General features: G+C 67.3%; 52 protein-coding genes (1 of these 52 cut by a window edge). 21 read left to right on the forward strand and 31 right to left on the reverse strand.

The genetic code is table 11. The annotated features are described in order from the left end of the window. Window positions 1-144: 144 nt before the first annotated feature. Both DB30_RS06525 and DB30_RS06530 read left to right on the forward strand, forming a co-directional pair. A complete protein-coding gene (locus DB30_RS06525) occupies window positions 145-1,179 on the forward strand; it encodes an aspartate-semialdehyde dehydrogenase (RefSeq protein ID WP_052547114.1) in 1,035 nt (344 codons plus the stop codon). Window positions 1,180-1,314: 135 nt separating this feature from the next. Beyond that, a complete protein-coding gene (locus tag DB30_RS06530) occupies window positions 1,315-2,754 on the forward strand; it encodes an Lcl C-terminal domain-containing protein (RefSeq protein ID WP_052547115.1) in 1,440 nt (479 codons plus the stop codon). Window positions 2,755-2,760: 6 nt separating this feature from the next. On the opposite strand, the gene DB30_RS06535 is transcribed toward DB30_RS06530, so the two are convergent. The 10 genes from DB30_RS06535 to DB30_RS06585 all read right to left on the reverse strand — a co-directional run bounded on the left by DB30_RS06535 (window position 2,761) and on the right by DB30_RS06585 (window position 11,399). Further along, a complete protein-coding gene (locus DB30_RS06535; protein WP_146658160.1) occupies window positions 2,761-3,720 on the reverse strand; it encodes a hypothetical protein in 960 nt (319 codons plus the stop codon). Between the two features lie 67 nt (window positions 3,721-3,787). Further along, window positions 3,788-4,729, reverse strand: a complete 942-nt coding sequence (locus tag DB30_RS06540; RefSeq protein ID WP_052547117.1) for a hypothetical protein — start codon at window positions 4,727-4,729, stop codon at window positions 3,788-3,790. 12 nt (window positions 4,730-4,741) lie between these two features. Beyond that, the gene (locus tag DB30_RS06545) at window positions 4,742-5,965 is read right to left on the reverse strand and encodes a hypothetical protein (protein ID WP_146658161.1); all 1,224 of its coding nucleotides are present in this window, start codon (window positions 5,963-5,965) and stop codon (window positions 4,742-4,744) included. Beyond that, on the reverse strand, window positions 5,965-6,243 hold the full coding sequence (locus tag DB30_RS06550; protein WP_146658162.1) for a hypothetical protein: 279 nt from the start codon (window positions 6,241-6,243) through the stop codon (window positions 5,965-5,967). The genes DB30_RS06545 and DB30_RS06550 overlap by 1 nt, the downstream gene beginning before the upstream one ends. A gap of 174 nt (window positions 6,244-6,417) precedes the next feature. Beyond that, a complete protein-coding gene (locus DB30_RS41245; RefSeq protein ID WP_052547120.1) occupies window positions 6,418-7,689 on the reverse strand; it encodes a hypothetical protein in 1,272 nt (423 codons plus the stop codon). After that, the gene (locus DB30_RS06565) at window positions 7,689-7,967 is read right to left on the reverse strand and encodes a hypothetical protein (protein WP_205632923.1); all 279 of its coding nucleotides are present in this window, start codon (window positions 7,965-7,967) and stop codon (window positions 7,689-7,691) included. Before DB30_RS06565 ends, DB30_RS41245 begins: the two co-directional genes overlap by 1 nt. A gap of 174 nt (window positions 7,968-8,141) precedes the next feature. After that, a complete protein-coding gene (locus DB30_RS06570) occupies window positions 8,142-8,891 on the reverse strand; it encodes a hypothetical protein (RefSeq protein WP_165703651.1) in 750 nt (249 codons plus the stop codon). Between the two features lie 122 nt (window positions 8,892-9,013). Further along, window positions 9,014-9,184 carry a hypothetical protein gene (locus DB30_RS41250; RefSeq protein WP_205632924.1) on the reverse strand — a complete coding sequence of 57 codons (171 nt, stop codon included), beginning with the start codon at window positions 9,182-9,184 and terminating at the stop codon, window positions 9,014-9,016. A 329-nt stretch (window positions 9,185-9,513) separates the two neighbouring features. Then, on the reverse strand, window positions 9,514-10,341 hold the full coding sequence (locus tag DB30_RS41255) for a hypothetical protein (protein ID WP_153258245.1): 828 nt from the start codon (window positions 10,339-10,341) through the stop codon (window positions 9,514-9,516). Beyond that, a complete protein-coding gene (locus DB30_RS06585; RefSeq protein ID WP_165703652.1) occupies window positions 10,320-11,399 on the reverse strand; it encodes a hypothetical protein in 1,080 nt (359 codons plus the stop codon). The genes DB30_RS41255 and DB30_RS06585 overlap by 22 nt, the downstream gene beginning before the upstream one ends. Before the next feature lie 192 nt (window positions 11,400-11,591). On the opposite strand from DB30_RS06585, the gene DB30_RS42715 reads away from it, so the two are divergent. Genes DB30_RS42715 through DB30_RS06600 form a run of 3 tightly spaced genes read left to right on the forward strand, consistent with a single transcriptional unit; the run spans window position 11,592 to window position 14,099 of the window. Further along, window positions 11,592-13,337 carry a serine/threonine-protein kinase gene (locus DB30_RS42715; protein WP_165703653.1) on the forward strand — a complete coding sequence of 582 codons (1,746 nt, stop codon included), beginning with the start codon at window positions 11,592-11,594 and terminating at the stop codon, window positions 13,335-13,337. 13 nt (window positions 13,338-13,350) lie between these two features. Beyond that, on the forward strand, window positions 13,351-13,761 hold the full coding sequence (locus tag DB30_RS06595; RefSeq protein ID WP_052547127.1) for a hypothetical protein: 411 nt from the start codon (window positions 13,351-13,353) through the stop codon (window positions 13,759-13,761). Between the two features lie 26 nt (window positions 13,762-13,787). After that, window positions 13,788-14,099 carry a hypothetical protein gene (locus DB30_RS06600; RefSeq protein ID WP_146658164.1) on the forward strand — a complete coding sequence of 104 codons (312 nt, stop codon included), beginning with the start codon at window positions 13,788-13,790 and terminating at the stop codon, window positions 14,097-14,099. 18 nt (window positions 14,100-14,117) lie between these two features. Here DB30_RS06600 and DB30_RS06605 read toward each other — a convergent pair whose 3' ends face one another. The 4 genes from DB30_RS06605 to DB30_RS06620 all read right to left on the reverse strand — a co-directional run bounded on the left by DB30_RS06605 (window position 14,118) and on the right by DB30_RS06620 (window position 17,227). Then, on the reverse strand, window positions 14,118-15,005 hold the full coding sequence (locus tag DB30_RS06605) for a hypothetical protein (protein WP_146658165.1): 888 nt from the start codon (window positions 15,003-15,005) through the stop codon (window positions 14,118-14,120). Window positions 15,006-15,034: 29 nt separating this feature from the next. Then, entirely contained in the window at window positions 15,035-15,439 is a 405-nt protein-coding gene (locus tag DB30_RS06610) for a hypothetical protein (protein WP_052547130.1), read from the reverse strand. 1 nt (window position 15,440) lies between these two features. Continuing rightward, on the reverse strand, window positions 15,441-16,103 hold the full coding sequence (locus tag DB30_RS06615) for a hypothetical protein (RefSeq protein ID WP_052547131.1): 663 nt from the start codon (window positions 16,101-16,103) through the stop codon (window positions 15,441-15,443). Between the two features lie 95 nt (window positions 16,104-16,198). After that, window positions 16,199-17,227 (reverse strand): hypothetical protein, encoded by a 1,029-nt coding sequence (locus tag DB30_RS06620; RefSeq protein WP_052547132.1) that lies wholly within the window; start codon window positions 17,225-17,227, stop codon window positions 16,199-16,201. A 161-nt stretch (window positions 17,228-17,388) separates the two neighbouring features. On the opposite strand from DB30_RS06620, the gene DB30_RS06625 reads away from it, so the two are divergent. After that, window positions 17,389-19,143, forward strand: coding sequence for a serine/threonine protein kinase (locus DB30_RS06625; protein WP_052547133.1), 1,755 nt, complete (start codon window positions 17,389-17,391; stop codon window positions 19,141-19,143). Next, a complete protein-coding gene (locus DB30_RS06630; RefSeq protein ID WP_052547134.1) occupies window positions 19,140-19,589 on the forward strand; it encodes a hypothetical protein in 450 nt (149 codons plus the stop codon). Before DB30_RS06625 ends, DB30_RS06630 begins: the two co-directional genes overlap by 4 nt. Window positions 19,590-19,681: 92 nt before the next feature. On the opposite strand, the gene DB30_RS06635 is transcribed toward DB30_RS06630, so the two are convergent. Next, window positions 19,682-20,224 carry a shikimate kinase gene (locus tag DB30_RS06635; protein WP_146658167.1) on the reverse strand — a complete coding sequence of 181 codons (543 nt, stop codon included), beginning with the start codon at window positions 20,222-20,224 and terminating at the stop codon, window positions 19,682-19,684. Window positions 20,225-20,248: 24 nt separating this feature from the next. On the opposite strand from DB30_RS06635, the gene DB30_RS06640 reads away from it, so the two are divergent. Further along, window positions 20,249-20,962 carry a hypothetical protein gene (locus DB30_RS06640; protein WP_146658168.1) on the forward strand — a complete coding sequence of 238 codons (714 nt, stop codon included), beginning with the start codon at window positions 20,249-20,251 and terminating at the stop codon, window positions 20,960-20,962. 13 nt (window positions 20,963-20,975) lie between these two features. Here DB30_RS06640 and DB30_RS06645 read toward each other — a convergent pair whose 3' ends face one another. The 6 genes from DB30_RS06645 to DB30_RS06670 form a co-directional block, all read right to left on the reverse strand. After that, window positions 20,976-24,560, reverse strand: a complete 3,585-nt coding sequence (locus DB30_RS06645) for a type IV pilus secretin family protein (RefSeq protein ID WP_052547137.1) — start codon at window positions 24,558-24,560, stop codon at window positions 20,976-20,978. Between the two features lie 204 nt (window positions 24,561-24,764). Further along, window positions 24,765-25,409: a hypothetical protein gene (locus DB30_RS06650; protein WP_052547138.1), complete on the reverse strand. Its 645-nt coding sequence runs from the start codon at window positions 25,407-25,409 to the stop codon at window positions 24,765-24,767. Continuing rightward, window positions 25,406-26,047 carry a type IV pilus inner membrane component PilO gene (locus DB30_RS06655; protein WP_052547139.1) on the reverse strand — a complete coding sequence of 214 codons (642 nt, stop codon included), beginning with the start codon at window positions 26,045-26,047 and terminating at the stop codon, window positions 25,406-25,408. Before DB30_RS06655 ends, DB30_RS06650 begins: the two co-directional genes overlap by 4 nt. Window positions 26,048-26,050: 3 nt before the next feature. After that, window positions 26,051-26,788: a PilN domain-containing protein gene (locus DB30_RS06660; protein ID WP_052547140.1), complete on the reverse strand. Its 738-nt coding sequence runs from the start codon at window positions 26,786-26,788 to the stop codon at window positions 26,051-26,053. A 13-nt stretch (window positions 26,789-26,801) separates the two neighbouring features. Continuing rightward, entirely contained in the window at window positions 26,802-27,857 is a 1,056-nt protein-coding gene (pilM, locus tag DB30_RS06665) for a type IV pilus assembly protein PilM (RefSeq protein ID WP_052547141.1), read from the reverse strand. A gap of 220 nt (window positions 27,858-28,077) precedes the next feature. Further along, complete coding sequence (locus tag DB30_RS06670) at window positions 28,078-28,386, reverse strand: helix-turn-helix transcriptional regulator (protein WP_240480180.1); 309 nt, start codon at window positions 28,384-28,386, stop codon at window positions 28,078-28,080. A gap of 592 nt (window positions 28,387-28,978) precedes the next feature. On the opposite strand from DB30_RS06670, the gene DB30_RS06675 reads away from it, so the two are divergent. Beyond that, complete coding sequence (locus tag DB30_RS06675) at window positions 28,979-30,427, forward strand: sigma-54-dependent transcriptional regulator (protein WP_052547142.1); 1,449 nt, start codon at window positions 28,979-28,981, stop codon at window positions 30,425-30,427. A gap of 15 nt (window positions 30,428-30,442) precedes the next feature. On the opposite strand, the gene DB30_RS06680 is transcribed toward DB30_RS06675, so the two are convergent. From DB30_RS06680 to DB30_RS06690, 3 genes are read right to left on the reverse strand one after another with little or no spacing between them, the layout of a single operon-like run. Continuing rightward, complete coding sequence (locus DB30_RS06680; RefSeq protein ID WP_052547143.1) at window positions 30,443-31,981, reverse strand: TolC family protein; 1,539 nt, start codon at window positions 31,979-31,981, stop codon at window positions 30,443-30,445. Next, a complete protein-coding gene (locus DB30_RS06685; protein ID WP_146658171.1) occupies window positions 31,978-33,318 on the reverse strand; it encodes an HlyD family secretion protein in 1,341 nt (446 codons plus the stop codon). Before DB30_RS06685 ends, DB30_RS06680 begins: the two co-directional genes overlap by 4 nt. Beyond that, complete coding sequence (locus DB30_RS06690; RefSeq protein WP_146658172.1) at window positions 33,315-35,426, reverse strand: ATP-binding cassette domain-containing protein; 2,112 nt, start codon at window positions 35,424-35,426, stop codon at window positions 33,315-33,317. The genes DB30_RS06685 and DB30_RS06690 overlap by 4 nt, the downstream gene beginning before the upstream one ends. An 82-nt stretch (window positions 35,427-35,508) precedes the next feature. Between DB30_RS06690 and nhaR the strand changes: the two genes are divergently transcribed. Further along, window positions 35,509-36,408, forward strand: a complete 900-nt coding sequence (gene nhaR, locus DB30_RS06695; RefSeq protein WP_052547146.1) for a transcriptional activator NhaR — start codon at window positions 35,509-35,511, stop codon at window positions 36,406-36,408. A 15-nt stretch (window positions 36,409-36,423) separates the two neighbouring features. On the opposite strand, the gene DB30_RS06700 is transcribed toward nhaR, so the two are convergent. The 3 genes from DB30_RS06700 to DB30_RS06710 all read right to left on the reverse strand — a co-directional run bounded on the left by DB30_RS06700 (window position 36,424) and on the right by DB30_RS06710 (window position 40,333). Continuing rightward, complete coding sequence (locus DB30_RS06700; protein ID WP_052547147.1) at window positions 36,424-38,151, reverse strand: ATP-binding protein; 1,728 nt, start codon at window positions 38,149-38,151, stop codon at window positions 36,424-36,426. Between the two features lie 472 nt (window positions 38,152-38,623). Next, a complete protein-coding gene (locus tag DB30_RS06705) occupies window positions 38,624-38,947 on the reverse strand; it encodes a hypothetical protein (protein WP_146658173.1) in 324 nt (107 codons plus the stop codon). Window positions 38,948-39,013: 66 nt separating this feature from the next. Next, a complete protein-coding gene (locus DB30_RS06710; RefSeq protein WP_052547149.1) occupies window positions 39,014-40,333 on the reverse strand; it encodes a UDP-glucose dehydrogenase family protein in 1,320 nt (439 codons plus the stop codon). Window positions 40,334-40,455: 122 nt separating this feature from the next. Here DB30_RS06710 and DB30_RS06715 point away from each other — a divergent pair, with 122 nt between their 5' ends. The 6 genes from DB30_RS06715 to DB30_RS06740 all read left to right on the forward strand — a co-directional run bounded on the left by DB30_RS06715 (window position 40,456) and on the right by DB30_RS06740 (window position 46,413). Then, window positions 40,456-42,426, forward strand: coding sequence for a hypothetical protein (locus tag DB30_RS06715; protein ID WP_052547150.1), 1,971 nt, complete (start codon window positions 40,456-40,458; stop codon window positions 42,424-42,426). A 64-nt stretch (window positions 42,427-42,490) separates the two neighbouring features. Next, window positions 42,491-42,823: a hypothetical protein gene (locus tag DB30_RS06720; RefSeq protein ID WP_146658174.1), complete on the forward strand. Its 333-nt coding sequence runs from the start codon at window positions 42,491-42,493 to the stop codon at window positions 42,821-42,823. Window positions 42,824-42,927: 104 nt separating this feature from the next. Next, on the forward strand, window positions 42,928-43,914 hold the full coding sequence (locus DB30_RS06725) for a nucleotidyltransferase family protein (protein WP_052547152.1): 987 nt from the start codon (window positions 42,928-42,930) through the stop codon (window positions 43,912-43,914). A gap of 300 nt (window positions 43,915-44,214) precedes the next feature. Beyond that, window positions 44,215-44,640 carry an Hsp20/alpha crystallin family protein gene (locus tag DB30_RS06730; protein WP_052547153.1) on the forward strand — a complete coding sequence of 142 codons (426 nt, stop codon included), beginning with the start codon at window positions 44,215-44,217 and terminating at the stop codon, window positions 44,638-44,640. A 39-nt stretch (window positions 44,641-44,679) separates the two neighbouring features. Next, entirely contained in the window at window positions 44,680-45,033 is a 354-nt protein-coding gene (locus tag DB30_RS06735; RefSeq protein WP_165703654.1) for an Hsp20/alpha crystallin family protein, read from the forward strand. Window positions 45,034-45,549: 516 nt separating this feature from the next. Beyond that, on the forward strand, window positions 45,550-46,413 hold the full coding sequence (locus DB30_RS06740) for a response regulator (RefSeq protein WP_052547155.1): 864 nt from the start codon (window positions 45,550-45,552) through the stop codon (window positions 46,411-46,413). A 12-nt stretch (window positions 46,414-46,425) separates the two neighbouring features. On the opposite strand, the gene DB30_RS06745 is transcribed toward DB30_RS06740, so the two are convergent. Beyond that, window positions 46,426-47,580: a hypothetical protein gene (locus DB30_RS06745; protein ID WP_052547156.1), complete on the reverse strand. Its 1,155-nt coding sequence runs from the start codon at window positions 47,578-47,580 to the stop codon at window positions 46,426-46,428. A 125-nt stretch (window positions 47,581-47,705) separates the two neighbouring features. Here DB30_RS06745 and DB30_RS06750 point away from each other — a divergent pair, with 125 nt between their 5' ends. After that, a complete protein-coding gene (locus tag DB30_RS06750; protein ID WP_052547157.1) occupies window positions 47,706-48,119 on the forward strand; it encodes a DUF952 domain-containing protein in 414 nt (137 codons plus the stop codon). 11 nt (window positions 48,120-48,130) lie between these two features. Here the strand turns inward: DB30_RS06750 and DB30_RS06755 are convergent, their stop codons facing one another. After that, window positions 48,131-49,336: a class I SAM-dependent rRNA methyltransferase gene (locus DB30_RS06755; protein ID WP_146658179.1), complete on the reverse strand. Its 1,206-nt coding sequence runs from the start codon at window positions 49,334-49,336 to the stop codon at window positions 48,131-48,133. Between the two features lie 67 nt (window positions 49,337-49,403). Here DB30_RS06755 and lysS point away from each other — a divergent pair, with 67 nt between their 5' ends. After that, window positions 49,404-51,017 carry a lysine--tRNA ligase gene (lysS, locus tag DB30_RS06760; protein WP_052547159.1) on the forward strand — a complete coding sequence of 538 codons (1,614 nt, stop codon included), beginning with the start codon at window positions 49,404-49,406 and terminating at the stop codon, window positions 51,015-51,017. A 10-nt stretch (window positions 51,018-51,027) separates the two neighbouring features. Here the strand turns inward: lysS and DB30_RS06765 are convergent, their stop codons facing one another. Next, window positions 51,028-52,158, reverse strand: a complete 1,131-nt coding sequence (locus DB30_RS06765; RefSeq protein WP_052547160.1) for a UDP-N-acetylglucosamine pyrophosphorylase — start codon at window positions 52,156-52,158, stop codon at window positions 51,028-51,030. A gap of 64 nt (window positions 52,159-52,222) precedes the next feature. Here DB30_RS06765 and DB30_RS06770 point away from each other — a divergent pair, with 64 nt between their 5' ends. The 3 genes from DB30_RS06770 to DB30_RS06780 all read left to right on the forward strand — a co-directional run bounded on the left by DB30_RS06770 (window position 52,223) and on the right by DB30_RS06780 (window position 55,801). Further along, on the forward strand, window positions 52,223-52,912 hold the full coding sequence (locus tag DB30_RS06770) for a hypothetical protein (protein WP_052547161.1): 690 nt from the start codon (window positions 52,223-52,225) through the stop codon (window positions 52,910-52,912). Between the two features lie 515 nt (window positions 52,913-53,427). Further along, complete coding sequence (locus DB30_RS06775) at window positions 53,428-54,843, forward strand: M12 family metallo-peptidase (RefSeq protein ID WP_052547162.1); 1,416 nt, start codon at window positions 53,428-53,430, stop codon at window positions 54,841-54,843. A 352-nt stretch (window positions 54,844-55,195) separates the two neighbouring features. After that, entirely contained in the window at window positions 55,196-55,801 is a 606-nt protein-coding gene (locus DB30_RS06780; RefSeq protein ID WP_052547163.1) for a hypothetical protein, read from the forward strand. Window positions 55,802-55,805: 4 nt separating this feature from the next. On the opposite strand, the gene DB30_RS06785 is transcribed toward DB30_RS06780, so the two are convergent. After that, a protein-coding gene (locus tag DB30_RS06785) for a hypothetical protein (protein WP_052547164.1) crosses the window boundary here: on the reverse strand, window positions 55,806-56,893 show its 3' portion. The gene runs 142 nt beyond the window's last position; the window shows 1,088 of its 1,230 coding nt (coding positions 143-1,230); its start codon lies beyond the right edge, outside the window — the gene reads right to left on this strand; it ends in the stop codon at window positions 55,806-55,808.

Genomic DNA, 56,893 nt, shown 5'->3' on the forward strand with positions numbered 1-56,893 from the left:
ACGAAGCTGTCCGCAAGCGGGCGAGAAGCCCTCGCCCGAGCTGAAAACAGATCGCTGCCCGGGGTGCACCTGACGACGAAGCTGTCCGCAAGCGGGCGAGAAGCCCTCCCCCGGGCCGAGCACAGATCGACTACGCTCCCGCGCATGCGCATCTGCATCCTGGGAGCCACCGGCCTGGTCGGCGGCGAGCTGCTCACGCTGATCGACCGCGCCTGGCCGGACGCCGAGCTCGCGCTCTACGCCAGCCGCGATCAGACCCTCGAGCACGCCGGCCGCACCCACCAAGTCTACGCCGCGAGCTCGCTCGAGCAGGCTGACACGCGCGGCGGCGAGCTGGCCTTCGTCGCCCTCGACGATCAGTACAGCGCGCGCTACTGCCCGCGCCTCGTCGAGCTTGGCTACCGGGTGATCGACAAGAGCAACACCTACCGCATGAACCCCGAGGTCCCGCTGATCGTCGCGGGCGTCAACCATCGGCGCGCGACCGCGGACACCAAGTTGGTCGCCAACCCCAACTGCACGACCATCCCGCTGAGCCTGGCGCTCGAGCCCTTGCGCGCCCACTACGGCCTGGGTGAGGTCACCGTCAGCAGCTACCAGGCGATCTCGGGGGCCGGGCTGGCCCCGCTCACCAGCTTCGTCGACGCGACCATCGCCGGCTTCTCGCAGATGCAGCGCGCGGGTGAGCTGTCTGGCGCGCTGCTGGACGCGAGCGCCTACCCGGGCAACGTCGTGCCCCACAACGGCAGCACCGACGACTCCGGCTTCTCGTCCGAAGAGCGCAAGCTGGTCAACGAGAGCCGCAAGATCCTCGAGCTGCCGAAGCTCGGGCTGTCCGCGCAGTGTTGCCGCGTGCCGGTCCCGGTCGGGCACTACGAGAACGTGTGGGTCGAGCTCGAGCGCCCCGCCGACGCGGCCGGCATCACCGAGCTGCTCGGCGCCGCGCCCTTCGTGCGCTATTTTCCCGGCCCCGAAGGGACCCACCTCACCGCGCTTGCGACCGTGCAACACCGCGACGACGCCCTCGTCGGTCGCGTGCGCAGGGACGGGCGTGACACCAACGGTCGCCGTTGGTGCCTGACCGTGGCCGCCGACAACCTGCGGCTGGGGGCGGCCACCAACGCGGTTCGGATCGCCTCTGCCTGGTTTGACGCTGCCGACCCCAGCCTGCGGGTGTAACGCGGTGGCCCCCAAGTGCCACGCAGCCTCTAGCGACCCTTGTTCATATTCGCGCTTGCGCAACGGACAGCTCCTGCGGTGGCCCAATTCGAGGTATACAGTCTCACCCGAGTCACCTGAGACTCGCGCCACGGCATGACTTCAGCGAGCCACGGCATCTCGGTGACCCTGTGCTGTGCGCCCGAGGACGCCGACCACCTGCGGCCCCTCGCGGCTCACCTGTCGGAGCGTGGGCTGCCCACGAGCTTGCTGGTGGGCGTCGAGACGGATCCGCACCAGCTTGGACCGGCGCTCGACGTGCCGGGTGCTGGGTTGTTCGTGGTCTGCCTTGGCGAAGCCTTGGGGCCGGCCGAGCATCGACGGATCGCAGGGGTCTACAGCGCGCGCAAGGGTCCAGAGCACTACCTCTCGGAGCTGCTGGTCGAGCCCGACGAGACCTTGGCGATGGCCGAGACGATCCACGCCGCGCTCGCCAAGATCCAGGAGGCCAAGGACGCCGCAGACTCCGACGCCGCAAGGGCCCGCGTGAGCAGCTCGAGCGGCAGTCGGTTGCGAGACGTCGTGGGCGTCACCGATATCTCTGCCGTCGGCTCCGACGCGATCCCCAGCGGCAACACGCGGATCCCGAAGTCCGCGCCTCCAAGCAGGCGCCCGCCCCCTCGGGAGGACTCTGTGTCTGGCTCCTACGTGCTCGCGGCCAGCAAGTCGCTCAGCCGCGAGCAGGCTGGGTCGGACCAGCCCGCGACTCCGCCCCAGCGCGCAACTTGGGCGGACGAACAGCTCGACGAAAGCAGCGGCACCAACAAGCTCGCGGGCGCGTCGACGAGTCCCGCGAAGTCGAGCGCTCCCGCGAGCTCGAGCGCTCCCGCGACCGCCGGCGGTGCCAAGTCAGACGCCGCCAGCAGCCGCGCTGCCGAGCCCAGCCCAGCCGCGACGCGGACCGGTCGCAGGTCGGTCGTCGTCGTGCTGTTCGTGCTCTTGCTCGCGGTCGCGGGCACGGTCGCGCTGCTCAACTCGGACGATCTCGAGACGACGCTCATACCTGGTCGCGGCGCGCCCAAGGTCGCGCCCAGTGATGTAGCCGCCACCCAGAGCGCCGCGCCCGAGCAGGAGAACGCGGATCCAACGGGCGACGAAGCGACCTCCGGCGAGACCGAGACGGGCGAAGCGGAGACGGGCGAAGCGGAGACGGGCGATCCCCTTGGCTCCAATGACGCGACCACTATCATCCGCGAGGCGATCGCCAGCGGCGACATGCGCTCGATCGATCTGCTGCTGGTCGCGCAACCGGGCGGCACGATGTCGTGGCGCGACGCCGCCAACGACTGCCGGGCGAAGTCCTACCGCGGCGTTCGTGACTGGCGGCTGCCCAGCCTCGACGAGCTCAAGACTCTGCGGGGGGCGCGGATGCTCGAGAAAGATCGCTATTGGTCGGGCACGCTCGCGACTAACGTTGGCGATGGGCAGGATCATGTGTTCGTGCTCGACCTGGCGGCGCGGAGCATTGACCCTGTAAGCAAGGACGCATCGGACGTGCGGGTCCGATGCGTGCGGGCGGCGCTGCGGCAGGACTGAGCTGGGCTAGAAGCGCATGGTCCAGTTGACGGTCGCTTGGCGACGGGTCTTTCCGGCGAGCCGTCGCTCGTCGATGCTCAGGGTGATCACCCCGGGCAGCAGGGTGACGACACCGACGAGGGTTGCAACTGCGCCCCCGGGTAGCGTGTTGTGTTGCGCGCCGCTTCGCTTGTGCGTGCCGTCGAGGCCGAGCAGCACCCCGCCGGTCGTCGTCAAGCCGACGCCCGCGATGATCAGCGAAATCTCGGCCCAGCGCGGCATCTTCCGTTCGAACGATGCCGCTGGCGGTTGTGGGGCCGGCTGTGGGGGCGGTCGAAGCACCGCGAACTCGAGCTCAAGCACTTGGCCTGCCTCCCCCAGCTCGACCTGCTCGCGCGTGTCCGTTCGCTTGCCCGTGGTGTCCTCGATCCACACCCGGTAGGTCCCGAGCAACAGCGGCGGCGGGTTCGGTCCGAGGTCGCGCTCGTTGACGTAGACCTTGCACTCCATGCCGCAGTTCACGACCAGGCTGGCGCGGCCGCTCTCCTCGAGCGCCGCGAGCCGCTGCTCGTAGAGCTCCCCAAGACTCGGCCCAAAGTCCCCGGCTGGAATGGGGTCGCCCATTGCCTCACGGATCGCCTCGTCCATGACCTGCGCTGCGAGCTCGGGCTGATTGGCCAGCAGGTGGGCCCGCGCGAGGTCGAGGCGCGCAAACTGGCGTAGCTCTCTGGCTTCGGCGTCGGCCGCCAGCGCTGGGCCGAATTGCTCGAGCGCCGAGATCGCATCGCTCAACGCCGTGGCGGCGGCGACTGGATCGCGGTTGGCCGCTTCGTCTGCCACGCGGAGCTGATCGACCGCGGCGGTGTACTCGGGCTCCTCGAGCGCTGGCGCTGGCGCGGTTTGGCCCTTGTCGGTGTCTGGGCCTGGAGCGTCAAGGCCGGTGGTGGGTGCGAACAATAGCGTGAGTGTTGTCAGTAGCGTGAGCATCGCGAAGTCCTCTCTCGAGCTCGTCAGCGTAGTGGGTTTGTCGATTGCGGCTGTGACCCGGCGGCGCTCAAAAGCGCATGTTCCAGGACAGCGTGGCTTGGTGTGACGTGCCCCGAGCGAGCTTTCGCTCGTCGACGGTCAGCGCGATCGACCCACTCGTCAGCATGCCTGCGCCGACAGCGAGGCCCAGCACGCCGCCGATCATGGGACCGACCTGCAGGTGTTTGTTGCCGGCGACCAACACCGCGCCGGTCGCCGTGAGGCCGGCTCCTAGCACGATGAGCGCGAGCTCGGCTCCGCGGGGCATGATCCGATCTGGCTTGGGCTCGGGCTTGGCTGGCGCCTCTGGGACCGGTAGTGGGGCGTAGTCGACCTCGTAGACTTGCTCGGCCTCGCTCAGGTTCACGAGCACGCGCCTGCGCGGCAGGTCTTCGGTCGCGTCCTCGATCCACACGCGATAGCTGCCGAGCGGCAGGCTTGGAGGCTCGTCGGGCGCGGCCGCCGTCTCGTTGATGTAGACCCTGCACGGTCTGGCGCAGGTCACCACCAGGGTTGCGCGGCCGCGTTCGTCGAGCGCGGCCATGCGTTGTTGGTACAAGTCGGACAGGCTTGGGCCGAACATGCCCGCGTTAACCTCGTCACCCATCGCCTCGCGTATGGTCTCGTCCATTGTCTCGATCGCGAGATCGTCCTTGCCCGCGAGCATGTAGGTGCGCGCGAGGTTGAGACGCGCGAGCTGGCGTAGGTCTCTGGCGCTCGGCGAAGCCGCGACCTCGGGTGCGTAGTTGGTCAACGCAGCGAGGGCTTCGATCAGTGCGTCTGCGGACGCGAGCGGATCTTCGGTTCGGCTGATCTCGGTGTCGACCTGCGCGAGGTGCTCGAGCGCGGCGGTGAACTTGGGGGACTGCGGTTGTTCATCTGCGATCAGCTCTGGGGGCGGGGGGGCGCCTGAGGGAGCTGGGGCGAGGAGGAGACCAGCGAGGGTGTACGTGAGAATGGGGGCTAGCATGAGTTGGGGTGTTTAGCTGGGTTGGTCGGCGCCGGGGTAGGCGTCGAACTCGGGGATGGGGTCACCGTCGATGTCACATTGTGGGTCGCCGAAGGCGCGGTCGTTGTAAAAAGCCGGAGTGTGGAGGTCACCGTTGCTCGAGCCTACGTGGAGGTCGCCCGCGCCAGGGTCCTCGAACCAGAGAGCTGGGCTGGGTGGACTCGCGTTCATGTCCCAGACCTCGATGCTGCCGTCCTTCGTGCAACTTTCGTCCGCGACTTGTCCCGTCGAAAAGATGATCGACCTACGCAGATGCACATTCGCTCCAGCCCCACATTCGCGCGCGCGCAACGCTGCCGCCACCGAGACGAATGTGCCTTCGATCGTTGCCGTGCTCGCGGACTTCAACCCCGCAATTGACCCTGCAATAAATGAATTCGACACGTGGACACTGGCGGAGCTGTACGCGTAGACACCGCCACTTGTACCAGTAGTAACAATGCTCTTGTCGATGTATAATCGACCCGTACCGACAGTGATCGCGTTGGCGACGATTTCGTCGGAGGTGCTGATATGCAAGCCGGAGATGTACACGTCTGCGTCGCTGATTGCCAGCGCGGCACCGTTATTTGCCAACCAGAGCACGGGTCGTGCCGGGTCCTCCGGGGCGATGATGATGCGTTTGCCCGAGAGCACAACGACGCTCTCCACGATCGATGACTCGATGGTGATGAGTGTGGGGGTATCATTGGTGACGGCTGCAACTGCCTCGACCATACTCGAGAATTCGGAGGCTCCGAGTGGTTGCGCCTTCACGGCCAGGACGTTGTCAAACGGGACACAGCCTGCGGGGCCCACGAGGTACTCTCCTGGCTTGCAGGGGGGCTCGGGACACGCGTGGAGGTCGCCATCGCCGTCTCCATCGCCGTCACCGTCTCCGTCACCATCTCCGTCTCCGTCTCCGTCTCCAGACTCACCGGTGGTGGTCTCCATCCAGCAGGCGTCCTCCGTGACCGGCACACCGCCCCCGCAAGGGCTGTAGCACTCGTCGAGGGTGGGGCGCTCGGCCACGCAGCCGTAGTTGGTGGCAACTCCGCACGGCTCGGTAAACCGTGTGCAGAACGGGCGTTCTCCGGCGTATCTCTGCTCGCAGGTCGCGTCGCCTTCGGCCCACCAGCAGTGCTCGTAGTTGTGTCCTGGCGAGCCGCAGGAGATCAGGCCGAGCAGGCCTATGAGCGGCTCGAGACGGCGAACCATCAGAACCTCCCCGTGAGCCACACGCCGCCGCTGGTGGGGGTGAACTGTGGGAGAATCGCCAGCCGGCCGCGCTCACGGCCGCGCCTGCGCAGCGCCAAGTCAAACGCCAGCGTGGTTGCTCCCGCTGCGACGCCAACGATTCCGAGGCCTAGCAGCGCTCTGGCCGAGTCGTTCGGGCGTCTGCTCGGCTCACCGAATAGTGGGTCGAAGGCAAAGGCGAAGTTCGTGGTCAGGTTCACGCTGCCTACGACCACGACGCCAAGGCTGGCCGCGGCCATCGTGGCGCCCGTGATGCCCAGCGCGCCAATGTGGGGCTGTTGGCGCGTTGGGGGAGCCTTGCTGGAAGCTGGGCTTGGCGCCGGGGCGGGACCGGAGAGCAGGGTAGCGACGGTGAGTAGTTGGATCAGCACGGGTTCGTCTTGGGGTGTTCGATCGCTGCGAGCTCGGGCGTTCTACAGGGGTTGGTCGGCGCCGGGGTAGGCGTTCATCAGCGGGATTTCGTCACCGTCAATGTCACACCGGGGGCCGTCGGGTTGTGCGTCGTAGAAGAAATTCGGCAAATACGGTCCCATGTTGTCCTCGCCGACGTGAAGATCTCCGCCAGGAAAATCGGCAAACCACATATTTGGACTCGGCGAACTCATATTCATATCCCAGAGGTCAGAACTACCGCCACTATCGCACTCATCGGATGTTGCGTTGCCCGAGTACAGGATGGACTTGTGAACGTCCACGCGCCCAACGCCAACGCACCGCCGGGCTGCCCCGCTCAACGAAGCTACCGACACGAACACCGCCGCAATTTCCCCACCCCACGCCGCCTCGAGGCCAGCGTGAAAACCCAATATCGTGGTGCTCCACAAGGTCACCCGCCCATTCCCACTCGCCTGAACCCCGACTCCGTCAAGCCCGACGATCACACTCTTGTCGAAGTAGACTCGGCTGGCATCAGCCGCAATAGCCGCCGGAACTGGCCCCGGCGCATCGTTTGGCCCGAGCGCGGAACGAGACAATTTCAGGCCTGAGACCTCGACACGAGCATCGCCCGACACAGACAGAGGAGCAAGCGGTGACGTCGTCGTCCACTCAGGCATCCCCGACTGCTGAGCGCCAACGATAATGACGTGTTTATCCGAGACCTGCACCTGATCGCCTGCGACGGAGGACTCCACCTTGATCAATGTAGTCTCGTAGGTAGCAGCAGCATTCACCGCGGCCGCAATAGTCGTATACTGCCCGCCGTATGCGTTTACGACTAGCTCTGTGTCGAAGGGCACACACCCTGCGGGGCCAACGAAATACTCTCCGCTCAGGCACTCCTCTGGACAGGAGGTCTGGGCGTCGCCGTCGCCGTCGCCGTCACCATCACCATCGCCATCGCCATCGCCATCGCCATCGCCATCGCCATCGCCATCGCCATCGCCGTTGCCGTCACCAGACTCATCGGTGCTGGTCTCCATCCCGCAGAGGTCCTCCGTGGCCGGCACCCCGCCCCCGCAGGGGCTGTAGCACTCGTCGAGGGCGGGCCGCTCGGCCACACAGCCGTAGTTGGTGGCGACACCACACGGATCGCTAAATCGTGTGCAGAAGGGGCGCGCTCCGCCAAACCTCTGCTCGCAGGTCGCGTCGCCCTCGTCCCACCAGCAGTGCTCGAGGTTGTGCCCCGGCGCGCCGCACGAGAGCAGCCCGAACACGCCGAGGAGCGACAGGAAGCGGCGAGTCATCAGAACCTCCCCGTGAGCCAGACGCCGCCGCTGGTGGGGGTGAAGCGTGGGAAAACCGCCAGCCAATCGCGCTCACGGCCGCGCCTGTGGAAGGCCAGGTCAAACGCCAAGGCTGTGACTCCCGCGGCGACGCCGACGATTCCTAGACCCAGAAGCGCCCTGGCTGAGCCGTGGGGACGCCTGATCGGCTCATACTTCTTCGGCTCGTAGGCGAACGCGAAGCTTGTCGTCAGGTTCACGCTGCCTACGACCACCAAACCCAGACCGGCTGCGGCCATCGTCGCGCCCGTGGTACCCAGCGCGCCAATGTGAGGCTGTTGGCGCGTTGGGGGAGCCTCGCTAGAAGCCGGGCTTGGCGCCGGGGCGGGACCGGAGAGCAGGGTAGCGACGGTGAGTAGTTGGATCAGCACGGGTTCGTCTTGGGGTGTTCGATCGCTGCGAGCTCGGGCGTTCTACAGGGGTTGGTCGGCGCCGGGGTATGCGTTCATCAACGGGATTTCGTCGCCGTCAAGGTCACATCGGGGGCCGTCGGGCAGTGCATTATAGTAGGAACTCGGCGCATGTGGTCCCATGTCACCCTCGCCAACGTGAAGATCTCCGCCGATGAAATTAGCAAACCACTTATTTGGGTTCGGGGAGATCGCGTTCATATCCCAGACGTCAGAAATACTGCTGCTGTCGCACTCATCGGGTGTTGCCTTTGCCGAGTACAAGATGGACTTATGCACGTCCACACGTCCCCCGTCAGCGCACTGCCGGGCTGCCCCGCTCAGCGCACCAACCGACACAAACACCGCTTCAATTGCCCCATCCGACAGCGCCTCGAGTCCGGCGTGCGCACCAAGTACTGTGGTGCTCCACAAGGTCACCCGCGCATCCCCATCAGCACGAACGCCAGCCCCGTCGAGGCCGACGATCACGCATTTATCAAAGTTAATTCGACTATCATCGGACGCGATGGCCGCCGATTTTGCCTCATTCTCGCCAAGCGCGGCACGAAACAACTTTATACCTGAGACGTCAGCACGTCCATTGTCCGATGCAGCCAGCGGAGGAAGGGGTGACGTCGTCGTCCACTCAGGCATCCCCCCGGGCATATCCCCCACAATAATCACATGTTTGCCTTCCACCTGCACCTGTTCACCTTCGACCGATGATTCCACCTTGATCAATGTGGTCTTGTCGATGGCAGCGGCGCTCACCGCATCCGCAATGGTCGTATACTGTCCGCCGTCGGCGTTTACGACAACCTCCGTGTGGAATAGCACGCACCCCACAGGACCAACAAAATGCTCTCCGCTCCGACACTCCTCTGGACAAGAGATCACGTCATCCCCATCCCCATCCCCATCCCCATCCCCATCCCCATCACCCTCCCCATCACCATCTCCATCTCCATCACCATCTCCATCACCATCACCATCACCATCGCCATCTCCATCTTCATCTCCATCTTCATCTCCATCTCCATCTCCATCTCCATCTCCATTCCCATCCGACCCACTCTCCCCCCCAACCGGAACACAATCCGAATCCTCCCTCACCGACGCCCCACCCCCGCAAGGGCTATAGCACTCATCGAGTTCCGGCCGCTCGGCCACGCACCCGTAGGGCACCGCCGCCCCACACGGTTCGCTCTCCCGCGAACAAAAGTTCCGCTCCCCCCCAAACCGCTCCTCACAAGTCTTGTCTCCCTCAGCCAGCCAGCAGTGCGCCGAGTTGCCCGTCTCAAACGGGCCACAAGCCCCAAGCCCAACCCCGAGCCCAACAACCAGCGCCATCAACCCGTATGCAACAACCTTCGTGTTCGTCTTCGTGTTCATCTCAGAATCTCCCTGTGATCCAGAACCCCGCGTGGCTCGCGGAGACATCAGCCGAAACATGGACATCAGCCCTCCCCTTGCGGCGCGCCCGCAGCACTTGCGTATCCAAAACCACCGCCGCGACACCCAGCAGCGCACCCACGCCCCCAACGATCACGACCGGCCCCCCAACCCTCAAGTAGGTCCAATCGATCGTCTCAGACGAAACTTCACCTTGCGACGGCAGCAGCGATAGCACCAGCACGCCTGCCCCAATCGAGGCGGCCGCGCCCACGATCGCCCCACTCATCCCCGCAATCCCCAGCGGCCCAAGGTCCAACCCTCTGCGTCGGCGCGGCTCCTCCGGCTCCACCGGCACAACCTCCGGCTCCGGCACAACCTCCGGCGCCGGAACCCGCCCCAGCGCCGCCTCCAGCTTCCCCACCGCGAGCTCGACCACCTGCGCCTCGCTGCACGTCTCGCACGGCTCCGCGTCCACAACAACCTCACGCTCCCCATCCACGACCACCTCCACGGTGATCGCATAGAGCCGCAGCTCGGCGTTCGGCATCTCGATCCGCACCGCGATCATCGCGTCGAGAAAGTCATCAACCACCACAGCCCCCGCCTGCTGCAGCCCCTCTCGCAGCTGCACATCCAGCGCGCCAGCAAGCCGCTCCCCCAGCGCAACCTCGAGCGCGCCAACGTCCACAACCAGCGCAACCTGCTTGTCCAGCTGCTCCGGCGGCGCCGCAGCGCGAGCTCGCGTCCCCACACCAAGCACCAGCATCGCGGCAAAGACAGCCACCGCGCAGGACATGCGACATTTCATTTTTGAGCGAATGTGCATCGTTTTCTCAATGTGACGATCTTCGGATGATTGCTGCCCTTCCCAACCTCCACGCACTCACCAGGCCGCCCCAGCTCGAACAGCGCCACCATCCGCGCAGCCTGGGGCTCAACCTTGTCCGCCTTGGCCCAGCACTTGGTCTTGGCGGTCAGCGTCAAGACCTCCCTCCACTGCCCGGCGGTCGAGGCTTGCGTGGTCCGCAGGCGAGCTTCGGCGCACTGCTTGGTCTCGTGCGCGAGCGGCTTGCGGCGCCGCGGAGCTGGCTCCGGCGGTGCTGCTTCCGGCTCGGGCTCGGGCTCGGGCTCGTCAACGACGGGCGCGTCCACGCGAATCTCCTCGAGGTCATCGTTTGGCTGGATCCCCGCTGGCAAGTCCGGCGGCGGCGGTGCTTCACCAACAGCCACCTGCTCGCCAGCAGCAACGAGCGGCTCATCGGCAGCAGCCGCCGGTTCTCCCCGCCCCGCAACCCATCCAAGCGCGAGCACCAACCCCAGCACCACCGCCCCGGCGACCACCCGCCACCCCTTCCGATCCGGCGCACCCGCGAGCGGCTCCGGGCCCGACACCTCGGCCGAGCGCTCGTGCTCGCGCGCGACGAGGGGCGCCCCGACTTCGTGGGTCGGCAACTCGATCTTGGCAGTCGGAGGTTCAACATCAATCGGCTCGGGGCTCGCTGCGCCGTAGACCAGCGTTGGCATCCATTCGAGCACACCCACGCGCGCGACTGGGACCCCGTCGTCGTCACTGCCCTCGTCCAACCCGCTCGGCGGCGGGCCCCAGCCCTCGACGCCCAGCTGATCCGCGGCGGCTTCGGCAGTCGCAACCGAGCTCATCCGCAGCGACGACTGCGAAGCTTCAGGCCCCAGCGCCGGCATCGCCACCGCCTCGTCCGCGGCGCCACAGCTGCCAACCACCAAGGTCGCGCTCCGACACGTGATCATCCCCGCCGGGGTCCCGGCGTCGCCAAAGTGAGCGAATCGCTCGAGGTTGACCTTGAAGACCCGCGGCGTGCTTGGCCCCGTACCGGCCCGCTTCCTGCTGGCGACCAGCTTTCGCATGTCGTCAATTTGTTCATGCGTGTACGGCCGCGTCGATTCATCGGCGTCATCCATACGGAGCGATGCAAGGGGCTGCGGCATGCGAAGAGGGCGTACAAGACCAACAGTCGTCGGCCGAAGCGCAGCGTTCACCGCGAACATGAACGTTTCAGCGCTGGGCACGACTGTGCTCCCAACGGGCAAGCCCTGCGCATGACTGAACAGTACAGAACTCTGGGCGAGTACACCCTGCGTCGACAGATCGGCTCCGGGGGAATGGCCGAGGTGTGGATGGCCGATCGCGTGCGGATGGGCGCACGCAAGACCGTGGCGATCAAGCTGCTCAATCCAGCGTCGCGCGACAAGCAAGACTATCGGCGCATGTTCCTGGCTGAGGCCCAGATGTCGATGAGCCTTGGCCATTCGTCAATCGTGAACGTGTTCGACGTCAACGAGTGCGACGGCGAGTGCTTCATCGCAATGGAGTGGGTCGACGGCCTCAACCTCGCGCAGCTCAACGCGACGCTGTGGGAGCGCGGCGAGGGGCTGCCGCTCCATGTCGGGGTCTACATCGTGACCGGGGTCCTGCGCGCCCTCGACCACGCGCACAACTTACAGACTCCAGAAGGCGCGTCAATCGTCCACCGTGACGTGTCGCCACAAAACGTGATGCTGTCGGTCGCCGGCGAGGTCAAGCTGATGGACTTTGGCGTGGCACGGTTCTCGAGCGAAGAGACCGCCGGGGTCCACGTCAAGGGCAAGCTGCGCTACATGCCGCCCGAACAGCTGCAAGGCAACTCGCGTGATCCCACCGTTGACCTATTCGCGGTGGGTGCCCTGCTGTATGAGCTGATCGAGCGCAGGCGGTTTCGAAACACCGACGACGACGTCGAGATGCTCGCAATGATCCTGGGCGGTCAGACCCCCACGCTGTCACACCGAGAGCGCGTGCCGCCGCCGATCCTGCAAGTGCTAGACGGCCTGTTGGCGCCGAACGCCCGCCAGCGGATCGGCAGCGCTCGGGCGGCCCTGCGCATGTTGACGCAGTGGAGTGGCTACCAAAACGCGGCGATCGAGCTCGAAGACTATGTGGTCCGCTACCGGGACCTGTGCTCGACCACGGACTTCATCGCCAGCGACAGCCGACGCGCCGCCGCGGGACCGATCCGCCAAGGCACAGGCTCGAGCGCTGTGCACAGCCGCAGGGTGTCGTCCAACTCGTCGACCTCTGCAACCTTCGCGCAGCTGGGCGGCGACGCAGTGGACAGCACCGGCGTCAGCTCGCTGCGCCGAAGCTCCCCGCGCAGCCGCTTCAACACAATCGCCGCCCCGGCCATCGCGGGGTTCGGCCTGCTGGTGGGATGCTCGAGCATGATGGTCGCCGTCCACGACGCCACGCGTCCGGGTGAGACGGGCGACGCGAGCAACTCGGAGTTCTGGGCCGAGCTCGCCGCTGCGACGCACGTCGAGAATGTCGAGAATGTCGAGCTTGTCGCAGCGAAGCAGGACGACATCGAGCTCGAGCCGCCGACCGTCGCGGCCCCAGAACACCACCCAGAGCCACAGCCACAACCCGAACCCGAGCCTGATCTCGAATTAGGGCCCGAGCCTGAGCTCGAACCCGATCTTCAACTCGAGCCCGAGGTCGAGCCTGAGCCTGAGCCTGAGCAGGTCGAGGATCCGCCACCCGATACGCCCGAGCCCAAGCAAAAAGAAAAAGTGAAGGTCAGCTTCGCGGCCGGCAATTTTCGCTCGCTCTACATCAAGGTCGGTGGCCGTCAGCTCACGCTCCAGCCCTTCAAGACGGTCCACATCCCGGTCGGCAATCACACCATTCAGATCCGTCAAATGTCGGCGAAAACGTGGCAGCGAATCGGACGAGCAAAGTTCGAGGCGGGCAAGACCTACGAGGTGCTCATGGCGCCGCCCGGCAGCTTCACCGTCACCGAGCTGCGCTGACGCACCCGTCGATATGTCGATCGCAACCCTACTCATCCTGTGCACGGGCCTCGTGGCCATGTCGGCGTCGCTCGGGGTCGCCTGGTGGCTCTGGACGTATGATCCTCCGTGGCCGTGGACAACGGGCCACGCAGCCATCCCCGGGTCGATCCGCGCTCGCGCGAGTCACCTCGAGGCCCTCGCGCCACTGCCAACTCCCACGCCAGAGGAGGGGGCCAACGAGATGGCCACCACCACTTTCTTCGTCAAGGGCAACACCCCGGAGAAGACCGAGATCCTGGCCGAGAGGCCCGAATGGATGGCGAAGGAGCGCGATGACGACGCGCCAGTGGCCTACCCGGCGGAGTACGAAGATCAGCTGCAGACCACACCAAACAAGCGCGCCGGAACCTTCGCGCCGCCGGCGAAGCTTCCGCGATACTGAGCAGCCCCGAACTCGTCATGCGCAGCGTGAGCATCGTCGTCTTCATGTTCGCGGTGGGCACGATCCTGGCCATCATGGCGATCGTAGGCCTGTTGGTGTGGCGCCGACGGCAGCCCGCGCCCGGCCGCAGCCGACCCGGGCGCCCAACCGCCGACCGCACTTTGTTCGCCACCACCTACGAGCAGATCGGCGTGGCCCCACCGCAGCCCGATCCCCCCCAAGACGAGCGTACGGCATGCCTTCCGTATGAGCAGCTGGAGTCCGAGCCCACGCCCTCCGCAGACGCGACCAGCCTCGTCAACATGACGCAGATGCTGTCCGGCCCCAGGCCGGACTAGCAGGGTGTGGCTTGACTCTTAGAAGCGCAGCGTCCAGCTCAGGGTCGCCTGGCGCCCGCCGCCATGACGGGCGCGGTGGTCGTCGAAGCTCAACACGACCCCACCGGTGATCACCGCGGCTGCGCCACCCCCCAATGCCGCGGCGCCAGCGAGCAGGTTCGGGTTGTCGTTCGCCTTGCCCGCGGTTGTCACGACCGTAGCGCCGGCCGCCATCGCGACTGTACCAGCAGCGAGCAGCATGACGCTGGCCCACCGCGGCATGAGCCGACGATCGGCGGGCTGGGGCTGCCCCAGCGCGGCGCCGCCGATCTGCGTGACCCCGAACGCGAGCTGGCGCGCCTCACCGGCGACACCAAGCTCGACCTGCTCAAGCAGGGGCTCGCCTCGACCCGCGACGTCCGCTACCCAGACATCGTAGCGACCAAGCAGCAACGGCGGCACCGAGGCGACCTCGCGCTGCTCGATGAAGATCCGGCACGGGGCCTCGCAGCTCACTTCCAGGGTCGCGTATCCCTGGGCCTCGAGGACGGCAAGCCGCTGCTGGTAGAGCGCGAGCACGCTCGGTCCTAGGCGGTCAGCTGGCAGCTCCGCGCCAAGGCTCGCACGAATCGCTGTGTCCATGACTTCTGCAGCGAGCTCCGGCCGCCCGGCGATCCGTTGGGCCCGCGCGAGGCTGAGCCGCGCAAACTCCCGCAGCTCGAGGGTCTCGACGTCGGCGGACAGCTGGGGCGCGAATCCGTCGAACACCGCGATCGCCTCAGTCAGCGCGTCGATCGATTCAACGGGATCCCGATTCGCTCGCTCAATTGTTGCCGTGAGGTGCTCGACAGCCGCGCCGTACTCGAGCGCTTCGACCACGGGCGCGGGCGGCTGGGCCAACGAAGGGTCCTCCGCGGGGCCTGCCAAGATTGTCCAGAGTACGAGGGAAGCGACCATCAGTTGTCCGTGCTCCCGTCTTTGACGTCGAGGGTTCGGGCAAGATCGGGCTGCGGTTGAGGCAGGTCGCTCTCCACCCCGTCGGCCGCGGTGTCACTCTCGCCCTCATCGAGTCCACACTCGGACCGGCCCAGATCCTGCTCGGACACCCCAAGCCCACACGGGGAGTGGCATTGCGGGTCCGGGAGTTCCTGCACGCAACCATAGGCTGCCACGGCGCCACAGTTGTTCGCGTCAGTCGAGCAATAGGGCCGATCATGGAAGATCTCTGCGCAGGTCCTGTCGCCCTCCTGCCACCAGCAGTGCTCCACGGTGATCCGCCCGCAAGCTGGGGCCGCAAGACCCACGCTCGCGCCAAGCACCAGCGCAGCCAACAATCGAATTCTCTTGATCTGGTCTGACATCTCAGAACCTCCCGCTCAGCCACACGCCGGCGCTCGTCGGTGTCGCGTCGACTTGGATAAATACGTTGCGCTCTCGTCGTTGGCGATCGAAGACCGTGAGGTCGAAAGCCAGCGCGGTCACGCCCAGCAGCGCGGCAGCGACACCAACCCCGACCAACGCAGCGCCCTGGGCCTGGCCGCTCTGCTTGCTCGTCTCGATCGTCGGCGACCTCGCGACCAGAACCGAGCCCGCGATCACACCGCCAATTCCGCCCGACATCCCGGCGATGCCGGTGATCCCAAGCGCGCCAAGCCGTCTCGCGGGTGACGCTGGCTGTGGCCTAGATTCCGACTCTGGGCGGGTCTGAAGCTCGATCCGCTGGACCGCGACGGGGAGCACGGCAAGGGTCTGGCGAATCACCATGGCCTCCGCACAGCCCGCGCACACCAGCCCTTTGATCAGCACCTCCCGCTCACCGTGCAACACCAGCTCGAGGGTGATCGCGTACTCGCGCAGCTCGTAGTCGAGCAGCTCGACGCGGGCCTCGATCCGCGCGTCCCCAGATCGTCTGACGACCTCGAGCCCTTGCTGACGAAGCGCGGCGGCGAGCTCGTCGTCGAGCGCGTCGCCAAGCCGCTTGCCCAGGTCGTGTTCGAGCGCAGACGTGTCAACCGAGACCTCCACCTGCGGCAGCGCCTGCGCGCGAACAGAGGCCGCGTCCGCAGCGAACGCTGGCCGCCCACCACCAAATATGAGTAAGCCCGCAAGGGCACCAGCGATCATCCACGGCCGCGAGTACACAGGTTCATCCACTTCTTGATCTCCGGGTGATTCGAGCCATTCCCTATCTTTTCACACTCCTCGAGTCGGCCAAGCTCGAACAGCGCGTTCATGCGCATGACCTTGGCCTTTCGAGTGGGTCTCCAGCACTTCACCTCGCGGGTGAGCTCCTCGAGTCGCGTCCAGTTTCCAGCGCGCTGGGCTTCGTCCGCGAGCTCGCGCTGGGTCACGCAGTGCGATGTGTCCGACGCCCGAACCTGCTTGATACCGGTGGGACCCTCCATGCTGACCCGCCCCTGTACCCGGGGTTCGCCGTCATGGGTGTCTTGGTCTTCAGCGTCCTCGGCCGCCTCCTCGGCCGCCTCCTCGGCGTCCTCGTCGGCGTCCTCGTCCTCGTTTTCATCATACTTGGTCGCGACCATCGTAATCACTTCGGGCGGTCCGAGCTCCGAGGGTGGCGGCGGCTCGGCCCGCGTCCACCACCACACGAGCGCTCCTAGCCCGCAGGCCACCAGCGCCGCGATCCCGGCGAGTCCCACGCTCACGCGACTGCGCAGGCCGGCGTTGCGAAGATCCTCTTCCAACGCGCTCCCGTGCACAGGGGCGGCGATCTGCGGTGTAACTGCAGGCGCGGGCCACTCGGGCACCTGCGCAGGCGCGAGCGTAGGCAGGTTCGGCAGCGGCGGCGCGCCGTCGAGCTCCGCGGGCGCTGGACCCCACGGATACAGATCGAGCTCGGGCGCCGGTGCGGCCCGAGCTGCGCGCGGCTCGACGCGCGGCGCGGATGGCTTGACCCGCGGAGGATCACCACAGACACCCGCCGCAGTCGGGCCCCCGTGGTTCGCGTGACTCCCGATCATTCCGCTGGGGGTCCCAGCTTCGCCAAACCCAAAGAAGTAGCTGAGATCAACGGGGTATTCGCGCCGCGGCGGCGCTTGCTCAGCCTCGTTGAGCATCATGCCGATCTGCGCGTGGGTGAACGGCTGCGTGGGCTCATCGAGGTCTTCATCTGCGTCGGTATCGTGCATGCTTTGACGTTTGCAGCATTCGCGCGCTGCCGCTGGTCGACGCTGAGTCGCCGGGCGCGGCGCAGTGTTCGGCCGCGGTGTTCGGCCGCGGTGAACGATCCGGGTGGCGCCGCGACTGTTGCCAAGAACACAATCGGTGCGCGCGGGCGCCCAACGAACACATGTCCGAATTCAACAAGCAGCTGGGCGCCTACACGCTGAGCCACAAGATCGGCGCGGGTGGCATGGCCGACGTCTGGCTGGCCGAGCGCCACGCACTGGGCGGCCTCAGGCGCGTCGCGATCAAGCTCCTCAACGGGGCGTCACGCGAGAAGCCAGAGTTTCGACAGATGTTCCTCGATGAGGCGCGGCTGTCGATGACGCTCAACAATTCGGCGATCGTGCAGGTGTTCGACGCGGGCGAGTGCGACGGCGAGTGCTTCATGGCGATGGAGTGGGTTGACGGCATCAACCTCTCGCAGCTCAACCAGGCGCTGTGGGACCACGGCGAGCGGCTGCCGCTGGACATCGCCGCGTACATCATTGGCGAGCTGCTTCGGGCGCTGGACCACGCCCACAACGTTCGTACCTCCCACGCGTCGGCGATCGTGCATCGTGACGTGTCACCGCAAAACGTGATGGTGTCGGTCGCGGGTGAGGTCAAGCTCATGGACTTTGGCGTCGCGCGATTCTCGACCGAGGAGACCGCCGGCACCAACGTCAAAGGCAAGCTGCGCTACATGCCGCCCGAGCAGCTGCAGGGCATGTCGCGCGAGCCCACGGTTGATCTATTCGCGGTTGGAGCCGTGTTCTACGAGATGCTGGAGGCGCGACGGTTCCGCGACGACTGCGATGACATGCAGCTGTTGAGCATGATCATGAACGGCGCGGTTCCGCCGCTGAGCAACCCCGAGGCGCTGCCGCCCGAACTGGTGCGGGTCATGTACGGGCTCTTGGAACCCAACGATGAGCTTCGCATCGGCACGGCGCGCGGGGCCCTGCGAATGCTGACCGAGTGGCAAGGCTACCGAAATACCGCGATCGCGCTCGAGTCCTATGTGACCCGCATGCGTGAGCTGGTGCCCTCGCTGGCCCCCGTCGCTAGCACTGGCTCGGGCGGCGATGTCCAGGCGCGAATCGCCGCGCGCGCGGCCCGGTACACCGCCCAGACCGGCTCGGGAAGTCAGCGATCATGGCGCGGCGTCAACTCGTCGACCGATGCCACCCACGATCAGCTTCACGGCGAGGCGATCGACGACACCAACGTCGGCAGGCTGTCGCCCGAGCGGGCGCCTCGACTCACGCGCAGCCTCGCAGCCTCGATCGCGGCGCTCGCCTTGGCGCTTGGCATGATGACGGTGTTCCTCGCGCTCGATGCCTCATCGACCGGTGACAACGCGATCGCAGAGGCGACCCGGTCGCCGGGGGCGGAAGGGCCAAAGCCAGAGCCAGAGCCAGAGCCGGAGCCGGAGCCAGAACCAGAGTCAGAGCCGGAATCAGAACCAGAGTCAGAGCCAGAACCCGAGCTCGAGCTCGAGCTCGAGCTCGAGCCCGAACCACCCAAGCCGGTCCTCCCCGAGCCAAACAACGCCCCCGAGCCACCCAAGCCGGTCACGCCGATTGTGCCGCCCGTGCCCGTCGCCCCAGCCGAGCCGGTCGCGCCCACCAAGGACACCGCGCCAAAGCAGAAGGTCGCCGTCCTGTTCTTGGCCAACGAATTCAACTTCGCCTACGTCAAGGTTGGCCGCGTCGAGTTGGTGCTCGAGCCACGCAAAGAGCTCGAGCTGCTCGAGGGCAATCACACGATATCCATGCGCACGAACAAATCAGACGACTACCAAAAGCTCGGGCGGCTACGGCTGCGTCCCGGTCACGACTACCAGGTCCTGCTGACCAAACCCGGCGGCTTCAAGGTCGTGCAAGTCGACCCCAAATGACAATCGAGAGCGTCGTCATCATCATCGTCGGATTCGCGGCGACCGTGTTTCTACTGAGCTTCTCGTGGTGGCTGTGGACGCGCGCGCCCGCGCCGGCTCCCCGCACCCAAGCGCCGCGTGTCGTCGGGCCGCCGCTTGGACCACCGCCAGGCGCGGATCAGTGGATGGGCTGGGCGCAGCCCGGGGTCCCGTCGGCGCCGCCCTCCCCCGAGCGCGAACGCTTCGAGCAGTCCACGCTGGTGCCCGTCACGGAGTTCATGCCCAACGGCGACGAGGGCGATCTCGATAGAGCCCGGACCATGTTCTTCCTCAAGAAGGAGCCCGAGCAGACCGAGATTCTGTCGGACGCGCTGGATCTGGAGTTCGGCCAGGCCAGCGCGACGCAACGCCCACCGCCGCCTCGCCGCTCACTGCCACCGCCTCCGCCACCGCCACCGTCCAAATAGCGATCACACATCGAGTTCGGGCCTCGTCATGGGGCGGGAGACCAACACTGGTGGTCGCTCCCGTTCCTCTCGCTCCATGGCGAGCGCTCCGTTTATGATTGTTCGGTCGCGAGCGCACGCTCGACCAAGCTCGCGACCTCCGGCACGCTGCCGCTGGCATCCACGACCACGCAAGCCCGGGCGTACGCCGCCGCGCGAGCCTGCAGCAGCTCCGTCAGCCGCTGGGTCAGCGCGTCGGCGTTGTCTGCAAGCAGCGGGCGCCGGCTTCGCTCGCCCGGCGTCGACAGCCGCTGACACAGGGTCTGAACGTTCGCGCGCAGGTACACCAGCCGCCCGGCCGCGGCCATCGTCGCCATGTTCGCGGCGTCCGTGACGACGCCCCCGCCCGTCGCGACCACCGCTCGCGCCATGCGAAACCCCGGCTCGGCCACCAGCGAGTCCAGCGCGGCCCGCTCACACGCTCGAAAGTACGCCTCGCCCAGCTCGAACAGCTGCGCCACGCCAGCACCAAACACACGCTCGATCCGTGCGTCCAGGTCGATGAAGGTGGCCCCGTGCCGGCTGGCGAGCTCGCGCCCCACGCTGGTCTTTCCGGCGCCCATCATCCCCAGCAAGAACACGGGTCGCGTGAACACGATGACCCCTCTACCATGGACCGGATGGCCCGGCCCCTTCGCCTGACCGCGCTGGCGAGCTTGCTCGCAACGCTTGCCTGCGCCAACACGCCCGAGCCCGGCGGCGGGCCCACGGTGGACACCCAGACGGGGCCGTCAACCATGAAGCCCGCGCTGGCCGATCCCACCCACGCCGCGGCGGCGGCCCCAGGGCAGCTCGTCGCGCTGGTTGCGAGCGCGCCCGAGACGGCGCGCCCGTGCGAGCGCATGTGCGGCCGGGTTGGTGACTGTCTGCGCGAGCGCGGCGACACCAGCGACGCCCGGCACCTGCGCGAGGCCGGCCACCTCGAGCTCACCTGCCTGGATCTGTGCGTCAACGTCAATCCCACAAGCGAGGTCGGCAAGCGCTTTCGTGGCTGCGAGAGCCGCGACAGCTGCGGCCCGCTGCTGGACTGCGCCCGCAACGACTGGGACGCCGCCGCCAACGCCCGCACCGTCGTCGTCACCCAGATCGAAGCCGCCCCCTCCAGCTACGGCACCTGCGAGCTGGTCTGCGGGGGCATGTACGCGTGCCACTATCACGACCGCCCGCTGCACCAGCTGACGGACCGCAGCTCGCAGTTCGAGCAAGAGTTCAACTCGTGCATGTTCAGCTGCGACCCCCACGCGGAGCTGATGGTCTCGTTCGCCGAGTGCGCCCAAGAGCACAGCTGCACCGCGCAGTGGGAGTGCTGGAGCCGGGTCACCAGCCGTCACTGACGACCGGTGAGCCTCACCCGCCTATCGATGTCGAGCGGTTCACGATCCGTGGCGTCAAGAAGATCAGCATCTCCGAGCGATCATCCCGCTCGGTCTTGTTCTTGAAGAACCACCCAATGATCGGGATATCCGCGAACCAGGGCACCTTGCTGCGGCTGACCGCCTGGTTGCGCGTGTAGATGCCACCGATCACGGCGGTGTCGCCGTCGACGATCAACAGCTGGCTCTGCGCCGACTTGGTCAAGATCGTTGGGTCACCCCGGGCGCCGGTGTTGACGAAGTCGGCCTCGTTCTTTTGGACCTGGACCTCGAGCATGACGGCGCCCTCGTTGGTCACGTGCGGGGTCACGCGCAGCCCGAGCGTCGCGTTGACGTAGCGGGTGTTGACGCCCTGGGCAGACACCTGCGAGATCGGGATCTGCACGCCCTGCTCGATCTGCGCCTCGGTGTTGTCCAAGGTCACGATCTTCGGCGCCGAGATGATGCGGACCTCGCCCTCGTCCTCGGCCGCCGACAGCCGCAGGTTGGTGTTGAGGTTGCCCGACAGGCTGCCGAAGCTGAACCCAAGCGCACCACCGGTGCCGGTCGAGACCGGCGCGGGCAGGTCGACCGCGTAGTTTGGATTGGCCGCCGCGCCGGGCAGGATCAAGCCGCCAACCGGCGACTGGTTGCCACCCGAGCCACCCGCGACGCCAAGCGCGTTGGGGAACAGCAGCCCGGTCGGGTTGCCGCTTCCGGGGCTGGCGATGAAGTCAAAGCCCCACTGGATGCCAAGCTGACGCAGCCAGTTGGTCCGGGCCTCGACGATCCGCGCCTCGATCAAGACCTGCGGGGTCTGGCTGTCGAGCTGGCGCACCAGCGACTCGGCGAGCGCGATGTTCTCGGCCACGTCCATCACGATCAACGTGTTGGTCCGGGTATCCGGGGTCACCGAGCCGCGCGAGCTCATCACGCTCTGGACCTTGGGCAGCATCTCCGTGACCGTCGCGTACGACAGCGGGATCAGCCGGGTCTCGAGGGCCTTGAGCTGGACGGCGGCGTTGGCCTCTTCGATCGCCTTGCGCCGCTCCTCTTCGAGCTTGGTCTGGGTCGAGACCCGGATCACGTTGCCCTCTTGGATCATCCCCAGCGTCAGCGAGCGCAAGATGATGTCCAGCGCCTGGTCCCACGGGACCGCCGACAGCTTCATGGTCACGGTGCCCGTGACCTCGGGGCCGGCGATGATGTTGACCCGGCCAATGTCCGAGAACAGCAGCAGCACGTCCTTGATCGGGGCGTCCTGCAGCTCGATGTCGATCCGCTCACCCCGCCAGCGCGAGCGATTGCCGACCTTGGTCCCGGGCCGCGCGGCCATGACCGGCGGCGTCGAGAACCCGGACACCTTGTTGCCGCCAAGGCTCACGACCTCGGTCCGCTCGGGCGTGGTGTCGCTGGCGACCAGCGGGGCCTCGTCGCGGGCGAGCTTGGGGAATTTCCAGATCAAGCGGTTGGCGGCCCGGTCGAGCTCGATGCCCGCGGGGTCACCCAGCGCCGAGGCGACGACGATCTTGACGTCGTTGCCCTCGCGGAAGCTGGTGATCCGATCGATCGGCCCGTGGAAGCTGGTCGTGTCCAAGCTGCGCTCGAGGCCCGAGGGGATCTTGGCCCCGCGCAGCTCGAGCATCGTCATGTTGGGAGTCAGGCTGCTGGCGTCGTAGACGACCGGCCCGTCGAGCTCGACGATCACCCGGGCCCCGTCGGCCCCGTCCTCGAACCGGACGTCGCGAACCGTCGCGTAGCCGGCCTCGTCGCGCTCTTGCTCCCACTGCTGGGTGAGTGAGCGACGCTTTTGGGTGGCCGCCAGGGTCTCGCCAAGCTGCTCACCCGCGACGGCGACCTGGTGCTGAAGCGCCTCGAGCTTGCCCTGCTCGAGCTCGGTCTGCTTGCGCAGCTTGCCGAGATCCGTCTCGGCCTTGGCGAGCTCCGACTTGGCCTTGCGGTGCGCTCGCTTGTCGCCCTCGCTGGGTCCCTGATCGCCGCCAAGCTTCTCGTACTGGGCTCGCGCCTGACGGACCGAGTCGTTGGCGGTCGCAAGCTCCGAGCGCTTGGTCTCGAGCTCGCCCCGCAGCTGCTGGGCTTCGGCCTGCTTGGTCTCGAGCGCGAGCGAGAGCGCGTCGTGATCGCGCTGCAGCTCGGCGAGCCGGCCGTTGGCTTGGTCCTCGCGCTGCTTGGCGGCTGCGGTCGCGGCCTCGGCCTGCTGAACCGCGCGCTGCAGCTCGTCGCGACCGCTGTCGTCGTGCTTGCCGAGCTTGCGCGCGGCCTTGCGTGCGTCGCTCAGCGCTTGCTTGGCGTCGGCGTGGGCCTGGACGGCCTGCTCGCTCTCTTCGGTGGCCTGGCTCATGGCCGCTTCGGCCTGGCTCAACAACAGCTCGGCTTGCTTGGCCTTGGCCTCGGCGCTCTGGCGAACGCGGCTGGCGTAGAGCTCGGCGGCCTCGGCTTCGGCCTTGGCTTCTGCGGCGCGCTGATCGGCGTGCTTGGCCTTGCGCTCGGCCTCGCTCGCGGCCCGCTCGGCGTCGCTCGCCGCCTTCTCTGCGGTCGCCAGCGCCGACTTGCGGGCATCGGCGAGGCGTTGCGCCTCGGACAATTTCGCTGCGGCCGCGGCCTCGAGCGACGACGCCCGAGCCTGGGCCGCGCTCTCGAGCGACGACGCCGTGGCCTCGGCCTCGCGCTCGCGCTTGGAAGCGGCCGCCTCGGCGCGCGCCCGGATGGTCTCGGCTTCGCTCGCTTGCTTGGCCGCGAGCGCCTCCGCTTCGCGCTCGCGCTTGGCCGCCGCGACCTCGGCCTGGGCACGGATCTTCTCGGCTTCGGCGCGGACCTTGGCGGCGTCACGATCGGCCTCTTGGGCCTTGGCCGCTGCCGCTTGGGCGCGCTTCTCGGCGCTGCGGGCCCGCTGCTCGGCGTCGGTGGCCTTGGCTTCTGCGCTGCTCGCCTTCGCCTCGGCGCTGCTCGCCTTCGCCTCTTGCACGTCGGCCTTGGCTTTGGCGCTGGCCTCGATCGCGCTGGCCTGCTTGCGGGCGTTGGCCTTCATGGTCTCGATCTCGGCCTGGCGCTCGCCAGCGCTCTTGCGCGCGAAGTAGGCCTCGGGCGCGACCTCGCGGGGCGTGAGCGTGATCGCCAGATCCCGACCCTTGGGCACCACGATGTAGCTGGACTCGCGCTTGAGGTTCACGACCACCCGCGCGATCTTGCTGTCGTGCTCCTCGACGGAGCTGATCGTCACCCGGCCAACCGCCCACGAGTCAACCGGCACGTGCGGCACGGCCTTGCCCCGCTCGCTCTTGGCGATATCAACGACGAGCCGGTCGGGATCCGACAGCCGGTACACGTTGAAGGTTGGCTCGACGTGACCGAGCAAGCGCAAGATCGTGGTCCCGTCGTCGAGCTCCTCGACGGTCAATCCGTCGATCTGATTGACGGCCTTGCGGACCTCGATCTTGGACTCTGGTTGGGCCTCGGGCGCGCTGACCTTGGTCGTCTTGGTTGGGCTGGACTTCTTTGACTTGGGCGGACCGGCCGAAGCAGGGCCAGAGTCGAGGGTCAACAGCAGCAGCGCCGGCAATGCAACGACCCCGAGCGGGGACCACTTGCGTGTACGAAGGGTCCGTTGGAGCGACCAGCGGGTATGTTGGGGCTTATGAGGCTGGGAGTTCATGGTGGTCTCCAGTCGCCGGCTTGGCTTCGAGGCGCGCGGGGGTCCGGACTCACCGGCGAAGCCGGCGAGGTGGATATCAGTTCAGTTGGCTGAGGGAGCTACAAAAACGGGCTAGCGCTCTTTGAGGTAGATGACCTTCCGCTCGCCCCGCTCCAGATTCCAGCCAGGAGTCAGCTCGGGATCGATGATCTCGATCTCGATGTAATCGCGATTGACCGAAGCAAGCAAAACTTCGGCGCTACTGAAGTACTCGCCTTGCTTGACGCTCTTCGACTTGTTGTCCCCGGCCAAGAACAAGGCGGTCGGGGGCACGCTGCGGCCCGCGTTCACGATTGCGATGAGGCGCAGCTCTTCAAAGGTGTACTCGGACAGCTTGACTGCCCGCTGCTTCTTGACGACCTCGACGGGCTCGGGGGCCTCGACCGTGGCAGCGGCAAGATAGTTGTGAAACGGATCGCGGGCCCGACCCGAGAAGTCCTCGCGGGTCAGGGTTGGGCGGGGGCGATCGGGCCGCTCGAACTCGGCCTCGGCATCGGGGTCGGCCTTGCCACCACCGCCACCGCTGCGCCGCGTTCCACCGCTACCGGCCGCTGGCTTCCCGCCTTGGGCGATCGGTTGCTGGTTGGGCATGCCCCGCTGCTGGGTGACCTTGGCCTCTTCACCGCCACAGCCCGCGGCCGGCAGCCCAAGCAACAACAGCGCGGCCAGAGCTGGCAGCCCCGCGAGTGAGTGACCAGAGCTCTTTTTCCGGTTCATCGCTTGGCTCCCTTACCTTGTCGTCGGGTCGCAGCGTCGCCGCCGCCGCCCTGCTCGTCTTCGGTCAACAACCGAAAGGTGCTGGCCGTGAAGCCAACCTTGAGCTGCGGAAACCCGCTGTCGTCAAAGTCTTTGCCAAGCTTGATCTTGACGTCCTCGATGTTGACGATCTGCTTCATCTCGGACACGCGGCGGAAGAACTCGCCGACCTCGTGCCACGAGCCCAGCGCGATCACCTCGACTGGGATCTTGGCGTAGAAGTCGTGGAACTGCTCGGGCTGCGGGCTCCAGGCCTCGATGCCAAGGCCGACACCCCGCGCCTCGCGCTGGAAGGTGCTCATCAGGTGGTCGATCGTCGACGAGTCGACCGGCACGACCTCGAGGGTCTTCTTGAGCTCTTTGTCGCGCTCGGCCTGCTCTTTGACGCGCTGCTCGTAGTTCGAGAGGTTGTCCTTGGCCTTGGCCAGCCCGGCCTCGGCCTGGGTCACCCCGGTCGCGGCCGCGCTCTTCTCGGCGAGGATGTCGGAGAAGTACAACCCGTACCAACCGCCGACCACGAGCCCAGCGCCCAACACCCAGGCCAGGCCCAGCTGCCAAGCCGGGTATTGATCGAGTTTATCGAGCGCTGAATCAGCCATGTCTCAGTCCCAGTAACGAACCTGAGCGGTCAGCTCGAAGGTGTAGTGGTTGTGGAGCGCCTCGCCAGGCTTGAGCGGCCTCGGGGCCCCGGACGAGGGTCGCTCGGCGACCTCCTCGAGCGCGAACTCGGGGTGCGAGACCCGAGCGAAGCGGGCCGACGCGCGCAGTCGCTTGACGAATTCGCTGAGGTCGTCGGGGTCGCGGGCAGCACCGGTGATCTCGAGCACGTTGGCGCCGTCTTGCTGCATGCTGCTGAGCCACACCGAGTTGGCGTCCCAGTCGAGCGCGAGCCGGGCCTGCGGATCCAAGGCCACGCGCTTGCGCTGCTCGGCCTCGTCGATGTCGGGCATGCGCCCGGTCGTGAGCACGTTGGTCAGCTCGTGATACACGTAGACCGGCGTGCGCCGCTTCTGTTGCAGAGCCGCAGCCGCGGCCGTCAGCTCTTCGTAGCGATTGAAGCGGGCCTGCAGATCCTCTTCGTCGATCTTCTCGTTGATCGCCCGGGTGTCTTCGAGCAGCACGGCGCTCTTGTTCTTGAGGCGCTGGGTGTCCTCTTGCACGCCGGTCTGCAGCACCCACGCGCCAACGCCGACGCCGACCCAGCCGAGCAACATCAAGACCGCGTAGATGCTGCCCTTCGACACTTTGGTCGAGGGCACGACCATCTGAACGGCGGTGATCGCCCGCGTCGACGACTGGTTCTTGCGCTTGACGGTTGGCGAGAGGTTGATGCGGATCATTGCTCGGCTCCCATCACTTGTCCCCCGGACGTCGCAGCGACAGACCGAAGGCCACGGTGGCCACCGGCGCATTTGCGCGCAGATACTCGACGTCGAAGCGCTTGGCGTCGACGGCGATGCTGGCGAAGGGGTCGAAGATCGCTACGGGCACCCGAGCACGATCTTGGATCGCCTTTGGTAGTTGGGGTACCAGCGCGCTGCCGCCGGTCAGGAACACCCTGGCGAGGTTCGCGCCAACCGCGTCGCCCAGATAGAAGTCGATCGTGCGCTGAAATTCGCTCGAGACCTGCTCCGAGACCTGCGCGAGGACCCGGTGGACCTCCTGCGGGACCACCTCGGCGGCGCCGACCGATCCCCCACCGCCAACTTTGTAAGCCTCAGCACCATCCATGCCGACGGCCAATCGGTGACGAATGGCCTCGGTGAAGGTGTCGCCACCGGCCGCGAGGTTGCGGTGGAACACCGGCTTGCCGCTGCTCACGATCACGATCGTCGAGAAGTGAGCGCCGATGTTGATGACCGCGACGGTCTCGTTGTCGGTGAAGCCGGTCGCGCTCTCGATCGCGTTCTGCATGGCGAACGCGTCGGTGTCGACGACGACCGGGTTGAGTCCTGCCGCCTTCACCGCTTCGAAGTACTGCTCGACGATCTCGCGCTTGGCCGCGACGAGCACGACCTCCATCTGGCCGTCGGAGGTGCGCGGAACCAGGACCTCCCAGTCGACGATGACTTCGTCGCGCGCGAACGGGATGTTCTGTTTGACCTCCCACTCCATCTGCTCGGCGAGCGCCGGGCCCTGCATCGCGGGGATGTGGAGCCGTCGAACGATCACGCTGTTGCCGGAGACCGCGAGCGCGATGTCCTTGCCACGCAGGTGGATCCGCTTGCTGAGGTTGCGGATCGAGTCCGCGACCGCGCCAGGGTTGGCGATCGCCCCGTCGACGATCGCGCCCGGAGGCAGCGGCTCGATGCCGAAGTTTTGCAAGCTGAACGACTTGCGAGACGCCTTGACCTGCACGAGCTTCACTGAGCTCGAGCCGATGTCGAGACCGATGCATTGGCGCGCCATCAGCTCCTCGCTCCCCGCTCGAACGAGCGCGTGACGGATTGTGAAACATCGCTGAATTCAGCTGAATTCGGCATAATATTGAGGTTTTTCTCGCCTGCGAGGGCGGCGTGACGGGCCCTGGTGGTTGGGGCGAGCAGGCACGACGCGAGCGCGCGCGCGCGGCCAGACCCGGAGCCTTGGACTCCAAGCCAGACCCCGAGACACAACCTATCGCGAGCGCTCAGCTCTGCGCGTCGATGTCGGGCCAGACCTCGGCGCGCGCCGAAGGCTTGAGCCCCAGCGCTTCGAGGATCTTGCGCTTGGTGTCCATGCGGCACGGACAACCAGCCTCGACACGATCGATCGTCAGCGGTGAGACGCCGGCTCGACGCGCGAGCTCGGCCTTGCTCATCATCGCTTCCTGGCGAAGCTTGCGGACGTTGTTTGGCTCGATGCCCGAGCGTGAGCGCGCGCGCGACTTCTTGCTGCCGCGCGCTGGCTTGGCGACCGGTGCCGGCTCGCGGACGGCTTCCACAACCTCCGCTGGCACCGACTCCAGCTTTGGAGCTGGCGTCACCGGCTTCGGCTTGCTGGGCTCCGATGGAGTCAACTCCGACGGCTCGTCGTCGCTCGTGCTGCCCGTCTCGGTCTCCGTCGAAACAGAAGCCGAAACAGAAGATTGCCGCTGGAACTCCTGTGTGTCGTCCATCTGGGAGTCCTGCGAGTCGCCGCCCGCGGAGGTGCGAGCCTTGGGCTCGGGTTTTGCTGGCGACTTCATCGGGACCGCGTGGCTGTGGCGCGAGCGTTGGGCCCAGATCGGCCCCAGCGCGCTCGTGCCCAAACATTGTCGGGGTCCAAGGCGTGGGAGTCAACGCCCACGTGCTGCCCAAATGATGCCTAATTGAGTGCAAGTGATAGGGATTTGATGCGTCTTTTAAGCAATCGGCCGCACGACCCGTCGCCGGATTGTTTTCGTCTTGGCGACGCGCGGCGAATGAGTTTACTGACACGATCACGAGGCTGACTCGGAGGGGGAGACCCTGCGCCAGTTAGCTTCCCACGTAGACAGGGTCCCCTCAAAAAAACCCCGCGAATACCGACCCATGACTGGTTTTTTGAGCAGGTAGAGGGTGGGTAACATCATGGAGGTGAGTGAAAACGGGGAGAGTGCGGGTTTCTCGCGGATTTTGGTCGTGGATGACGAGGAGCCCATGCGCCACATGCTCGAGTTGCTGCTGCGGCGCGCGGGCTTCGAGGTGCTGAGCGCGGCCAGCGGCGAGCAAGCCTTGCAGCTAGCCGACAGTGAGGCGATCGACGTGGTGCTCTCGGACGTGCGGATGCCGGGCGTCGACGGGCTCGCCCTGGCCGAGCGGCTCACGGCGACGCACCCCGAGATCACGCTGGTGATGATGAGCGCGTTCGGGAGCGTGGATCTGGCGCTCGAAGCGATGCAGCGCGGCGCCTACGACTACATCTCCAAGCCTTTCAAGCAGGACGAGGTGATCCTGACCCTGCGCAAGGCCGAGGAGCGCCTGCGTCTGCGCCGCGAGAACGCCAACCTGCGCGCGCGCGTGAACGAGCTGGTCCGTGGCGCGGGCGCCGTCGAGGGCATCGAGCTGATCGGGCGCCTGCTGATCCACAGCCAGGCGATGCGCAAGGTCGCCAAGACCGTCCGCAAGGTCGCGCGCTTCGAGACCACCGTGCTGGTGCTTGGCGAGTCGGGCGTTGGCAAGGAGCTGGTCAGCCGCGCGCTGCACGATCTCGGCAGCCGCGCCGGCGGTCCCTTCGTCGCGGTCAACTGCGGAGCGATCCCCGAGGGCCTGCTCGAGTCCGAGCTGTTTGGCCACAGCAAGGGCGCCTTCACCGACGCGAGCAGCGACAAGCCCGGCCTGTTCGAGGCCGCCCGCGGCGGGACGATCTTCCTCGACGAGGTCGGCGAGCTGCCGATCAGCGTTCAGGTCAAGCTGCTGCGCGCGCTGCAGGAGCGAGAGGTCCGCCGCGTCGGCGAGAACAGCCCCCGGCCGATCGACGTCCGGGTCGTCGCCGCGACCTCGCGGGCGCTCGAGGAGATGGTCGAAGACGGTGAATTCCGCGAGGACCTGTTCTACCGCCTGGCCGTGATGCCGCTGCGGATCCCCCCGCTGCGGGAGCGCCGTGAGGACATTGCGATGCTCGCCGAGCACTTCTTGACCGCGATCAACCGCAAGCTCGGGACCGCCGTCGAGGGCCTGAACGCGGAGGCCAAGCGGATCATGCTCGCCTACGACTGGCCCGGAAACGTGCGCGAGCTCGAGAACAGCCTCGAGCACGCGACCGTGATGACCGAGGGCACGCTGATCGGCCCCGATGAGCTGCCCGAGCGGCTTGGCCGTCAGCGCCGTCCAACCACCGACGAGCCGTCCGAGCTTGGGTTCACGCTGCGCTTTTCCAGTGATGATCTGTCCGTCAAGCGGGCCCAGCGACGCGCCGAGCGCGAGCTGATCCTGCGGGCGCTCGAGCAGACGAGCGGCAACCGAACCCACGCGGCGAAGCTGCTGGATCTCAGCCACAGGGCGCTGCTCTACAAAATCAAAGACTACGACATTGGGTAATACCCCGTGCTTGGCTCAGTGGGAGACGAAGCCGCCTTGGGCGACTTGGAGTTGAGCTTGGGCGATCATGAGGGCGGCGAGGGCTTCGACCTGCTCGCGGGCGGCTGTGGCCACGGCGAGCTCGCGTAGGTTGACGAGCAGGAGGTCGCCGTCGCCAAGGGTGAAGCGGCGCAGCTCGGCGTGGGCGAGGGTCTGGGCGAGCTCGACTTGTTCGTCGGCCAAGCGGGCCTTTTGGTAGGCGGCAGCCACGGCCGAGTGGGCGTCGCGGACGTCGACGGCGACCCGGTCGCGGGCGAAGCGGAGCTGGGCGTCGATGCTGGATAGCTCGGCGCGGGCGGTCTGGAGCTGGCCGCGGGCCTTGCGTAGCGGGATCGGGACTTGGATCTCGATCATGGCGGCGAGCTCGACGGGTTGTTGCTCCGGGGTGCCGGGGCCGATGTCCTTGGCGGCCCAGGCCGAGAGATCGATCTCGGGGCTGCGCAGGTTCTTGGCCAGGCGGACCTCGACCTCGGCCTGGTCGCGGGCGGCAAGGACGGCTGCCAGATCCGGGCGCCGCTCGATCGCGGCTTGGATCTCGGCGTCAATGTCGACGATCGGTGGGGGGCCGGCTGGCGGGAACTGGAGGGGCAAGCGCTCGGCGCCGGCCAAGCGTGGATCGCCGCTGGGGTCGCGCAGGAACAGCGAGAGCTCGAGGCTGGCGCGCTGAAATTCGCGCTCGGCACCCACGACCCGGGCTTCGCGGCCCAAGATCACCCTTCGGTTGTCCGTTGCGACGATCGACTCGAGGTCGCCCAGCTCGACCTGTCGGCGCAGGCCAACGTCGCGGGTCAACGCGATCTCGAGCAACCCGCGCTCGATCTCGAGGGCGAGCCCGGTTGCGACCCAGTTCCAGTAGGCCTGGGCGGCCTTGGCCTCGAGCTCGAGCTGCTTGGCGTCGCGCTCGAGGCCGGCGCGCCGCTGACCGATCCGCGCCTGGCTGATGTCGGCGCGGGTGCGATCGATCGGCCCGCCCTGCCACACTGGCACGCTCACGCCTGCGCGCAGCTCTCCGCCGTCGGCGGTCGGGAGCTTGGCGTCGTAGACCGCGAACTCGCCCAGGCCGAGCCGCCAGCCAGCGAAGACGCCCAGACCCCACAGCGGCGTTGGCTGCTCGACGCGAACGTCGACGATCCCGTGCCGGTAGTAGCCCAGCGGTTGGATCAGCCCGCGCATCGCAACCTTGGGGTCGAAGCCTCCTCGCGCAGCGAGCAGCTTGCCCTCGACTGCATCAATCTCGATCCGGGCCTGGGCCAGGCGAGGGTCCGAGGCGATCACCGCGTCGAGGACCTCGTCCAGCGTGAGGATGTCTGTCCGGGGTTGGACCGCGGTCAGATCGCTCAGGCCCGAGCTCTTGGCCACCGGGGCGAGCTCGGCCTCCTGCGGATCGCTGCGCCGGAAGTCGTCGGCGGGACGCGGCTCGGGCGGTGGGGCCGCCAGGGCCTCCGCCGATCCAAGCCAGGTCACCACGCAGACCAGCGCCGCGCTCACCCAGCCCCACGCGCGACGACGGGTCACGGCGCCCCCTGCTTGCGGCTTGGGTCATCGAGGGTCGGCGTCACCACGGGCGGAAAGCCGTTGAACTGGCGCCACAACTCGAAGCCAAGCCTCACGCGATCGAGGAGGATCCACCCGTTGGCGCGAACGCCTTGGCGCAACCAATTCGCGTCGGGCCAGGGCTCGTCGCCGCCCGCGGGCGACACGACCACCCGAAACCGACCGTACTCGTCGGCGGTCGCGTCGACGAACTCGACGACCCCCGGGAAGGTCCCAACGGCGGCCGAAGGCCAGCCCACGAATTGAACCGCCGGCCAGCCCTGAAACTGCAGACGCACGGGGCGGCCGGGGCTGATCAGCGGGCCGTCCTTGCCGTCAACCCACAGCTCGACGGCGCTCGCGGTCAGCTCGGGGACGAACACAGCGACGGGATCGCCGGGCTTGAGCATCTGCGCGTCTTGCTTGGCGATGATCCGCAGGATCGTCCCGTCGCGCGGCGCGGTGATCGACATCCGCTGCTGACGCGCCCGGCGCGAGTCGATCTTCTGAATTTCGGCTTCGGCCTTGGCGAACTCCGCCTCGGCCTTGCGCAACGACGCCCGCGCCTCTTCGATCGACGCGCTCGCGTCGGCCCCGACATGGCTGCGGTCGGCCCCGAGCGCCCCAACCTCGCGCTTGGCCGCGGTCAGGCTCGCGCGGGCCCGGTTGTGGTCGGCCTGCTTGGTCTCGAACTCCATCTGCGCGAGCTCGACCTGGCGCTTGGAGGTCAGACCCTCGTCGAACAGCGCGCGCTGGCGCTCGAGGTTCAAGCTGGCGGTGCGCTCGGCGGCCGCGGCCGCGCTGACCGCCTGCTCGGCGGCGTCGAGCCGATTGCGAGACATGTCGACGCGCAGATCAGCAGACAAGTTCTTGGCCTCGCGCGCGAGCTGCAGCGCCGCGATCTTGGCTTCGGCGACCTCGATCGTGCCCTTCGCCGCGCGCGCCTGACTCAGCACCGCCGTGCGCTCGCGCTCGATCCTGGCCAGGATCTCGTCGTCGTTGTCGGAGATCTCCGCGATGATCTCACCCGCGCGCACGCGCTCGCCCTCGAGCACGTTCCACATGCTGATCCGGCCCTCGATCGGCGCCTCGATGATCTGTTGCCGCTCGAGCGGCGCGTAGGCGATCACCCGCCCCTGGCCGGGCACGCTCTGCTGCCAGGGCGCGACCACGAGCGCGAGGATCAACAGCCCAAACCCAGCCGCCAACAGCCGCGCGAGCACGCCCGCGGCCCGGGGGGAGCGGCTCTCGAGCAGGCTCGGCCGGGCATGGTCGAGCGGCGAAGCGAAACCGGGAGTGTTTTCTGCTCGGGCGTTCATGGCGTCAGGGTGGAGTCTTCGGTGATCACCAGCAGCGTCCACGGTGCGTCGGCTGCAAACAGATGATCCAAGAGCTGCGCGCGCGCCTCGGCGGTCAGGCCAAGGCCGTCGAGGCTGCCGTCGAGGACCAGCAAGCGGGGCCGCCGAAGCAGCGCCTGCGCCAACATCAGACGCTTGGCTTCGGGCTCGCGCAGCGGCCAGCCGCCGGGCAGCAACGAGGTCCGCAAGCCCTGCGGTAGCGCGAGGACACGGGCGCTGAGACCGACCAGCTCGAGCACGCGCCGGACCTTCGCGGGGTCGCTGGGGATCAGCTCCGTGTCCAGGTTGTCGTAGACCGAGCCAGCGACGACTTCGATCCCACGGACCAGCATCACCTCGGCGCGCAGAGCCTCGAGGTCGAGCGTCCGCAACGGCCAGCCGTCCACTCGAACATCGATCGCAGACCGATCACCGCTGCCAAACAGCGCGTCGCACAGATCCGAGCGCGCTGCCGTGCGACCAACGAGCACCCGCTTGTCCCCGGGCGCGAGCGCGAGCAGCTCGGACCCACCGGCGCTGTCTGGCTCGCAGACCGTGACCCCTACCGGACCGGCGCCGGGCAGCAGCTCGCCCCCGCCGGGCTCGAGCGGCATGTCGACGATCTTGCCAAGCTTGGCCGCCGAGGCCGTCGCGTCGTAGAAGCTCTCGAGCTGCTTGCCGAGCTTGCCCAGGCCCGCCCCGATCGCGGTGACCACCAGCTCCGCCGCGACCAGCTGCCCAAGCGTGAGCTGCCGCCGGATCACCAGCCATCCGCCGATCCCCAGCAACGCCGTGCTCGCCAGCACCTGCAGACCCAGGCCGCCGCCAAACTGACGCAGCAGGCGCGAGAAGTGGTCACGACGGGCCCCCAACCACTCGCGGATCAGCAGCTCGGCCCGCGCGTCGGCGAACTTGCGCGCGCGCGGATCAGCGAAGCGCAGCGGGCTCGCGGCGAGGTCCTCGATCCAGGCCGCGACGGCGTACTTGCGGCTCGACTCGGCCAGGGCGCTGGCCACGGCCCCGCGTCCTGCGACAAACACCACGAGCACGACCGCGATCAACAGCGCGAAGTCGAAGGCCAGCAAGATCGGGTGGTAGAACGCAAGCAGGACCATGCCAACGAGGGTCTGCAGGCCCAGCGACAGCCCATCGACCAGCAAGATCGCGCTGGTCTTTTGCAGCGCCGCGACCTCGAAAAAGCGGTTGGCCAGCTCGGGCAGGTGATGGGTGCGGGCGGCCTCGAGCGACATGCGGGGGAACCGACGAGCGAAGTCCGCGGCGGTCCGCACAAATAGCCGTCGCTGCAGCGCCTCGATCACCACTGCTTGAAGCACGCGCAGGACCGCGACGAACCCAAGCACGACCGCCAGCATCACGCTCAAGACCACCAGCGGCTGCAGCACCGAGCCAAACGCGACCGTGTTGACCACGGCCTGGACGGCGACCGGAACCGCGAGGCTCGAGCCGCCGATCCCGACCGAGTAGACCAGCACGATGCCGAGGTCCTGGCGCTCGATCCGTGCCAGGGCAAACAGCCGCCGAATCGCCGCGAGCCGCCCCGTGGCCCCGGACAGCGCGCCGCTCTCGAGCGACGCGAGCGGCAACAATGGCTCACCTCGAACCCAGCGCGGGGCGTTGACGCCGGCCGCTTCGAGCTCGCGCTCCAGCCACTTCACGAACGCCCGCGCCCTCAGCCGCCGCCGCTGCTGGCCGCCCTCGTCGATCAACGCAAACTCGATGCTGCGCCCGCGTCGACCGAGCACGGCCACCCAGCGCCCGGCTCCCGCGCCCGATCCTGGCAGCCAGGTCAGGATCGGTCCGCCAAGCGCCAGCAGCTGGGCTGGGGCGCAGGGCCAGCGCAAGTAAACCCGGCCCAGGCGGAGTCCGGCGCGCCGACCTGCCTGGGCCAAGCTTCGCAGCGGATCTTCACCGCCAGCGGCGAGACCCGCGGTCGCGGCCTCCCACGCGACCCGAGGCTCGAGCGTCACCCCGGCGGGCTCGGCCACGAGCTCGAGCACCTGGGTCATCGCCTGGACCTGCCAGTCCCTGGGGTCCTCGGACGGTTGCACTTCGGTCAGGGGCGACATCACGATCTCGCGGATGATGTAGCCTCGAAACCACTTTCAACAAATAGAAAATGAAGTACTGTCACTTAGTCTCAGTGAAAGTGCCATGCAGTGGATCAACTACCATCACCTGCTCTACTTCTGGACGGTCGCCAAGGAAGGCAACATCGCCGACGCGGCCACGCGCCTGCGCGTCTCGCAGCCAACTATCAGCACGCAGATCCGCACACTCGAGGACGCCCTTGGCGTCGAGCTGTTCGATCGCTCGGGCCGACGCTTGGTCCTGTCCGAGCTTGGTCAGGTCGCGTTCCGCTACGCCGAACAGATCTTCAGCCTCGGCCGCGAGATGGTCGACGTGCTCCACGAGCGCCCGACCGGCCAGCCGCTGCAGATGGTGGTTGGGGTCACCTACGTGGTCCCCAAGCTCATCGCCTACCGGCTGCTGATGCCGGCGTTTGGCCTGTCCGAGGGGCTTCACGTGACCTGCCGTGAGGACCGCTTCGATCGCCTGCTCGGCCAGCTCGCCCGCCACGAGCTCGACTTGGTCTTGTCCGACGTCCCGATCGGGCCGGACATCTCGGTCAAGGCCTTCAACCACCTGCTCGGCTCGAGCGGCGTGACCTTCTTCGCCTCCCCCGCACTGGCCGCCAAGTACAAGCGCGACTTTCCCAAGTCGCTCGACGGCGCGCCCTTCTTGCTGCCCATGGCCGGCAGCGCGGTCCGCCGCGAGCTCGATCGCTGGTTCGACGAGCACGACCTGCGCCCCGAGATCGTCGGGCAGTTTGACGACAGCGCGCTGCTCAAGGTGTTCGGCCAGCGCGGGGTCGGCGTGTTCGCCGGTCCCACCGCGATCGAGACCGAGATCAAGCAGGAATACGGGGTCCACGTGGTCGGACGCAGCGACACGATTCAAGAGCGCTTCTACGCGATCACCGTCGAGCGCCGGCTCAAGCACCCCGGCGTCGTCGCCGTGTCCAAGTCAGCCAAGGCCACGCTGTTCTTGTAGAGCCCCCTGCAACCGTCAAGACGAGACCAACGGGAGCAGGACGAAGAACTGACTGCCAACGCCGACTTCGCTGGTCAGCTTGACGGTTCCCTCGCAGCGCCGCGCGATGCTGTACACCGTGGCGAGCCCGAGCCCGGTGCCCTCGCCGGGAGGCTTGGTCGTGAAGAAAGGCTCGAACACCCGGGCTTGGATCTCGGGCGACATGCCAACGCCGTCGTCCCTGACCACCACGCTGGCGTAGCGGCCGGCCGGCAGCGACTCTGGTAGATCGCTGACGACCTCGCTGAACTCGGCGACCTCGACCTCGATCTCGATTCGGCCATCGTGGCTGACGGCGTCGCGAGCGTTGACGACGAGGTTGGTCAGCAGCTGCTGCATGAGCCCCTCGGTCGCCCTGACGATCACGGGATCTTCGGGGACGGTGACGACCAGCTGAACCCCGCGCCCGAGCGAGCGCCGAAGCATGCGGCCGAGCTTGCGGACGGTCACGCACAGATCGACGTTCTGCAGGGCCAGCGGCTGCTGACGCGAGAACCCGCGCAGCTGCTCGGTCAGCTCGCCCGCGCGCTGGCTGGCCCCGATGATGTCCTGCGCCGACGACCGCAGCGTCGCGTCCTCGAGCCGCATCTCGAGCAGCTCGGCGCTGCCGCTGATCGCCATGAGCAGGTTGTTGAAGTCGTGCGCGACCCCGCCCGCGAGCCGGCCCAGCGCGTCCATCTTTTGGCTGTGAAGCAGCTGCTCTTGCAAGAGTTGCTCGCGGGCTTGGGCGGCCAGTCGCGCGCGATTGTACAGCCCAAGCGCGATCTGGTCGGCGACCTCTCCGGCGAACTCGATCTCGTGGCGCTGCCACTCCCGCGGCTCGGTGACCTGCTCGAGGCAGATGATCCCGACGATCTCGCCGCCCACCCGAATTGCCGCGTCGAGCAGCCCCACGATGTTGTTGGGCCGCAGATACGTGTCTGCAAACTCGCTCGTGTGCGGATCCTGGACGGCGTCATCCGCGACCACCGTTCGGCCGCTGTTCAACGCCGCAAAGTAGTTCGGGAAGTCCGCGGCCGTGATCGTGGCCCCCCGCTCATGGACCCCAGACGCGCGCACGTACAGATCGATGAGCTCGAGCCGGGTCCGACGCTCATCGAACAGCCACACACCCACGCGATCGACCAACACCGCGTCGATGACCAGCTCCGTCGTGAACGCGACGAGCTCATCGATGCGACCCTCGACGACCGCCGGGTTGGTCGCCAACGCAAACAATGCCCGCTGGTGCCGCTCGAACGCGACGAGCCGCTCCGCCTCGGCGAGCTGCAGCAGCCGGTGCTCCGTGACCTCGAAGATGAAGCCTTCGAGCCCGACCGGGGCGCCCTCTTCGTCGCGCACGACCCAGGCCTTGTGTTGGACCCAACGCTCCCTGCCGTCGGCGGTCAGCAACCGGTACTCGATCTGATCAGGCTGCGCCGACCCGCTGTCGAGCATGTTGCCAAGCAGTTCAACGAGCAGCGGCCGGTCCTCGGGGTGAACGACGCTCGCCCAGCTGCGCACCGCGTTGTCGATGAAATCGCCTGCGGGATAGCCAAGTAGGTCGGATACCCCGTGGGTGAGCGCGTGCATCGTGAGCTCCGGATCGGCCGAGCACCGGTACACGACGCCAGGCATTCGGCGGATGATCCACTCGAAGCTCTGCTCGCGGCCGACGACCAAAGTGGTCACCGGATCGTCGTCAACGGTTTGCTTGGCGTTCACGGATTCCCAAAGTGTCTCGCGGTTCGCGCTGATGAGCAATCACCGCAAATCTAGCGCAAACAACCTCGAGCCCATGACAACACGCCCAAGACCGCCCTGCTACTGAGGATCAGCGCAGTACCCCCCAGTTCACACCGCACAACACGTGAGTGGAGCGCCCCCATTGCCCAGCCAAGAGCCGACCCCCAGTTCACAACGCACAACACGTGAGTGGAGCGCCCCTCACCTGCACCAGGTGCCCAGCCAAGAGCCGCCCCCCCCATTGCCCAGCCAAGAGCCGCCCCCCAGCTCACAACGCCCAACACGTGAGTGGAGCGCCCCTCACCTGCACCAGGTGCCCAGACAAGAGCCCCCTTCTAGGGGGCCACACATGCGGATGCGAACAAACGGCCCGCTGGGAGCGAGCGAAGCGAGTGACCGCGAAGTGCGAAACCGCCTGTGGGGGTAATAGAACCGCCTGTGGGGGTAATAATCATGTAGGATCGGAGATCATGCGGCCCTTCTCGGGGGTGCAAGCCCACTCACCAAAGAACACCAGTTCGCGCTTGCAGGTCACCGTCATCACCCCGTGGGTGGTATCGAACTCGTACCGATGGCGAAACACATCGGCCGCACCGACCCGCGGCTTCGCGTCCTTGACGATGCAGCTAGAGTCGAGGTCGCAGGCGTGCTGCTTGCCCAGATCCATTGTCTCGGTCGTGAGCTTGGCGTTGGTCCACGCCTGGTAGCTGAGCACGGCGGAACCGGCCAGTAGGGCGAAAGCGAGCACGCGACCTGCTGGGTTTCCGTCGGACATCAGCCAACGGTGGCACGCCGACCCAGGCCGGTCAAAGCCTGTTTTCGGGGCCCCAGGATGGGCCTACTATCGGCCGATCCCAGAGTAGGTGAAGCCGAGCGACTCCACGTGGTCACGGTCCCACTGGTTGCGCCCATCGAACAGCGCCTTGCCGCGCATGACCTCTGCGAGCCGACGAAAGTCCGGGCTCCGATACTGGCGCCACTCGGTGCACAAGACCAGAGCGGCGGCGGCGTCGGCGGCGGCGTAGGGATCGCTGACCAGCTCGATGTCGAAGTTGCTCGCGGTGTCACCAAGGGCCTCCATGAAGCTGGGCCCGGCCTCGGGATCACAGATCCGCAGCTTGGCCCCGTCGCTGGCGAGCGAGCGCACGATCGTCAGGGCCGGCGCCTCACGGATGTCGTCGGTGTTGGGCTTGAACGCGAGCCCCCAGATCGCCAGGTTCTTGCCGCTGATCTCGTTGCCAAAGTGGGCGCGAACCTTGCGGACCAAGACCAGCTTCTGGGCCTCGTTGATGCGGTCCGCCGCGGCGACGATCGACATCGAGATGCCGTGCTCGCGGGCGATCCTAATCAGCGCGCGCGTGTCCTTTGGAAAGCACGAGCCGCCGTAGCCAAGCCCAGGAAACAAGAACTTGTTGCCGATCCGCGCGTCGGAGCCCATGCCACGCCGGACCTGCTCGACATCCGCCCCAACCGCGTCGCACAGGTTGGCGACGTCGTTGATGAACGAGATGCGCGCGGCCAGGTACGCGTTGGCGGCGTACTTGGTCAGCTCGGCCGAGCGCGCGCTCATATAGAGCAGCCGCTCGCTGGTCCGAAAGAACGGCTTGTAGAGCCGGTTGAGGAGCTCGCGGGCGCGCTCGTCCTCGGTCCCGATGATCACCCGATCCGGGTGCATGAAGTCCTGGACCGCGACCCCTTCCTTGAGAAACTCCGGGTTCGAGGCGACGGTGAACTGGGCCTTGGGGTTTTGCTCGGCGATGATCCGCGCGACCCGTTCGGCCGTCCCCACCGGCACCGTGCTCTTGTTCACGATCACGCTGAAGCCGTTCAGGTGGGGCGCAATGTCGCGCGCGGCCTGAAACAGGTAGTCGAGCTTGGGCGCGCCGTCACTGCCGCCGGTTGGAGTGCCGACCGCCAGGAACACGACCTCGGCGTGCTTGGCCGCCTCGGGGTTGCTGGTGGTGAAGCGCAGCCGACCCGCGGCCACGTTGCGCTTGACCAGCGGCTCGAGGCCCGGCTCGTAGATCGGGATGATCCCGTTCTCGAGACCCTCGATCTTGGCCGCGTCGATGTCCGCACACACCACGTCGTTGCCGTGCTCTGCGAAGGCCGCCGCAGCCACGAGCCCTACGTACCCAGTCCCGATGACGCTGACTTTCATTTGGCGGCCGAGGATACGAAAATGTCGGGGCGCCTGCCATGCGAGGGTGCCCGCGCCTCGATCACCCCAAGCGGGTGCAAAAAAACTCCCTAAACCCGCGTACAGTCTGCCTGCCACCCGCCATGCACACCGAGAACGACGACCATCCCGAGCCCAAGGACGTAGACGGGGCTCCTGCGGCGTGGGTGGGCGCGGCCGGGGTCTCGGGCGATCACGTCATCGAAAATGAGCGGGCCCCGCGGCTGCACCGAACGCTGATGGTCCTTGGACCACTCGGCGTCGCGCTGGCGATCGTGTTGAGCCTGTGGAGCATGAGCCGCAAGCTCGAGCACTCGGTCAACATCCAGGTCGAGACCAAGTGGGCGGCGGGCGAGCAGCTGGCAGTCCGCACGCAGATCGTCAACGCCGATCTCGCGCCGCTGGCCGGGAACAGCGGGGTATACGCACAGTTCGAGGACGCCGACGGGATCACCCACGAGCTCGGCGCGCTCGAGCTCGTGGGTCCGGGCTTGTCGCAGGGCGTGATCAGCGTGCCCGCGCAGGCGCCGGGCGCCGGACAATTAGTGCTGCGCTACTCGATCGACTCGGGTGAGAGCTTCGAGGAGCGCGTGCCCGTGGAGATCGTCGCGCAGCGGGGCGCGGGCGCGGGCCGCCAGGTCGTGTCCGAGAACATGTTGCAGTGGGCCGACGATACCGATCCGCAGCCCGAGGGGGTCCGCGTCGATCTTCGCCCCGATGGACGGCTGCTCGCGGGCTTCGACAATCGTCTGTTCGTACGCGTGACGGATCCAAGCGGGCTTCCGTGGGCGCCCAAGGGGGCCGCCGCCAAGATCCAGGTGCTGCTCGTCAGCGGTGAATTTGGCGACGCCGTAGGCACGCTCGATCGACCGCCGGTCCTCTACGAAGGTCCCCTCGACGCGCTCGGGCTCGCCAGCTTTCACGGGGTCTTGAGCTCGGACGTGGTCCGCTTCGAGGTCCGACTCATCGGCGAGACCGAGATCGCCCAGGCCAAGGCGGACCAAGCTGCCGCCGCCGCCCAAGCTGCTGCCGAAGCCGCCGCCGCCAGCAGCGACGGCCAGCCACCCACCACCAACGATGACCCGAGCGCAGCGCCGCCCGCCCCCGCCCAAGTTCCAGCCGAGCTGCTGCCCGGCGAGGGCCCACCCAGCGCGGACACCCGCTATCTCAGCGGACCCAAGCGCCGGCTTCGCTTCGTCAGCCACGCTGGCACCGTGCGGATCACCGCGACGACCGACTTTGCCCACCCCGGCGACACGATCGGGATCGCCGTCGAGGCCCTGAGCGCCCGCAAGGACGTGTTCGTAGATGTGCACGGCCCCGGCGGCGCGTGGCTCGACACCATGACTCCGCCGCTGCACGTGCCCCAAGAGCGCGACTGGACCGTGCCCGAGCAGCTCGCTGGCGCGGCCACTGACGCGCCCTTCATTCAGTTCGAGGCCTACCAGAGCATGCTGCGACCCGAGGATTCGTCGGCGATCGCTCGGGTCCAGATCGCGCCCCAAGGTGCCCAGCGCAGCGCCTCGCTGATGCCCTTGATCAAGCGTCAACGCGAACAGCTGTCGCTGCCCCGGGTCGATCGAGAATTCGAGATCGGCCGCGAGCGCGCCTATCTGACCCACGTCGAGACCCAGCTGAGCGCGAAGGCCCTGAGCGCCGACACGATCACCCTCGCGCGGGCGTTCCTGATTGGCAGCCTCGAGGCCGTCGTCCACGGGCCGCCGCAGTCGCTCAACACCCGCGGCCGCGAAGAGCAGACCCTGGCGACCTTCAAGCGCAATTGGACCGTGGGCATCCGGTGGTTCCTGCTCGGCGGCGGCGCGCTGTTCATCGTCGTGATGTCAACGCTGGTCTGGCGCAACCAACGACAGCTCGAAGCCCAGACCAGCGTCGCGCTGGGCCTGGTCGCGGGTGGGCCCAGCCCGCTCGATGAAGAGATGTACGAGGACCAATCGCGGGCGATCCTTCAAGCCCGCCGACAGATGCTCGCGCGCGGCGTGCTGACTGTCGTGTTCATGGTCGCGACTTTGTTGTTGACCGTGGCAATGCTCGAGAGCTTGGTCTGGGAATACTGAATCTGCGGTTGTTCGCACCGCGGATTCCCCCGAGTGGTTCTCACATCACGTCGTCCCATTGGCGATGACCCAATCACGCACCGGCGCCTGGCGTGGCGGAATCGCGGTAGCGATCGTCAGCGCGGTCGCGCTTGGCGTCGGGCTGTGGACGGCCAACCTGCTCTCGCCCACCGCCGTCCTCGCGCCATTCGCCACGATCGTGGTGTGCATCGGTCTCGCGACGATCCTTGGCGGCCTCGCCGGTGCGCTGGCGTTTGCGTTGAACAGCAAGGGGCTCATGCAGCAGCTGCGCACCCACGTCGATCGTCGAGAGCCGGTGGCTCTCGTGCTCGGGTCCAAGCAGCTGCCGCTGGGGCTCGCCAAATTCCGCCCAATCAGCGTGGGCGTCATCAACTAAATTCTTCGTCAACCCAACCCAAAGCCAACCCAAGCCGCTTCATTGGCCGCGCTCGAGCTGCCGCAGTTGGCGAGGCGACCGGTCCCCTGATACGGTCCACGGCAATGACACGCCGCCCCCGCGCGATGATCCTCGCCGCCGGCTTTGGGACGAGGCTCGGTGAGCTGACCCAGGTTCGACCCAAGCCGATGTTGCCGATCTGCGGGGCCCCGCTGGTCCGCTGGGCCGCCCTCTGGCTGAAGGCCCAGGGCGTGCGCGAGCTGGTCATCAACCTTCATCACCTTGGCGAGCAGATCGAGGCGGAGCTCGGCGACGGCTCGGCGCTTGGGCTTGCGATCGCGTACTCCCACGAAGCGGGGCTGATCCTCGGCACCGGCGGCGGGCTCCGCCAAGCCAAGTCGCTGCTCGATGACGGGCACGACAGCCCGATCGTCGTCGTCAATGGAAAGATCCTCGTGGATCTGGATCTGGACCCCGTGCTCGCAGCTCACGCGCGCCGGGGCGCCGAGGCGACCATGGTCCTGCGCGCAGACGCCGAGGGGGTGTGGGGTGGCAGCCTGGCCGCGGATCCAAGCGCGGGCACGCTGGCAACTTTCTTGGGGCGCACGCGGCCCGATGCGCAGCCGGGTCCGCCCATGATGTTCACCGGCGTGCATGTGATGCAGCCGGGCTTCATTGATCGCGTGCCTGCGACCGGCGAGCAATGCATTGTCCGCACCGCGTACCGGCAGCTGTTCGACGAGGCCCGGGGGATCGACGTGCACACCCACGCTGGCTACTGGTGGGAGCACTCAACGCCCCAGCGCTACCTGCAGGGCATCGCCAACGTGCTCGATGGCCGCGCGGTGCTCCCATGGGCAGAGCGTCCCGTTCTGGGGGTGGATCCATCCGCGAAAATTGGTGCGGGCGTCGAGCTCGACGAGCGCATTTTTGTCGGCCCTGGAGCGGCGATCGGCGCCGGCACCAAGCTTGGCCCGCATGTCCAGATCGGCGCGGGCGCGAGCGTTGCGCCGGGCCTTCGGCTCGAGCGAGCCGCGGTCTGGCCCGGGGCCAGCTTGGAGCACGACCTCGTCGACGGCGTGCAGAGCTGACGGTGTTCGCTGTCCTCGGTGAACCAGAAACAAAGGTCGGATCTGACATCTCAATCTGACACCTCGACCTGACGACACGGGCTGGCTCGCGCGCGTGAGCCAGCTCGATCACCCCTGCGCCAACTCGCGTGCTCGACAGGGGTTGACGTCGCGATCGGCGGGCACAGGTTCACGACCGGGTCGGACAAGCCCGCCCCAGGCCGCTTCAAGGCCGCTCTTCACCTCGGCGCACCGAGGGTCCTCATGCGAGGGCTCGGACGCCGACACCGGACACCTACGCACCAATCACAGGAGTCGACCATGCTCATTCATCGTTTCAATCCCACCGATCACTTCCGCACCATGGACATGCTGTTCGACGCGATCATGCCGCCAGGGCGTCGCGCGACCCATTTCGTGCGCAAGCCAGCGCGGGTAAGCCTCGACGACGGCGAGCAAGCGTTCACCTTGCGCGCCGAGCTGCCAGGTCTGAGGCCCGACCAGCTCGAGCTGTCCGTGGGCGAAGATTGGATCGAGTTTGGGGCCAAGCGCGAGACCACGATCCCCGAGGGCTATACGCCGCTTCGTCGGGAGCGCGGCGGCTATGAGTTCGATCGTCGCGTCAACCTGCCCAAGCGCGTGGACGCCGACAACGTGACGGCCCAGCTGCGCGACGGCGTGCTCACGGTGACCCTGCCCAAACACGCCAGCGTTCAGCCCCGCCAGATCACCGTCCAGGCCGCGTGAGCGCCCGCCACAACCCATCTTCCACACAGGACCATGACCATGTCCACGCAAACTATGCCAGCCAAACAAACCCAGGCCCAAGTCCAAACCCAGGCCCAGGCCCAGACCAAGACGGTCGTCCACCCGCTCGTCGACGTGCTCGAGAACGAACGCGAGTTTCTGTTGCTCGCCGACCTACCCGGCGTGAACCGTGACGCCCTCGACATCACCGTCAACGGCGGCCAGCTCGAGATCCACGCCGAGAGTGACACCCTGGAATACCGACGCAATTTTGCGCTCGGTGACGATGTGGACCTCGACGCGGTCGAGGCTAGGCTCGAGTACGGTGAGCTCGAGATTCACCTGCCCAAGCGCGCGGAGGCGCAAGCCCGCAAGATCGCCATTCAGAGCTGAGTCACTCGGACACCCTGAACCGAAAGGAGGAAACCTCGAGCCGAGAGCGACGACCCACTTGGAGTCGCTCCCCCTGCCCCGGTCGTGCCCATCACGACCGGGGTGTTCCGCTTGGGCAAGGGCCTCTCGCGCCTTCGTGTGGCGCGGATATGGCCCCTGATACTGCGAACGGGTTGGCGACGACGGCGACGGCGTGACCTCTGACCGCGAAGCTTGCTCGCCGGTCAGGGGCTCACCCGCCGCCGGCTTCGACGCCGCCCGACTCGAGACTGGTGAATCGCGGTTTGTTTGCATCGAGTCACGAGCGATTGTGTGCACTTGCGGATCGAGATGTGTTCGCGCCTGCGGTGGCTTGCGTCGGCGATGAGCGTTGTTTATCGCGTGGGCCCACCCGCGAAGCTCTTCGCAGCGGGACCCATCGTCGGTTGAGCCAATCGTGCGAACAGGATGACGTGAGCGCCAGGCGATGGCAGACACACCTTGCGGATGATCCCCACCGCAAGCCGAGCCCCGCGCATGACCGCACTACGTCACCGCCCTGTCGCCCTGGTCGTCGACCTCAATCGAGAGCAACGCGAGCTGACCGCCGAGACCCTCGAGGCGCTCGGGCACCGCGTGGAATTGGCCTCGTCCCAGCACGAAGCCGAACAGTCCCTAGAGGACACCCTCTACGACTATGCCCTCGTGGACCTCGAGATTCCGTGGGCCCGCGGCCGCTCACCGCGGATCGAGCGGGGGCTCAACTTGATCCATCACGCCTCGAAGCTGCCGCCCGCGCGCCGACCTGGGCTGATCGCCACGACCGCGCTGGGGGCCGATCACGAGCTGTGTCGGCGGGCCTTCCACGCCGGCGCCGACGACTTTCTGAAGAAGCCTTACGCGGTCGAGTCCGAGTGGCCGGCGCCGCGGGTCCGCCGGCTGCTGGCGGCTCACCCACGCCTGCGATCAACCACCTCGCCGGGCGCGACGGCGCAGACGCGAGCGCCGATCCAGATCCCGCCGGATCCCCGCCACGGCGCCGAGATCCACTTGATCGGCAACGAGCATCGGCGCCGCTGTGAGCTCGAGATCGACAGCCAGCGGCTCGCGCTCGCGCGGCAGCAATTTCATTTGTTCGCGCACCTGTGCGCCCACGCCCAGCAGCGTCCCGGGCAATTCCTCGCCCCGCGCGAGATCCCGGGCCTCGGCGGCGGTCACCGACAGGCGCTCGGTCGGGTCCGCAAGTCACTCGAGCAGCAGCTGCCGGGGTTCTGGCCGCAGGTGTGCGAGCGCGACGGGGGCGGCGGCGTGCGGCTGCGCGTGCAGCCGTCCGCGATCAGCATCGACCCTGCCCTGCAAGACGACCTGGCCCGCCTGTTCCAGACTTCGGCCTATGATTAATTAGCTATTTAGCTACTTGAATTCCGCGTGTTCGGCCCAGCGACGCAGCTCTTGCTCGAGCGCGAGCTGGTGGCGGCGAGCCTCGGTCCACACTTGCAGCTGCGCAGACCAAGCCCCCAAGTCATCAAAGTTCGCGGGTGGCGGGGCGGCGCTCCAGTACCCCGCGTCAGACAGGCCGAGCCGCTTCGCTCGCATGTCCATGCACAGCGCAATCTGCCCGATGTTGCCGTCCATGCCGTTGGTCCCCCGCCGCGACGCTGGCAGCAGCGGGTTCACGAGCGAGGGCAGCAAGAACAGCCCAAACGCGACGATGCCCGAGACCACCGCCAGCACCCGCAGCGGATAGTCTTGGACCCGGCACGCGCGCCGCAAGAACCCGCGCAGACCCGGGATCAGCTGGGCCAGGCGCACGAGCAAGCTCGAGCCCAAATACAGCCACACCCAGAACGAGGTGAAGAAGCTGGAGAAGATATAGATGCCCGAGACGTCGTAATTGATCGTCCCTGGCGGGGTTGAGAAGGTCAGGCCGGCGATCGCAATGTCAATCATGCGATCGAGATCGAAGCTGTCGCGGGTCAGGCAACCAACCGCGTAGAGCGAGTCCTCGGGGACCAGCGGCAACAGCAAGTAGGCCGAGCCCCACAAGAAGCAAAACACGATCGCCGCCGTTGCGACCACGTCGACGGCCAGCCAGGCCAGCTTGCCCAGCAGTGAGCGGGTCTGGCTCATCTTGCCAAGCACGAACCGGCTCTCGACCAGCGAGAGGTAGTCCGGGATGATGTTGGTGACGACCGTCGCGCCGCCGTACAGCAGCAACAGCAGGCTGAGGTTGGTGGTCGAGGTTGGCGGCTGCGAGAACCCGCCCTTGTTGGCGATCCACACGACCGACGCCGCGCACAAGGCCAAGAACGAAGCCAACGCCGAGCGCCAGAAGCTTGGCAGCTGAATCTGCGCCCCGAACACCCGAACCGATCGGGTGCGAAATAGCTGATCGAACCACTCGATGAAGGCCTTGGGGAGCGCGTCGACCCGGGCCTCGGCGGGGAGCTCGTCGATCAGCCAGCCGCCCAGCTCGCGCTTGCGGTCACCTGCCAGCAAGCGATCGCCAAAGAAGAACAGCGCGACGACAAAGCCGACAACGGCGAGGCAGGCGATCAGCTGGTCCACCGCCGCATTCTACGCGCTCGCACCCGGCCCCGCATCGGTCGCGCGCCCGAGCGTGGTGGGGCCCGCTGGACCCGGTTTCCGGCGGCGTACTCGCGTTCGGGTGCCGATGCTGCCACCTTGTCGGCGTGCAAGACGGCGTCTATCGGATCTGCGCGGCCTCGGACTGGGCCCAAACCACGGCCGAGGGACAGCTGCCGCTCAGCCCGCTCGACCAACGCGATGGATACGTGCACTTGTCAACGGCGGCGCAGGTGCCCGGCACCCTCCGGCGGTTCTTCGCGGGGCGCGAGGATCTGGTGCTGCTGAGCATCTGCCGTGACCGGCTGGGCGACGGCGAGCTGCGCTACGAACAGGTCAACCTGGAAGCTGGCAGCGAAGCGTTCCCCCACTTTTATGGTCGCATCGGGCTCAACGCGATCTTCGAGGCCGCGCCGCTAACCCTCGATGAGACCGGCCAGCACCAGCTGCCGCCAGCGTTGATCCAGGCGATCCAGGCGACCCAGGAGACCAGGGACCCCAGCGCCGAAGTCCCCGGCTGAACGCGAACCACTCACCGCGAGACGCGGCACAGCGTGGCGACCAGATACTCGCCCTCGGGGAACCCAAGCGGGACCGGATGATCGAAGCCCGCGCTGCCCCGCTCGATCACCGCGAGATCGATCCGCGTCGCGCGAGCGGCCGCGCGCAGGGTGTCTTCAAACGCGGCGCGATCGACCTGGCTCGAGCACGAGGCCGCGAGGTACAGCCCGCCGTCGGCGACCCGGGGCAGCGCCGCCGTGTGCAGCGCCCGATAGGCGGCGAGGCCCCGATCACGGGTCGCCCGGCTGGGCGCGAAGCTTGGCGGATCCGCGACGATCAGATCGAAGTCGCGGCGCTGCTCCGCCAGCCAACGCTCGACCTCGACCGCGGCCCCGTGATGGCAGCCAGGCTGAAGCTCGTTGCGCACCCAGGCCTGCTCCGCCAGGGCCAGCGCTGGCGCGGCGACGTCCACGGTCACGACCTTGGCCGCCCCACCGAGCCCCGCCGCCAGCGAGAACCCGCCGGTGTAGCCATAGAGGTTGGCGACCCGCGGCGGGTGCCCGGCCGCGACCATGCTGGTCACCAACTCGCGCACCCGCAGCCGGTTGGGCCGGTGGTCCAGGAACATCCCCGTCTTCTGCCCGCGGACCAGATCGACAAGCAGCCGCATGCCGTGCTCGCGGATCTCGAGCGGCGCGCTGGGCAGCTCGCCCATGACCGGCTCCACACGCTTGTGCTCGCCACGACCGCTGCGGCGCAGCAGGGTCGACACACCCAGCGTCGGCAAGCGCTCGGTCAGGAGTGTCTCGAGGACCGGGCGCCAGCGCTCGATCCCCGCGCCGTCACAGCGCAGCACGGCGTGGTCGGCATAGCGATCCACGACCACGCCCGGGAGCCGATCCCCCTCACCGTGGATCAGCCGCAGCGCGTCGGTGCCCGGAGGTGCCAAGCGCGCTCGCAGCTGCAGCGCCTGGTCGACGCGCTCGCGCAGCAGCTCGCGGTCGAGCGCTCGATCTTCGGTCGTGAACACCCGGACGCCGATCGGGCCGTCCTCGACCAGCCCCCGCGCCAAGAACCGCCCCTTGCGATCGAGCACCGTCACCACCTCGCCCGGCGAACCCAAGGCGCCCGGATCTGCCTCGACCAGCGCGTCACGAAAGATCCACGGGTGCCCGCCGCTCACCGCTCGCTCGAGCGGCTTGTTCAATCGAGCGCGACGGGTGCGTGAGGCGGACATCGGCGGGCACAGTCTTGGCCGACACGCGCTCGACAGACAAGGGCCGATCGCTCATGCTTCGCGGCCCATGGCAGCCCCGCCCGACCCGTACTTTTCGCATTGGGCCGATCACGCGGCCACGCGGACGATCGCGGCCCATCCAGACGCGCAGGTCTACACAGTCGCCGCCGGGATCACCCCCTCGGGCGTGGTCCACGTCGGCAATTTCCGCGAGATCATCACGGTCGACCTCGTCGCCCGTGCGCTGCGCGAGCAGGGCAAGCAGGTCCGCTTCATCTACTCCTGGGACGACTTCGACGTGTTCCGCAAGGTCCCGGTCGGCATGCCGCAGCAGGACATGCTGAAGGACAACCTGCGTCGCAGCATCGCCGACGTGCCCGATCCCTACGGTGAGCACGACAGCTACGCTTCGCACAACATCGCGGCGCTCGAGCGCAGCATCGAGCCGCTCGGCATCGAGTGTGAGTTCATCCGCCAGTCCAAGCGCTACCGCGCTGGCGCCTACGCGGCGGGCATTCGCAAGGCCCTCGAGCACCGCGACGACATCCGGCGGATCCTGGATCAGTACCGCCGCGAGCCGCTCCCCGCGAGCTGGCTGCCGCTCGCCGGGTTCGACTCCGAGACCGGCCGCGACGATCTGTCGTTTAGCTGGGACGGCGACTGGACCGTGACCTACACGGTCGCCAGCACCGGCCGCCAGCACGCCGTGGATCTGCGCGAGGGCGGCGACATCAAGCTCCCATGGCGAATTGACTGGCCGATGCGCTGGTCGGTCGAGGGCGTGATGTTCGAGCCGGGCGGCAAAGATCACAGCTCCGACGGCGGCAGCTACGACACCGCCAAGCAGATCGTCGAGCAGGTCTACGCCGGCTGGGCCCCGCAGTACGTTGCCTATGACTTCGTCTCGATCAAGGGCATGGGCGGCAAGATCTCGAGCTCGTCCGGCAACGTCGTGACGGTCAGCGATTGCCTTGGCGTCTACGAGCCCAAGCTGCTGCGCTGGCTGTTCGCTTCGTACCGGCCCAACACCGAGTTTGCGATCAGCTTCGACCTCGACGTGCTGCGGATCTACGAAGAGTACGACCGCGCGGTCCAGCTCGCTCACGAGCCCGAGGACGGCAGCCGCAAGGACAAGAAGCGCCAGGTCGCGCGGCGGACCCTCGACCTCGCCGATCCCGCTGGCGAGCGCGTGGTGCCTGGCACCAAGCCGCCGTTTCAGCCCGCGTTCCGGCCGCTGTCCATGCTGCTGCAGATCTACGACGGCGACATCGCCCGCGCCCGCGCCCACTACGAGTCCACCGGGGAGCTGGTCAGCGAGCGCGAGGGCGCAATGTTCGAGCAGCGGGCCCGGTGCGTGTGGAACTGGATCGATGAGTTCGCCCCGCCGGATTTCCGCTACCGGATCCGCGCCGAGCCAGCCACGCTCGAGCTCGAGGGCGAGCCACGCATCGCCCTCGAGCGCCTGGTCGCCGCGCTCGAGCAAGACCCAAAGGCCAGCGACGCCGAGCTGGTCCCGCACATGAAGCAGATGTTCGAAGGGCTCGAGCTCGGGCCCAAAGAGTTCTTCCCGGTCGTCTATCAGCTGCTGATCGACCGCCCCAAGGGGCCGAAGCTCACGACCTTGATCTCGGTCATGGGCATCGAGCGCGCGCTGCCGCTGCTGCAAGCCTCGCTTGCCTAGCTGAAACAACTCAGAGCTCGGCCGCCGCAACCACGCGGGCGACGATCTCGCCCAGCCAAGCCTGGCCCACCGCAACCTGCTCGTCGTCCAGCCCCTGGACCCACTCGATGTGATCGGCCCCGTCGGGCACGAGCGACCACGGGCACGCCGGCAGCTCGACGCCGTCGAAGTTGGGCACCCGCCCGTCCCGCTCGACCAAGAATCGCTCGAGCTGCTTGCGGCGCTCGGCGATCGCCAAGTCGATGATCTGGGCCCCCGCGGCGACGGGGATCCTGGCTGGATCATCGCTGCTGACGCGCGCGAGCCGAACGCTGCGATACCACTCGCGCAGCGCGAACAGCTGCGCGATGTAGGCGATGTTCTGACGCTGCCGCGGCTGCAGACGGTCTGTCCACCCCGGCCGCAGCTGGCGCTCCACGTTGCGAGTCTGGCGGAGCACGAACGACCCATCCCCCACGTCGCGGCGGACGATCTGCCCGGCACCGACCACCGATCCATAGCCAACCTGCGTCGGCCCCACGAGCCCTGCGAGCCCGCCTAGGAAGATCCGATGCTCGCGCAGGAACACGCCGCGAACCACGTCGCCGACCAGCGAAGGCGTGGCCTTGTCGCCGCGCTCGCCCCACGGCGTGAAATTGAAGTGGATGAAGCCCGAGCCGACCTCGGAGTGATCGCTGCGCGAGGTCCCGCCGGCCATCAGGCAGTCACAAAAATTGATCACGCTGCCAAGCGTGACGAACGACAGCAACAGCGTGTGCTTGAGCCCCACGCAGTGCGCCGTCGAAGCCTCCTCCTCGAGCAAGGTCCCGGGCCGCACGTGGGCGTTCGCGCCCAGCTTGGCGCCGCGCAACAACACGGCGCCCTCGACGTACCCGCTCGCAACCGCGGCGCCCTTCGCGAGCGCGCTGTCAACGATCACCGCTGGCCCCTCGCGGCCAAGCTCGACGTCCGCGCCGACAAAACAGCGCGCCCCTTGCAGCCGCGTGCCGGGATGCAAGATCGCCCCGGGCCGCACGCGATCGAGGTCGACCTCGGGACCCACGAAGGTCTGGCGGGGATCGACGATCGTCACTCCCTGGGCGCGCAGGGACGCGAGTCGGGCCTCGAGTACGGCGACAGTGTCGGACAATGCCTCGCTCACAGCTCGCGCTATATCACGCCGGCTTGGAGCTGCCTCGCTGCCGCCGTACTCTATCGCGCCGAGCATGAGCCAGCTGACCGACACCGAGATCGAAGAGGCCGCAGCCGAAGCCGGGATCTCCCCCGCCGAGCTGCGGGCTGCTTTGGCGGAGCAGGCGGGCGGTGGGGCGATCGCCAGGCGAGGGGGCACCGGCTTGCAGGCGAGCGGCATGGTCCCCCCGTCGCCCCGCGGCGTCAGCGTCGCCAACGCCGAGACCACCCTGCCGTACCCACCCGAGCAGGCGGTCCGCAACCTCAAGCATCAGATCGAGCGAGCGATCGGCAGCACCGGCCACATGATGGGCTCGACCGAGGCCGACATCTACGACGAGGCCGCGGGCATCATCTACCGGATCCAAGCAGAGAGCGACGGCGCCAAAGGTTCGCTGGTCCGTGTCGACATCGACCCGACCCCACTGCGAAGCCGGCGACTGCTGACGAGCATGGGCCTTGGCGCGACCGTGGGTCTGTTTGCGGTCTCGGGGCTCATCATCCCCGGGCTGATCGGCTGGGCCCTGATCGCCGGCGCCGTCGGCCTGACCGCGCTGGGGGGTACTGCCATGCTCGCGCTGCGCCAGCGGGCCATTCAAGACGCGCGCGCGATCACAGCCAACGCCCTGGTCGAGGCCGAGCACGGCACCCCGGTCGCGATTGGTGACTATGTCGGCCAAGGCGACGATCGCCCCAAGGCGCTCCCGCCCGCCCGCGAGATGTAGCCCACGTAATCGGGGTCACGCAGCTTCACTCTAGCGCCCAAACACGAGCGTCAACTCACATGCCATGCGCACTCACTCGAGCCTGCGCGCAGCATTGTTGCCAGCTAGGCCCCGAGTACATTGTTTACGAAGCATCGAGCGATATCGCAGAGGCCGCTCCGTCTTGTTCAGGTTAGCGCTCTCACACCCACTACACCCCACAAACACAAACGTCGCGGCTCGGGTGTGTTCCATGTCTGCTAGCTCGCCAGCTCAACGACTCCCGCTGATCAACGCCCCGGCTACTTCGCATCAATTGCAGCGACCGACCGCGAGCTCGAATCCTCGCATGATAGTGTGTATTGCATGTCTCGATTGCCACGCTCGCAACGGGAACGTCTTCTTCGCTGTATTTTGCGCGCTGACGGCTACGACCTTTTTGATTGACCTACGATCTATCGTCGTTGCAAATGATGGTCATGGCGCTCAACCGCTCAATTCCTCCGAACCTGATTCGCAACATTTCTTTTGTTGCAATGTCGACGGCCCTGCTGTGCGCGCCCGGCTGCGCCGACGGTATCGACAGCTTCGGCGAGGACAGCCAGCTCGATGCGGGTATTGACGTCCAGCAGCGCTTCGAAGTCGAGAATGTGGCGATCACGGCGGGCCGCGTGGAGTTCGAGGCCGGGGCCAAGCACATCGCGCTGGAGCTCGAGCCCAACACCAAGCTGCTCGCGCCTGGCGCCGTCGTCATCCGCGACGGCCAGGAGCTGAGCCCCGAGCAGGCCGGGCTCAGCATGCCCTACCGCGGCCACGTCGCCGGCCAGCAGGACTCGTGGGTCCGTCTGCGCCTACGCGGCGATGAGTTCGAGGGCCTGATCTACAGCGACGCCACCCTGTGGGAGGTCCGCAAGGCCGGCAACGGCGGGATCTGGATGAGCGTGGCCGACATCGGCGACTACATCGACGCGCCAACCAACGCGCACCACACCTGCGCGACCAGCCAGGCCGAGGCGGCCCACGCCAGCTACCTCGACTTCGACCTCAGCGGCGTGGCGTTCGCCTCGGTCTGTAGCCAGGTCAGCATCGCGCTGGTCTCGGACTACACCCACGTCCAGACCCTCGGCGGCTCGCAAGCCTCGGAGAACGAGATGCTCGCCCGCATCAACGAGGCCGACGGGATCTTCCGCGATGACCTCAACTATGGTTTTGTCGTGGCCGAGGTCCGCAGCTTCTCGAGCGCGGGCGGCCCGAGCTTCAACGTCGGCTCGACCGGGTCGACCCCGCTCGACCAGTTCTCCGACTACAAGCAGAGCCAGTTCCCCGAGCTCGGCCTGGCCCACCTGTTCGTCGCCCGGACCACGTACGGGACCGTGGGCCTGGCCTGGGTGGGCGCGACCTGCTCGGCCCGCTACGGCTCGGGCGTGAGCAACTACCTGGGCACCGGGCGCTCGTCGACGATCGTCGCGACCCACGAGATCGGCCACAACTTTGGCGCCAACCACGACGGCCAAGGCACGCAGTGGGTCATGGCGCCCTCGGTCAACCCCTACGCCACGCAGTTCTCCGACGCGAGCAAGTCGTCGATTTTCAACCATGTCGCCTCGGTCGGCTGCTTCACGCCGTGCGATGAGCCCGAGCCCGAGCCCGAGCCCGAGCCCGAGCCCGACGGCTGCGCCGTCGACAACGCGTGCGGTGGCCAGAGCCCCGACGGCTGCTGGTGCGATTCGCAGTGCGCCCAGTACGGCGACTGCTGCGACAACTATCAGGCGGAGTGTATCGAGCCGGAGCCGGAGCCGGAGCCGGAGCCGGAGCCGGAGCCGGAGCCGGAGCCAGAGGGCCCCAGCTGCACGGAGGCTTGCGGCGGACAGAGCCCCGACGGCTGCTGGTGTGACAACCTGTGCGCCGAGTACGGCGACTGCTGCGGCGACATCCAGAACGTCTGCGGCTGAGCCACCCGCCGACCGGTGGCCCCCACCGGTCGGGCGCTCATGGTGAACCCCGAGTCCCGGCACGCTACAATGGCGGCCGGGATTTTCGATCGTGCGCCCCACCCTGGTGGGCCCAAGCGCGACGCGGCCCGCCGCGCCCGGAGACCGAGCGCGTCGAGCCCATCCCTCGAGTGAGTGTGCAGTGCCCCTGGACTCACGGGTCACATCCCCAAGCGAACAGACAGCCCCCTGAGGGCGAGCGAGGCCGACGGTGAGGGACAAACCACAGTCGCTTGGGCGATGTGTTTCGATCACGCGCGATCCAATTTCTCACGCGCTTGCTTCGGGCGCGCAATTTGACCACATTCAAGTCATGACTTGCCACGCCCGTCTCAGCAGTGGCGCCTGCGCGTTGTTGGTCGCGCTTGCTGCGACCCTCAGCGCCTGCGATCCCTCGCGCCAGATCTTCGATGGTGGCAACGAAGACAGCGCAGACACCAGCAACGACACTGGCAACACCCCGTCCGGCAGCTGGATTGCGATGGGCCAGGGCGAAGAGGGCTGGAACCCGGTCGAGAACGGCGACGAGCTGCTCATGGTGCTTGGCGGCCAGGGCCTGTTGATGTTCCCCATGCCGTTGCGCGGGGCCGGCTTCACGCTGGCCCCGGATCCCAGCGACTACACGGATCCCCGCACGCCAAAGTTCGACATGTACCTCGACATCGACGGCTTCGATCTCGACTTTGGCGGGCACTTCAAGCGGCTGTCGAACTACCCGGTGCCGTTCACGGTGCTCGCGGATGGCACCTACGAGTTCGTCTACATCACGCTGTTCGTGCCCGATGAGCTGTTCAACCCCTGCGACATCCACGGCCTGCCCGGTGAACTGCACGCCGAGCTCGATGTCTCCGACGGCTACACGCTCACGTGGGATCGCACGGTCACGATGGCGGTGCCGCCCGAGCTGTGCGACCCGTGAGCGCTCAGGGATCCTTCGGGCTCGCGGGCTTCTTCTTGCGCCCGCCGATCAGCTTGGGCGCGGCCAGGTCCACGCGCAGCGACCACCCGGCGCTGTAGTGCAGGCCCTTCTCGGCCGTCACCTCTTCAACGTTGGCCGACCACAAGTAGTGATAGCCAAGCAGCGCGTAGGGCCCCGTGTACAGCGGCCCGACCAGCTTGATGTGGAGGTCGAGCATCGCCCGGCCCTCGACACCCAGGGTCCCGATGTTGACGGCCTCTGGGTTTTCCTTGTCGTAGTAGAGGTCCTGCAGCACCGAGCCCAAGAACACATGGTTGAGCCCGCCGGCCACGCCAACATCGAGGCGCAGCCGCTTGCCAAACCCAAACTCGTGGTCGTAGCCCAGCAGCAAGCTCCACATCCCGCCTGGGTTGAAGAACTTGTGAAAGTCCAGCCACACGTTGATGCCCACGACCTCCGCATCGAGGATGAAGCCGTAGTCGAACCCGCCAAACCGGGTCTTGCCAAGATCCCCCGCCCCAGACGTGGTGACCATCATGTTGTCGATCGAGTCTTGGATCGACTTGTCCCGATCGAACAGACCGTTCTTGGCGCTGGTCCCGTGCGTGTAGCCAACCCGGGCCGCGAGCCCGAGACGAAACAGGCGAAAGCCCCCGAGCGGCCTGAACGACTCTTCCTCGGCCGGCTCCGCTTCAGGCTCGACACTGTCGGCTTCGCCCGCGGGCGCGGGTCCTTCGACGGGCGCGGGTGCTGGGGCAACGGCTGGGGTTGGGGTTGGCTGGCTTGGCGGAGCAGGCTCTTGGACCGCCGGCTCTTGCACGACCGGGTCAGGCTTGGCCTCGGTCGGAGGATCCGCTGGGACGTCGGCCCCCGGCTGTGTCGCGTCAGTCGGCTCGACCGCGATCTCGTCGGTCGCGGGCGGCGGCTCGTCGGGCGCGACCTGGATCGCCTCGTCCTCGACCGGTTGCTCCGGCGCGCTGGGGTCCTGCTCGGGGACCGTGGGGTCCTCGTCGGGGACCGTGGGGTCCTCGTCGGGAACTGTGGGGTCCTCGTCGGCGACCGGCGGCTCCGCTTCGCCCGAACCCACATCTT

Source organism: Enhygromyxa salina (assembly GCF_000737335.2).
Lineage (GTDB): Bacteria > Myxococcota_A > Polyangia > Nannocystales > Nannocystaceae > Plesiocystis > Plesiocystis salina_C.

Coding starts and splice junctions, on each gene's coding strand:
- DB30_RS06655 (WP_052547139.1), bottom strand. CDS start 26,047: ATGGCTGATTCAGCGCTCGATAAACTCGATCAATACCCGGCTTGGCAG.
- DB30_RS06725 (WP_052547152.1), top strand. CDS start 42,928: ATGACACGCCGCCCCCGCGCGATGATCCTCGCCGCCGGCTTTGGGACG.
- DB30_RS42715 (WP_165703653.1), top strand. CDS start 11,592: ATGACTGAACAGTACAGAACTCTGGGCGAGTACACCCTGCGTCGACAG.
- DB30_RS06525 (WP_052547114.1), top strand. CDS start 145: ATGCGCATCTGCATCCTGGGAGCCACCGGCCTGGTCGGCGGCGAGCTG.
- nhaR (WP_052547146.1), top strand. CDS start 35,509: ATGCAGTGGATCAACTACCATCACCTGCTCTACTTCTGGACGGTCGCC.
- DB30_RS06550 (WP_146658162.1), bottom strand. CDS start 6,243: ATGGCCGCGGCCAGCCTTGGCGTCGTGGTCGTAGGCAGCGTGAACCTG.
- DB30_RS06720 (WP_146658174.1), top strand. CDS start 42,491: ATGACCCAATCACGCACCGGCGCCTGGCGTGGCGGAATCGCGGTAGCG.
- DB30_RS06685 (WP_146658171.1), bottom strand. CDS start 33,318: ATGAACGCCCGAGCAGAAAACACTCCCGGTTTCGCTTCGCCGCTCGAC.
- DB30_RS06650 (WP_052547138.1), bottom strand. CDS start 25,409: ATGAACCGGAAAAAGAGCTCTGGTCACTCACTCGCGGGGCTGCCAGCT.
- DB30_RS06740 (WP_052547155.1), top strand. CDS start 45,550: ATGACCGCACTACGTCACCGCCCTGTCGCCCTGGTCGTCGACCTCAAT.
- DB30_RS41250 (WP_205632924.1), bottom strand. CDS start 9,184: ATGGGAATGGAGATGGAGATGGAGATGGAGATGGAGATGAAGATGGAG.
- DB30_RS41245 (WP_052547120.1), bottom strand. CDS start 7,689: ATGACTCGCCGCTTCCTGTCGCTCCTCGGCGTGTTCGGGCTGCTCTCG.
- DB30_RS06660 (WP_052547140.1), bottom strand. CDS start 26,788: ATGATCCGCATCAACCTCTCGCCAACCGTCAAGCGCAAGAACCAGTCG.
- DB30_RS06595 (WP_052547127.1), top strand. CDS start 13,351: ATGTCGATCGCAACCCTACTCATCCTGTGCACGGGCCTCGTGGCCATG.
- DB30_RS06540 (WP_052547117.1), bottom strand. CDS start 4,729: ATGCTAGCCCCCATTCTCACGTACACCCTCGCTGGTCTCCTCCTCGCC.
- DB30_RS06630 (WP_052547134.1), top strand. CDS start 19,140: ATGACAATCGAGAGCGTCGTCATCATCATCGTCGGATTCGCGGCGACC.
- DB30_RS06530 (WP_052547115.1), top strand. CDS start 1,315: ATGACTTCAGCGAGCCACGGCATCTCGGTGACCCTGTGCTGTGCGCCC.
- pilM (WP_052547141.1), bottom strand. CDS start 27,857: ATGGCGCGCCAATGCATCGGTCTCGACATCGGCTCGAGCTCAGTGAAG.
- DB30_RS06675 (WP_052547142.1), top strand. CDS start 28,979: ATGGAGGTGAGTGAAAACGGGGAGAGTGCGGGTTTCTCGCGGATTTTG.
- DB30_RS06545 (WP_146658161.1), bottom strand. CDS start 5,965: ATGGTTCGCCGTCTCGAGCCGCTCATAGGCCTGCTCGGCCTGATCTCC.
- DB30_RS06730 (WP_052547153.1), top strand. CDS start 44,215: ATGCTCATTCATCGTTTCAATCCCACCGATCACTTCCGCACCATGGAC.
- lysS (WP_052547159.1), top strand. CDS start 49,404: ATGGCAGCCCCGCCCGACCCGTACTTTTCGCATTGGGCCGATCACGCG.
- DB30_RS06715 (WP_052547150.1), top strand. CDS start 40,456: ATGCACACCGAGAACGACGACCATCCCGAGCCCAAGGACGTAGACGGG.
- DB30_RS06770 (WP_052547161.1), top strand. CDS start 52,223: ATGAGCCAGCTGACCGACACCGAGATCGAAGAGGCCGCAGCCGAAGCC.
- DB30_RS06755 (WP_146658179.1), bottom strand. CDS start 49,336: ATGTCCGCCTCACGCACCCGTCGCGCTCGATTGAACAAGCCGCTCGAG.
- DB30_RS41255 (WP_153258245.1), bottom strand. CDS start 10,341: ATGCACATTCGCTCAAAAATGAAATGTCGCATGTCCTGCGCGGTGGCT.
- DB30_RS06565 (WP_205632923.1), bottom strand. CDS start 7,967: ATGGCCGCAGCCGGTCTGGGTTTGGTGGTCGTAGGCAGCGTGAACCTG.
- DB30_RS06625 (WP_052547133.1), top strand. CDS start 17,389: ATGTCCGAATTCAACAAGCAGCTGGGCGCCTACACGCTGAGCCACAAG.
- DB30_RS06535 (WP_146658160.1), bottom strand. CDS start 3,720: ATGCTCACGCTACTGACAACACTCACGCTATTGTTCGCACCCACCACC.
- DB30_RS06735 (WP_165703654.1), top strand. CDS start 44,680: ATGTCCACGCAAACTATGCCAGCCAAACAAACCCAGGCCCAAGTCCAA.
- DB30_RS06705 (WP_146658173.1), bottom strand. CDS start 38,947: ATGTCCGACGGAAACCCAGCAGGTCGCGTGCTCGCTTTCGCCCTACTG.
- DB30_RS06610 (WP_052547130.1), bottom strand. CDS start 15,439: ATGTCAGACCAGATCAAGAGAATTCGATTGTTGGCTGCGCTGGTGCTT.
- DB30_RS06780 (WP_052547163.1), top strand. CDS start 55,196: ATGACTTGCCACGCCCGTCTCAGCAGTGGCGCCTGCGCGTTGTTGGTC.
- DB30_RS06585 (WP_165703652.1), bottom strand. CDS start 11,399: ATGCGAAAGCTGGTCGCCAGCAGGAAGCGGGCCGGTACGGGGCCAAGC.
- DB30_RS06620 (WP_052547132.1), bottom strand. CDS start 17,227: ATGCACGATACCGACGCAGATGAAGACCTCGATGAGCCCACGCAGCCG.
- DB30_RS06710 (WP_052547149.1), bottom strand. CDS start 40,333: ATGAAAGTCAGCGTCATCGGGACTGGGTACGTAGGGCTCGTGGCTGCG.
- DB30_RS06775 (WP_052547162.1), top strand. CDS start 53,428: ATGTCGACGGCCCTGCTGTGCGCGCCCGGCTGCGCCGACGGTATCGAC.
- DB30_RS06640 (WP_146658168.1), top strand. CDS start 20,249: ATGGCCCGGCCCCTTCGCCTGACCGCGCTGGCGAGCTTGCTCGCAACG.